Annotated in this window: 43 protein-coding genes, 1 tRNA gene and 2 pseudogenes; 31 read left to right on the forward strand and 15 right to left on the reverse strand. The window is 65.7% G+C overall.

Annotation, left to right across the window (positions count from 1 at the left end):
* Positions 1–270 precede the first annotated feature (270 nt).
* From FMQ63_RS24460 to FMQ63_RS24485, 6 genes are all read right to left on the reverse strand, one after another.
* The gene (locus FMQ63_RS24460; protein WP_011551976.1) at positions 271–1,260 is read right to left on the reverse strand and encodes a hypothetical protein; all 990 of its coding nucleotides are present in this window, start codon (positions 1,258–1,260) and stop codon (positions 271–273) included.
* A gap of 8 nt (positions 1,261–1,268) precedes the next feature.
* Complete coding sequence (locus FMQ63_RS24465; RefSeq protein ID WP_011551977.1) at positions 1,269–2,099, reverse strand: hypothetical protein; 831 nt, start codon at positions 2,097–2,099, stop codon at positions 1,269–1,271.
* Positions 2,075–2,413: a hypothetical protein gene (locus FMQ63_RS24470; protein ID WP_020479245.1), complete on the reverse strand. Its 339-nt coding sequence runs from the start codon at positions 2,411–2,413 to the stop codon at positions 2,075–2,077. Before FMQ63_RS24470 ends, FMQ63_RS24465 begins: the two co-directional genes overlap by 25 nt.
* A complete protein-coding gene (locus tag FMQ63_RS24475) occupies positions 2,410–3,069 on the reverse strand; it encodes a 3'-5' exonuclease (RefSeq protein WP_011551978.1) in 660 nt (219 codons plus the stop codon). The genes FMQ63_RS24470 and FMQ63_RS24475 overlap by 4 nt, the downstream gene beginning before the upstream one ends.
* Positions 3,069–4,244 (reverse strand): PD-(D/E)XK nuclease family protein, encoded by a 1,176-nt coding sequence (locus FMQ63_RS24480; RefSeq protein WP_011551979.1) that lies wholly within the window; start codon positions 4,242–4,244, stop codon positions 3,069–3,071. Before FMQ63_RS24480 ends, FMQ63_RS24475 begins: the two co-directional genes overlap by 1 nt.
* A 130-nt stretch (positions 4,245–4,374) precedes the next feature.
* Positions 4,375–4,989: a hypothetical protein gene (locus tag FMQ63_RS24485; protein WP_011551980.1), complete on the reverse strand. Its 615-nt coding sequence runs from the start codon at positions 4,987–4,989 to the stop codon at positions 4,375–4,377.
* Between the two features lie 1,625 nt (positions 4,990–6,614).
* Here FMQ63_RS24485 and FMQ63_RS24490 point away from each other — a divergent pair.
* From FMQ63_RS24490 to FMQ63_RS24545, 11 genes are all read left to right on the forward strand, one after another.
* Positions 6,615–7,376 (forward strand): sigma-70 family RNA polymerase sigma factor, encoded by a 762-nt coding sequence (locus FMQ63_RS24490; RefSeq protein WP_020479246.1) that lies wholly within the window; start codon positions 6,615–6,617, stop codon positions 7,374–7,376.
* 211 nt (positions 7,377–7,587) lie between these two features.
* A complete protein-coding gene (locus FMQ63_RS24495; protein WP_011551982.1) occupies positions 7,588–7,926 on the forward strand; it encodes a hypothetical protein in 339 nt (112 codons plus the stop codon).
* A 5-nt stretch (positions 7,927–7,931) separates the two neighbouring features.
* Positions 7,932–8,666 carry a hypothetical protein gene (locus FMQ63_RS24500; RefSeq protein WP_043613452.1) on the forward strand — a complete coding sequence of 245 codons (735 nt, stop codon included), beginning with the start codon at positions 7,932–7,934 and terminating at the stop codon, positions 8,664–8,666.
* An 87-nt stretch (positions 8,667–8,753) separates the two neighbouring features.
* Positions 8,754–11,573 carry a DEAD/DEAH box helicase family protein gene (locus FMQ63_RS24505; RefSeq protein WP_026114344.1) on the forward strand — a complete coding sequence of 940 codons (2,820 nt, stop codon included), beginning with the start codon at positions 8,754–8,756 and terminating at the stop codon, positions 11,571–11,573.
* A gap of 26 nt (positions 11,574–11,599) precedes the next feature.
* Positions 11,600–14,803 carry a hypothetical protein gene (locus FMQ63_RS24510; RefSeq protein WP_011551985.1) on the forward strand — a complete coding sequence of 1,068 codons (3,204 nt, stop codon included), beginning with the start codon at positions 11,600–11,602 and terminating at the stop codon, positions 14,801–14,803.
* 287 nt (positions 14,804–15,090) lie between these two features.
* Positions 15,091–15,435, forward strand: a complete 345-nt coding sequence (locus tag FMQ63_RS38115; protein ID WP_228556487.1) for a hypothetical protein — start codon at positions 15,091–15,093, stop codon at positions 15,433–15,435.
* Positions 15,436–15,866: 431 nt separating this feature from the next.
* Positions 15,867–16,424: a DUF2924 domain-containing protein gene (locus FMQ63_RS24525; protein ID WP_020478557.1), complete on the forward strand. Its 558-nt coding sequence runs from the start codon at positions 15,867–15,869 to the stop codon at positions 16,422–16,424.
* On the forward strand, positions 16,421–16,624 hold the full coding sequence (locus FMQ63_RS24530; RefSeq protein ID WP_011551988.1) for a hypothetical protein: 204 nt from the start codon (positions 16,421–16,423) through the stop codon (positions 16,622–16,624). Before FMQ63_RS24525 ends, FMQ63_RS24530 begins: the two co-directional genes overlap by 4 nt.
* Positions 16,621–18,168, forward strand: a complete 1,548-nt coding sequence (locus tag FMQ63_RS24535) for a recombinase family protein (protein ID WP_011551989.1) — start codon at positions 16,621–16,623, stop codon at positions 18,166–18,168. The genes FMQ63_RS24530 and FMQ63_RS24535 overlap by 4 nt, the downstream gene beginning before the upstream one ends.
* Positions 18,165–18,590 carry a hypothetical protein gene (locus FMQ63_RS24540; protein ID WP_011551990.1) on the forward strand — a complete coding sequence of 142 codons (426 nt, stop codon included), beginning with the start codon at positions 18,165–18,167 and terminating at the stop codon, positions 18,588–18,590. Before FMQ63_RS24535 ends, FMQ63_RS24540 begins: the two co-directional genes overlap by 4 nt.
* Positions 18,591–18,706: 116 nt before the next feature.
* Positions 18,707–19,264, forward strand: a complete 558-nt coding sequence (locus tag FMQ63_RS24545; RefSeq protein WP_011551991.1) for a hypothetical protein — start codon at positions 18,707–18,709, stop codon at positions 19,262–19,264.
* 219 nt (positions 19,265–19,483) lie between these two features.
* Here FMQ63_RS24545 and FMQ63_RS24550 read toward each other — a convergent pair whose 3' ends face one another.
* Positions 19,484–19,942, reverse strand: a complete 459-nt coding sequence (locus tag FMQ63_RS24550; RefSeq protein ID WP_020478556.1) for a DUSAM domain-containing protein — start codon at positions 19,940–19,942, stop codon at positions 19,484–19,486.
* Positions 19,943–20,192: 250 nt separating this feature from the next.
* Between FMQ63_RS24550 and FMQ63_RS24555 the strand changes: the two genes are divergently transcribed.
* Positions 20,193–21,365: a serine/threonine-protein kinase gene (locus FMQ63_RS24555; RefSeq protein ID WP_011551993.1), complete on the forward strand. Its 1,173-nt coding sequence runs from the start codon at positions 20,193–20,195 to the stop codon at positions 21,363–21,365.
* A gap of 7 nt (positions 21,366–21,372) precedes the next feature.
* Positions 21,373–21,759 (forward strand): hypothetical protein, encoded by a 387-nt coding sequence (locus tag FMQ63_RS24560; protein ID WP_043612936.1) that lies wholly within the window; start codon positions 21,373–21,375, stop codon positions 21,757–21,759.
* A gap of 191 nt (positions 21,760–21,950) precedes the next feature.
* On the opposite strand, the gene FMQ63_RS24565 is transcribed toward FMQ63_RS24560, so the two are convergent.
* Positions 21,951–22,298: a helix-turn-helix domain-containing protein gene (locus tag FMQ63_RS24565; protein ID WP_011551995.1), complete on the reverse strand. Its 348-nt coding sequence runs from the start codon at positions 22,296–22,298 to the stop codon at positions 21,951–21,953.
* Between the two features lie 51 nt (positions 22,299–22,349).
* Complete coding sequence (locus FMQ63_RS24570; RefSeq protein ID WP_225909855.1) at positions 22,350–22,667, reverse strand: helix-turn-helix transcriptional regulator; 318 nt, start codon at positions 22,665–22,667, stop codon at positions 22,350–22,352.
* 257 nt (positions 22,668–22,924) lie between these two features.
* On the opposite strand from FMQ63_RS24570, the gene FMQ63_RS24575 reads away from it, so the two are divergent.
* The 7 genes from FMQ63_RS24575 to FMQ63_RS37550 all read left to right on the forward strand — a co-directional run bounded on the left by FMQ63_RS24575 (position 22,925) and on the right by FMQ63_RS37550 (position 31,887).
* A complete protein-coding gene (locus FMQ63_RS24575) occupies positions 22,925–24,913 on the forward strand; it encodes a serine/threonine-protein kinase (protein ID WP_011551997.1) in 1,989 nt (662 codons plus the stop codon).
* A gap of 29 nt (positions 24,914–24,942) precedes the next feature.
* Positions 24,943–25,899: a DUF2381 family protein gene (locus FMQ63_RS24580; protein WP_011551998.1), complete on the forward strand. Its 957-nt coding sequence runs from the start codon at positions 24,943–24,945 to the stop codon at positions 25,897–25,899.
* Positions 25,900–26,766: 867 nt separating this feature from the next.
* Positions 26,767–28,032, forward strand: coding sequence for a hypothetical protein (locus FMQ63_RS24585; protein ID WP_020478555.1), 1,266 nt, complete (start codon positions 26,767–26,769; stop codon positions 28,030–28,032).
* Positions 28,022–29,653 carry a SitA3 family lipoprotein polymorphic toxin gene (locus FMQ63_RS24590; RefSeq protein WP_233768490.1) on the forward strand — a complete coding sequence of 544 codons (1,632 nt, stop codon included), beginning with the start codon at positions 28,022–28,024 and terminating at the stop codon, positions 29,651–29,653. The genes FMQ63_RS24585 and FMQ63_RS24590 overlap by 11 nt, the downstream gene beginning before the upstream one ends.
* 67 nt (positions 29,654–29,720) lie before the next feature.
* The gene (locus FMQ63_RS24595) at positions 29,721–30,176 is read left to right on the forward strand and encodes a SitI3 family protein (protein WP_020478554.1); all 456 of its coding nucleotides are present in this window, start codon (positions 29,721–29,723) and stop codon (positions 30,174–30,176) included.
* A 231-nt stretch (positions 30,177–30,407) separates the two neighbouring features.
* Positions 30,408–30,629 (forward strand): hypothetical protein, encoded by a 222-nt coding sequence (locus FMQ63_RS24600; RefSeq protein WP_011552001.1) that lies wholly within the window; start codon positions 30,408–30,410, stop codon positions 30,627–30,629.
* Positions 30,630–30,780: 151 nt separating this feature from the next.
* Positions 30,781–31,887, forward strand: a complete 1,107-nt coding sequence (locus FMQ63_RS37550; RefSeq protein WP_167545714.1) for a hypothetical protein — start codon at positions 30,781–30,783, stop codon at positions 31,885–31,887.
* 100 nt (positions 31,888–31,987) lie between these two features.
* Here FMQ63_RS37550 and FMQ63_RS24605 read toward each other — a convergent pair whose 3' ends face one another.
* From FMQ63_RS24605 to FMQ63_RS24610, 3 genes and pseudogenes are all read right to left on the reverse strand, one after another.
* A complete protein-coding gene (locus tag FMQ63_RS24605; RefSeq protein WP_011552002.1) occupies positions 31,988–32,491 on the reverse strand; it encodes an IS5 family transposase in 504 nt (167 codons plus the stop codon).
* Between the two features lie 82 nt (positions 32,492–32,573).
* Positions 32,574–32,687 (reverse strand): annotated as a pseudogene (locus FMQ63_RS38770) (hypothetical protein); the annotation flags it as partial.
* A 364-nt stretch (positions 32,688–33,051) separates the two neighbouring features.
* Positions 33,052–33,732 carry a hypothetical protein gene (locus FMQ63_RS24610; RefSeq protein WP_020478551.1) on the reverse strand — a complete coding sequence of 227 codons (681 nt, stop codon included), beginning with the start codon at positions 33,730–33,732 and terminating at the stop codon, positions 33,052–33,054.
* A 398-nt stretch (positions 33,733–34,130) separates the two neighbouring features.
* Here FMQ63_RS24610 and FMQ63_RS24615 point away from each other — a divergent pair.
* The 5 genes and pseudogenes from FMQ63_RS24615 to FMQ63_RS24635 form a co-directional block, all read left to right on the forward strand.
* Positions 34,131–34,313, forward strand: a pseudogene (locus FMQ63_RS24615) (hypothetical protein); the annotation flags it as partial.
* 413 nt (positions 34,314–34,726) lie between these two features.
* A complete protein-coding gene (locus FMQ63_RS24620) occupies positions 34,727–35,689 on the forward strand; it encodes an ABC-three component system protein (protein ID WP_011552005.1) in 963 nt (320 codons plus the stop codon).
* A complete protein-coding gene (locus tag FMQ63_RS38775) occupies positions 35,673–35,921 on the forward strand; it encodes an ABC-three component system middle component 8 (RefSeq protein WP_074960235.1) in 249 nt (82 codons plus the stop codon). Before FMQ63_RS24620 ends, FMQ63_RS38775 begins: the two co-directional genes overlap by 17 nt.
* The gene (locus tag FMQ63_RS24630) at positions 35,908–37,701 is read left to right on the forward strand and encodes a DUF2326 domain-containing protein (protein WP_011552006.1); all 1,794 of its coding nucleotides are present in this window, start codon (positions 35,908–35,910) and stop codon (positions 37,699–37,701) included. Before FMQ63_RS38775 ends, FMQ63_RS24630 begins: the two co-directional genes overlap by 14 nt.
* A gap of 592 nt (positions 37,702–38,293) precedes the next feature.
* Positions 38,294–42,076 (forward strand): ATP-binding protein, encoded by a 3,783-nt coding sequence (locus FMQ63_RS24635; protein WP_011552008.1) that lies wholly within the window; start codon positions 38,294–38,296, stop codon positions 42,074–42,076.
* A gap of 696 nt (positions 42,077–42,772) precedes the next feature.
* Here the strand turns inward: FMQ63_RS24635 and FMQ63_RS24640 are convergent.
* Positions 42,773–42,845 (reverse strand) — tRNA-Asn (locus tag FMQ63_RS24640).
* A gap of 51 nt (positions 42,846–42,896) precedes the next feature.
* Here FMQ63_RS24640 and FMQ63_RS24645 point away from each other — a divergent pair.
* From FMQ63_RS24645 to FMQ63_RS24670, 6 genes are all read left to right on the forward strand, one after another.
* The gene (locus FMQ63_RS24645) at positions 42,897–44,180 is read left to right on the forward strand and encodes an RsmB/NOP family class I SAM-dependent RNA methyltransferase (protein ID WP_011552009.1); all 1,284 of its coding nucleotides are present in this window, start codon (positions 42,897–42,899) and stop codon (positions 44,178–44,180) included.
* A 108-nt stretch (positions 44,181–44,288) separates the two neighbouring features.
* Complete coding sequence (locus FMQ63_RS24650; protein ID WP_011552010.1) at positions 44,289–45,200, forward strand: LD-carboxypeptidase; 912 nt, start codon at positions 44,289–44,291, stop codon at positions 45,198–45,200.
* A complete protein-coding gene (locus FMQ63_RS24655; protein ID WP_011552011.1) occupies positions 45,197–46,378 on the forward strand; it encodes a serine hydrolase in 1,182 nt (393 codons plus the stop codon). The genes FMQ63_RS24650 and FMQ63_RS24655 overlap by 4 nt, the downstream gene beginning before the upstream one ends.
* Positions 46,371–47,843, forward strand: coding sequence for a UDP-N-acetylmuramate:L-alanyl-gamma-D-glutamyl-meso-diaminopimelate ligase (gene mpl / locus FMQ63_RS24660; RefSeq protein WP_020478549.1), 1,473 nt, complete (start codon positions 46,371–46,373; stop codon positions 47,841–47,843). Before FMQ63_RS24655 ends, mpl begins: the two co-directional genes overlap by 8 nt.
* Before the next feature lies 1 nt (position 47,844).
* Positions 47,845–48,402, forward strand: a complete 558-nt coding sequence (locus FMQ63_RS24665) for a TlpA disulfide reductase family protein (RefSeq protein ID WP_020478548.1) — start codon at positions 47,845–47,847, stop codon at positions 48,400–48,402.
* Between the two features lie 11 nt (positions 48,403–48,413).
* Positions 48,414–49,235 (forward strand): inositol monophosphatase family protein, encoded by an 822-nt coding sequence (locus tag FMQ63_RS24670; protein WP_011552014.1) that lies wholly within the window; start codon positions 48,414–48,416, stop codon positions 49,233–49,235.
* Positions 49,236–49,243: 8 nt separating this feature from the next.
* Here the strand turns inward: FMQ63_RS24670 and FMQ63_RS24675 are convergent, their stop codons facing one another.
* Both FMQ63_RS24675 and FMQ63_RS24680 read right to left on the reverse strand, forming a co-directional pair.
* Complete coding sequence (locus FMQ63_RS24675; RefSeq protein ID WP_011552015.1) at positions 49,244–49,858, reverse strand: polysaccharide biosynthesis/export family protein; 615 nt, start codon at positions 49,856–49,858, stop codon at positions 49,244–49,246.
* 23 nt (positions 49,859–49,881) lie between these two features.
* A complete protein-coding gene (locus FMQ63_RS24680) occupies positions 49,882–51,147 on the reverse strand; it encodes a hypothetical protein (RefSeq protein ID WP_011552016.1) in 1,266 nt (421 codons plus the stop codon).
* Positions 51,148–51,284 lie beyond the last annotated feature (137 nt).

Here is a 51,284-nt window from a genome sequence, read left to right on the forward strand (position 1 = left end):
GGGGCAGGCGGGCCGGGGAAGTGAACGGCGCGCTGGCGTCCGGCCCGCTGGACGGAGTGTGCTTCCGGGCCCGAATTATGGCCCGGAGCGATACCGCGGCGCTCGAGCACCTGGTGGCTGTCCGCCCTAACCTCGCGAAACTACGGGGGCTATGGTGCCAGGCGTGTGCATCCGCGCGCCAGGCAGGAGCTCCACGGGGAAAGTGACCAGGCCTGGCCAGGCGCGGCGAAAGTGAACGGCGAAACTGAACGCGAAAGTGCCCGCGTTCACTTACCGATGGGCACTTTCAATCGGGGTCGGCGGGGGCGCGACGTCCTTCGGAGGTGCTACGAGGGCGTCGTCCTTGGGGCTCTCCGGGGCGGCGGTGTCGAGGTCCTCGGCGTCGCTCGCCGTCACCTCCGCGTCCACCTCACCGCGCTCGGCGGGCGTCGTCTCACGAGCAGCGCGCAGGGCCTGGGCGTGTCGGGCCTGGAGGCCCTCCAACGAGAAGGTGGCGTGCAGCTCCTGGCGGGAGTCGGCGCCACCCATGACGAACTCCTTGAGCCTCACCATGGTGTTGAAGTCGGTGGGGTTGTCGACGCGCACGCGGCCCTCGGACAGCGCTTCCTCGAAGCCGAGGAGGTAGCCGTCAATCATCTTCAGGGCGTCGTCCTTGGAGACGGCGATGGCGTTGGCGCGCAGTTCAATCAGCTTCTGGTCCGCCTTGGTGGCGATGCGCGTCTTGGCCTCTTCGCGGCGGCGCAGGCAGTTGTGCTCCTTCGCGTAGTTGGCAACGAGCGAGGTGGCGACACCAAAGCGCTCGGCCAGCTCGCGGTAAGAGGCGTAGCTCGTCATGGTTGAGCCGTCGGGGAGCGTCTTCACGTCGCCGAAGACGAGGGCGCGGTCCAGCTCCTGGCGTGGGAGCGCGGGCTCCTCGGACTTACGGGGGCGGCCTGTCTTGCGCTTCGGAGGAGGTGGGGCTTCGGCCGGCGCGGGCGCTTCATCCAGCGCGGGCGTCTCGTCCGGCTGCTGGCCCGCGAGGAGGCGCTTTCGGCGGCCGAGGCAGTCGTGCTGCTGGGCGTACCGGGCGACGGCGCTGTGGGCGACGCCGAAGCGCTCGGCCAGCTCGCGCAAGGAGGGGAAGCGGCGCTTCACACGGCCCCGCGTGGTGGGCACCTCCTCGCCTTCCACGAGGAGCCTGTCCACCTCGTCATGAGGCAGCCGAGGGCCTTCGGCCTTGGTGGGGCGCCCCAGCTTCTTGAGGGGCTTCTTCTGGGCCATGCCTTCCCTCAGCAGCCTCCGGGGGGCTGTACTGCGGCGTCCACGTCCTGGGTGCGCAGGCGCTGCATCAGCCGCGTGCGCTGGCGCTTCAGCCGCTGGTACACCCGCTCGACCTCGGTGGTGTCGCCCTCGACGAGGCGGCTGACGTAGGCGCGCAGCTTCTCGCGCCGGACGACGGTGGCCATGAGGACCTCGACGTCGCTGCGAGGCAGCGTGGCCCGGGCGAGGTGTACCAGCACCGCATCCCTCCGCACGAAGCTCCGGCGGACGCTGGGCCGTCTGGGGCTCTCCACCGGCGTGGCGGGCCGAGCGTCGGGCAGCCACTCGGCGAGCTGCGACTGCGTGTACGTGTCGTGCTGCTCCGCGCGCTCCTTGCGGAGGTAGCGGAATACCTCGCGCGCTGTCTGCTGGCGCAGGCGGGCGGCAGTCCAGTCACCCCAGCGCGAGAGGGGGAAGGCGCGCGCGACGGACAGAAAGGTGGCGAGGACGAGCTGGTCGAGGTCCTCTTTGGGCACCGCGTTGCCGATGATGCGGCGGCGCAGACGCGTCAGCATGGGGGCGTAGGCGGAGGCGAGTGCAGCCGTCCACGCCGGGCTGGAGGAGGCCTGGATTTCGGCCACCAGGGCCCGGGTGAGGGCTTCCCGCTCCGGGTACGTCTCCTCGCGCGCGTCACCCAACGCGGCCAGCACCGATTCGAGCGTGGCATGGCGGGCGAAGGCCGGCCGCCGCGTGCGCGCAGCCGCGAAGACGGCCTGGTGCCGAGAGGCGAGCGCCTCCACACGCAGCAGGCCCAGGAGGTGGCCGAAGAAGTCACTCACCGAGGACGGGCCTCCCACCACTCGCGCACCAGCTCAAGGAAGTCATCCAACTGCATGGCGACGAGGGGTGGCTGCCCGTCGTCCTTGCACACGGCCAGCGGCCAGCGGCCCGGCGGGCACGTCTCCACCGCTTGGCGCATGGCCTCCCGGACGTTGGTGCGTTGGTGGGCCTTCGCTTCGACCCAGAAGCACGGCACCTCGACGTCGGACATCTCCTGCCCGGTGCGGTACTGGAGGCCGCGGCGGATGAGCGCCTCCGGCATGGCCTCACGGAAGCGGTGGACGAGGGCTCTCTCGAAATCGGCGCCTTTGCGGCGGGAGGACGCGCCACTCACGAGACACCTCCCGACTCCTCCATCAGCCGCTCCATGTGGCCGCCCCGGGCCATGCGCACCGCGAGGCAGCGGGCCACCTCTAGCGCGCAGCGAGCGTCCGCCATGGCACGGTGAGGCGTCGGCCGATGGAGGCCGAAGCGCTTGGCCAGGGCGTTGAGAGAGAGGGACTCCACCTCGCCGGTGGCGAGCAGCGGCCACGCGAGGCTGGCGGTGTCGAGGCGGTGGTAGTCGACGCTGGGCAGGGCCAACTCGGACCGGCGATACGACTCGACGAGGAAGCCCCAGTCGAAGCTGGTGTTGTGGCCGGCCACGAGGGTGCCCGCCAAGAGCGGCGTCACGGTGGCCAAGACTTCCTGGAGCGGCAGCGCGTCCCGCCACTCCTCGTCGGAGTAGCCGCACACGGCCAGGGCTTCGGGGTGCGCGTCGGCCAGCCGGGTGGGCTTCACGCGGGCCTCGTACTCCGCCAGCACCTTGAGGCTGCGGGCGTCGACGCGCAGCACCGCCACCTCCAGCACCTCGTGACGGGAGGCATCCAACCCCGTCGTCTCCAGGTCGACGAAGCAGAGCGTCCGCAGGTGCGGCGGGATGCCGGGGAAGAGCGGCGGACGGAGGGCAGAGACAGGAGTGGTGTCAGAAGCAGGATGAGCGAGCAGCACTATGCAACCTCTTTGGCCCAGAACCTGGGCGAGTGGTGTTTGGCGGCGAGGGAGTCCAGCTCGGCCTTCAGCAGCGCGACGCGCGCGGTGCCCAGGCGCTTGCCCGCGTCCTTCAGGAGCGCGTCGAGGGCCTTCTTCTCGACGCTGGCGAGGCGCTGCACCAAATCCTCACGGGGGAGGCCGGTGGCGGGGGCCAGCACCGCGACGGTGGGCTCCAGCGGGTAGTCGAGGCTGGTGGTGTTGAACATGCGGTAGCGCGTGCCGGCGAGGACGAGTTCGTCCTGCTCGGCAAGGTGGGCGCGGAGGACGCCCTCCAGCTCCGCCTTGCGCGCGCCGAGAATCTTCGCGAGGTGGGCGACTTCCTGGCGCTCCCGGGCGACGGACTCCAAGTCAGACGTGTCCTCGCAGACGACGCCACGCCGGCCCTCCAGCGCCTGGGCGTAGGCGGGGCAGTCGCGCCGGTGGTCGCAGTACACGCAGTTGGGGTTGAGGCGGGCGGGGAAGGACTCCGCCGTCTCCATCTGCTGGCCCAGCGTCTCGACGTAGGCGAGGGCGGCTTCCAACTGCTCCTCGGTGCGCGTCGTCTCCTGCAGCACGCCGTGGCGCAGCATCCACATGGAGAGGCGCACCTTCTTCGCCCAGGGCCACATGCGGCGCGCTGCGAGGGCGTAGAGGCTGAGCTGGAGGCTGGAGTCCAGCTCCTCGCGGGTGAAGAGCTGGTGGTTGGATTTATAGTCCATGACGTGGACTGTCTCGTCGTCCACCCAGTCGACGCGGTCGATGAAGCCCAGGACGGTGAAGGGGCCCACCGGCAAGCGGAACTCCTTCTCGACGGCAAGGATGTCGCGGCAGTCCACGCGGCCCTGCTGGCGGACGAAGTCCTGGAGGATGCGGAGGCCCTGCTGAAAGACGTCCAAACCGGAGAGGCCCGAGGCGGCCCACTCTTCACGGTAGAGCTGGAGGGCGCGCTCCTCGGAGAGGCGGCCCACGTACTCGGTGTCGATGACTTCCTGGAGGAGCCGCTCGAGGACGGCGTGCAGCGCTTTGCCGAAGCTCAGGGGGACGCCGGGCTCGGCAGTGCGCTTGTCGAGGTAGTGGAGCTGGTACGACAGCGGGCAGGCCTCGAAGCGGCTCAGCCGGCTGTATGACAAATGCTGGTTTCGCAGGGCGCTCATGACGTGGCCTCCGGGCCGGTGCGGCGGGCGTGTCGCGAGTCAGTCATCACGCTCTTTTCGAGAGACACATCAAGTCGAAGGGGACAGGCAGCATGGCCCGCTGCGTGTGTTTCACAGGCGCGGGGCACGCTCATGGCGACACCTCGTCCGCGGAGGCTTGCCGCTTCTCGAAGGACATGACGCGTGAGCCCGGGAAGGCAGACAGGACGCGCACCAGGGTGGCGGCGTGCTCGGGGGTGAGCTCCTTTCGGGCCTGGCCGGTGTAGGCCGGGACGAGCCACACCTCGCCGTAGGTCTCGGAGGCGAAGCACACCTCGGCGTTGAGGGCCCTGAAGCTGGCGATGTCCTCGTCGGTGAGGCCGCGCAGGCCGGAGAGCGGGGTCTCCGCGTCCAGCCCCTTCACATCGGGAGACGGAGCTGGCGGCGCGGGCCTGGAGGCGGGAGCCGGGGCGAGCTTCTTCGAGCCTGCCTCGGTCAGCGGATGGCCGAAGAGATCCACAGCGGCTGGAGCGGCCTTCACCGGAGGCGCAGGGACAGGTTGAGCGGTCACGTCACGATGAGGCCGGGCCTGCCGATTCACCTTCAGCCACTCGGTGCAGGTGCCGCCCACGCCGGGCAGGGTGCAGCCACCGCCAGGCCGGTAGTGCAGGCAGTGCTTGCCCTCGCCGCGGACATAGGCTTCGCACGTCACGCCAGGCGGACGCTGTGGGGCGGGAGTGGGCTGGAGGAGGTGTGTAAGGGCCATGCGCGGATGTCGGCGGCGCGTGTTTGCCGATACACCCTAAAAGCACCCCATCCCTTCGATTTGGGACAAGAAATCTTTTTGCCCGATTTCTTTTTTGATTTTCCCGGGGCGAACGACACGCGGCCATAAGGCAGAGCAAAGGCCTCCGGCGCGATTTCGGGGACATGCCGTCACCGGGTGGCAGAAAGGTGGCAGCCGGTGGCAGGCACTTTTTGAAAGACTGCCACGAAATTCCCCAGTGAAAACAACGGAGTGGCAGTGGTGGCAATGGTGGCAGTGTTTTTTGGGGTAATGCACCCTAGGGAGAGCGAGACTTCGATTCCCCTATTGAATAGTGCCATTCAAATATGCGCGCGCGTCACGTAGGGGTACCTGAAAAAAGACTGCCACCACTGCCACCAAGAGATAAGTTGTTGAAAAGAAAGAAGAAAAAGGTGGCAGGTGGTACTGCCACCCCTCTGCCACCCCTGCCACCTCTGAAACTTTGAGTGAAAGCACTGCTGCGGAATGTGAAGTGTCCCGGCCGGACCGACGAATCGCGGGGGGGAGTGAGGGGGATTGAGACGAGTCGCGGGAGTGACATGGCCTGAGGATGGCCTCAGAACGGCCGGAAACGGCCTCCTGGCACGAGAAAGGGGCAGGGGGGCGCCTTCCCCCCTGGGAGAGGGCTCTCGGCGATTCCTGGGGCTTGCTGGGCCGTCATCCACCTGTGAGGGCCGACGGAAGCGCCGCACCCCCCCTGCGCGGTGGATGTGATTGAACTGTGAGGAGACTGTGTTTCACGGAGTGCGCGTCCTGATTCATGGACGGCGCGTCTCCACCTGCGTGGATGGCGGATGGAGCCATTGGCGCTTCTCCCACCCGTGTAGAGGGTGCCCCGGGCGGTGTCGTCTCGGCATGAAAGTCGCAGAGCGGCGCTCGCATGTCCCCGACGCTGAGACAGCCGATTTTTTCACGTGACGGCGCCTTCGCCCGAGAATCAGGGTGCGTCGGCATAGCACTGAATTCGCGTTTGGCCGTGTATGCCAACACTCGAAGGCTGCATGGTGCGTGTCACCTGCATCCCGTGGAAGGGACGTGTGAATGTCCCCAGTATGGCGACGCCGGTACTGCGTTTGTGCGCGTTGTCGGGCTTCCCGCACTCAGGTTTCGACGTCTCGGCCGTAGTGTGCGGGCATGTATCAACGCGGTGGTATTGAGGGTTGTGGAGAAGGTGCCGTGAATTCCGGATTCAGCGAGATGTGTGGAGCGATTGCGGCCGGCCTGGTGCTGTCGGTGGGGTTGGGTGTCCAAGTCGTCGCCCGGCTTCAGGCCGACGCGTGGGGGCTGCCTTGTCCCGCTCCTATTGCCCCTGCAGTCGCCCCGATAGTCTCAATAGGGCTCGCTCGCTGCTGTCGCGGAGCCACTGGCCGCTGACTTGGGCCTGTGCCGCGTCTGGCCGAATCCCGATTGAGTCCCCACAGCGTCCTGGCGCTCCCACGAATACGGGAGCTGCTGGACGCTGACGTCGCTTCTCGTGTGGGACTCGCCACGCTTCCCCATTCCGCTGGCCCTTGCCGAGCGCTGGGCTGGGACGATGTGCGCCTGTGCGTAGATGCTGGAACACACTTCACGAGGAACTCGGCGTGTCCATTCGGACGGCCGAAGCGCAGCGCGCCTACCGCCTGCTGCGGCGCAATTGGGAGACACTCGAAGACTTCGAGCAGCCAGAGGCCCTTGTCGCATTTCTCACCGCGCGCGAGGGGGACTCCCACGTCAAGGACGCAGTGCTTGCCGGCCTCGTCACGCTGGCGCAGATGCGGGCGGAGTCCGGCTTCTTCACGGCGCTGTTGTGGCTGGGAGTATGGCCGGGGCTGGACGGCGTGTATCGCCGCTGTCTCAGGCGCTTTCGTGTCTCGCCCGCGGAGGTGGTTTCTGCGATTGCCGCGTCCTTCCTGGGACTCGTGGCGCGCGTCAACTTGTCCAGCGTCCAGCGGGTGGCAGCAGCACTCGTGCTGGGTACCGAGCGCGACGTCCTGAAGGCCTTGAGCAAGGAGCGAGGGGCCGAACTCCATGGCGTGTTGGCAGAGACGGGGAGCGGGGAGCCCCAACTGGACCTGCCGACACCTTCTGTGTCGCTCGTCCTCTCCTTCGAGTCGGAGATGGCGGAGCTGCGTGCATGGCTTCGCCCTCTTGTTGGAGACGACACGGAGCTGCTGGTGTCCGTCCTTCTCTATGAGGAGGGCTATGTCGAGGTGGGGGCGAGCTTGGGGCTTGCGCCTGCGGCAGTGCGCAAGCGCGTCCAGCGGGCCCTGGGGCGCCTGCGAAAAATGAAGAAAAAAATGCCCGGAAAATTTCGTTGTCCCAAATCGCTTCGCGAAAGTGCTTTTAGTAGTGGTGAGATTTGAAACAACCTGGACGGGATTGAAGTCGCAGCAGGGCGGGAGACGGCGCGGTGGCCTGCAATGTCAGGCGGCTGATGTCCCCGATTCATTGCTGCCGGGCTTTGACTGAAGGGCGGGCCCATTCTCGGGCCCCATTCGTGAAGCGCATTCACGCAGCCTGTCCGCCCCGGCGGACAGCGACGCCCTCGTATTGCCAACAACCTGGAAGGACTGAATGAGAACAGCCACGCGAAACAACTTCGAGCGCGATGAAACATTCGTGCGCTTCTTCGCGCGCATCGACGGACACCGCCTCCGGGTGGTGGGCCGGGGCGACTCAGGGCCGGAAGAGGAGGGCCGCAGCGCGTGCCTCTGCTGCGAGTGCGCCGGGGCACAGGCCAATGACTACATCCGCCTGCCAGGCCTCTTCCGCCGCTGGGAGATTCAGCACGTTGTGGATGCCGACGCGGACTTCAACGTCGAGCCTGCGGGCTGCGCGGAGGACGGCACCGAGTTGTTTTCCATGTACCGGCGCGCGCACCCCACCACGACGCATTGCCAGAAAGAGGAGTGAAGCACATGGCCAACATGTGGGAACAGACGGCCGCAATGGCCAAGCAGCATGAGCAGCAGGGCGGTGCCTGGCTGAAGCTCGCGAATGACGGGGACACCGCCGTCGTCGTCTTTCTCGGGGAGCCGCACCCGCGCGAGGTGGTTTTCGTCGACAACAAGTTCGTCCCCTTCGACGAGACGCTGAAGGCCCAGGGGCAAAAGCCCTCGCTGCGCGTGGCCCTCAACGTCGCCGTCTACGGGACGCGCGAGGTGAAGGTGATGGAGCAGGCCGTCACCTTCTTCAACACGCTGATGGAGTTGCGCGCGAAGTACGGGCTCGAGCGGTGGGCCTTCGAGGTGAAGCGCCGAGGTGCGGCCAAGGACACGAAGACGACGTACTCCATCCTCCCGGACCGGCAGCTCACTCAAGAGGAGATGGCGGCCTTCCAGTCGTTGCAGCAGCATGACCTGCCGAAGCTGTACGCGGCCGAGGCGGCTGGCGCGGCGAGCGGCGCGTCGCCTGCGGGCGCTTCCAGCGCGAAGCCCGCCGAGCCTGTCGACGTGAAGCTCGCGCAGGCGATGGCCACCGCGCTGAAGGCGCTGCCGCGCGAGGCGGTGGACAGGTTCCTCCAGAAGTTCGCCGTCCAGCGCATCCGGGACATCCCTGCGTCGAAGGGCGAGCTGGCGCGCGCCTTCGTCGACTCCCTCGTCGCCGAATACTCCGCGGAGAGTGTTGCGGACGTGGACCCCTTCGGGCCGTAAGCACGCCCCACTGAAGTTGGTTGCCGAAGCTGTGCGCGAAGGGGGCCTGTTGCGTGCCCCCGACGCGCTTCTCTGAGGAAGACAAGAATGGTGGAAGACTTCTCCGAAATGCGCGGGGACGGGGGACGTGTTGTCTCTCGCACCCATGACTCCAGCGTGGGGGCCGCGCCGTCAGCGCCTACGCGCAACACGAGCACGGGCAAGCGGACGCTGCGCGTGCGTGTGGATGCCGGGCTGCGGCTCGCGGCGGGTGACGTGCCGCCCAAGGTGCTGGAGGCCCTCTGCCGCGCGCTCTCCCTGCCCAACCCCGCGTATTGGAAGCTGGTGCGGCTGCGCAAGCGCCCGGGGGCGGAACCCCAGACGCTGTACTTCTTCCGCCAGGAGGGACGCGAGCTGGTGCTGCCGCGCGGGGCCATTCACCTGCTGCGAAGGGCTGCGGACGGGGCGGGCCTGACGCTGTCCTTCGAGGACGCGCGAGTGTTGCCGCCCAAGCGCCTGCCGAAGCTGCCGGAGGTGGCGCTGCGCGACTACCAGGCCGAGGCCGTGGAGCGGCTGGCGAAGGCCACCCAGGGGACGGCGGTGCTCCCATGTGGAGGCGGGAAGTGTGTGAAAAATGACTCCCTCATCTTCACGGACCGTGGACTGGTCACCGCCGCTGAGCTTGCCGTCGGCGTTCCCGAGGAACATGCGGCCTTCACGGAAGTCGGCGTGGACACGTCGACGGGTCGCGCAACCACGAACGCCGTCTACAACGGGGGGCGCTCACCAACGAAACGGGCCCGACTCGCTCTTGGCTATGAGTTGGAGGCGACGCCGGAGCATCCCATTCGAGTGCTGCGTGATGACGCCCTCGCCTGGGTGCGCATGGACGAACTCCACGTTGGGGACCGCGTCGCCTTGCGTCGCGGCAGCGAGGTGTGGGGACGCTCCTCTCTTCCCGAGGCATTCCGCTGGGTAAAGCCCAAGTATGCGGCGAACTTGAAGCTCCCCAAGGGCCTGGTGCTCGATGAGGTGGCGGCCGAGGCCTGCGGCCTCCTGGTCTCCGAGGGGACGCTCACCAAGCGCCTCGTGACGGAGTTCACGAACGCGGATGCGGACAATGTCGGGTTCATTTCTCGCTGGGCTGCCTCCATTGGCATCGACCTCAGTCGCAACGGGAGTGACTCAATTCAGTACCTCCTGTGCTCAGTCGTGTTGCGTGAGTGGTTGGCGTGGTTGGGGCTCGACTACACGAGGGCCGCGGGGAAGTGCATCCCACGGGCCGTCCGCTTCGGGGGGCGCGACATCATGCGCGCCTTCTTGCGCGGCCTGTTCGACGGTGATGCCTCCGTCGATCCTCTCAAGGGGGTTATCGAATTCTGCACCGCCTCCGAGCGAATGGCCCGAGAGGTCCAGGTTGCTCTCCTCGGGCTCGGGATTCTGGCGTCGCGCCACTCGCGCACCGTCGCGGGATACGAGCAGTTGTACTGGCGAGTGACTGTCAACGACGTCGCGACCTTCGAACGTGAAGTGGGGTTCTCATCGAACTGGAACAGACTTCGCCTCCGCGAGGCGGTGGCTCGTGCCGAGGGGCGCTGCAGAAACCCTAACGTCGACACTGTCCCCATCAATGGGCTGGTGGAGCGGCTCTATCGAACCGCCCAGAAGCAGTTGTCCTGGAGCAGCCAAGAGGGGAGGATTTTCGGCAACTACGTCCATGGAGAGCACGCTCCTTCCCGTGCCGCGCTCGAGCGGATGGTGCAGCGCTGGGGCTCGGAGTGCCCGACGGAGTGCCTGCCCATCGAAGCCTTCCTCGAACTTCCGGTGGCGTTCCTTTCCGTCGAGTCCATCGAAGATGGCGAGGCCGACGTCGTGGACCTTTCGGTGCCCGAGACGCACGAGTTCGTCGCCAATGGCGTTGTGTGCCACAACACGATGTTGGCTCTCGGTGCAGTTGCGCGCCTCCGCACTCAGACGCTCGTTCTCGTCCACACCCTGGACCTGGCCGAGCAATGGCGAGAGCACGTGCGCGAGCGCCTGGGCCTGGAGGCAGGCCTCGTGGGCGCGGGCGAGGAAGATGTGCAGCCCGTCACCGTGGCCGTCGTCCAGTCCCTCACCCGATGGGAGGACGCGAAGCTCGACGCCTTCCTCGGCCGCTTCGGCCTGCTCGTCCTCGACGAAGCCCACCACATTGGTGCAAGCGCTTTCCACCGAATCGTGGACCGTTGCCCGGCGCGCTACCGACTGGGCCTGACGGCGACGCCCGAGCGGGAGGACGGGCTGACGCCGCTCTTGCGCCTGTACCTGGGTGCGCCCCTGGCGGTGGTGAGGCACGAGGAACTCGTCGCGCGCGGGGTGCTGGTGGTGCCCGAGGTGCGCGTTGTGGAGACGGCCTTCGAGTACCCCTACGTCGGCTCCGCGGACTACGCGCCCATGCTGGGGGCGCTGGTGGAGGACAAGGCTCGCAATGACCTCGTCCTTGGCGCCGTGGCCCGCGAAGCATGGGCAGGCCACCTGTGCCTCGTCCTCACGGGGCGGGTGGACCATTGCGAGCTGCTAGCGCAGCGGCTGTCGGCCACGGGCATTCCTGCCGCTGCGCTGACGAGCGCGGTGCCGCGCGCGGAGCGCAAGGCCCTCCTGGACAAGGCTCGTGCTGGACGCGTCCGCGTCCTCGTGGCCACCAGCTTGGCGGATGAGGGGCTGGACTTGCCGCGCCTCTCGCGCGTCTTCGTGGTGTACCCCGGCTGCGCCAAGGGTCGCACCGTCCAGCGCCTCGGACGCCTGATGCGCCCGCACGAGGACAAGAAGAGCGCCGTCCTCATCGACTTCCTCGACAGGAAGGTGCCGCTCCTGCGGCGCCACCACGTGAAGCGCCGCCAGCAGTACGCCGCGGTGCTGGGAGTGGCGGCTGCGGCCAGCGCCCATTGAACCTCTACATGGAGTGAACACCTTCGATGACGACACCTTCTGATACCACTCCAAGCACTCCAAACCCCGACGCCATCCGCGCCACCTGGCGGTGGCTAGCGCACGCGCCGCATGGCGTGAGCGAGGTCCGCGTCATCCGCCCGGGCGGCGGTGGCATCGTCGGTCTGGGCTTCTTCGACGACGAGGAGGCCTTCGTCGCGGCCTGCGTGGCGGCCAATGCCGGCGGCAACGTGTACGTGGGCATTCAGCCGCGGCCCCGGCGCTTGCTCGAGCTGGCCCCCAACGTCCTGCGCCCCTTGAGGACTGGGGCGGGCAGCAAGGACATCGAGGCGGTGACGGCCACGGTGGTGGACCTGGACCCCGTGCGCCCCAAGGACACGGCCAGCACTGAGGACGAGCTCTCGCTGACGCTCCAGGTGGCGGAAGCCGCTGCGGCTTGGTGCGAAGCGCAGGGACTCGTTCGACCGCGGCTGATGATGAGCGGCAACGGCGCGCAGCTCTGGTTCGCCTTGCCGCCGCAGTCGCTGGAGGGCGAGAGCCACGAGCGCGTGCAGGCGGGCCTGAAGGCCTTCGAAGCCGAGGTGCGTGCCCGCTTCGCTTCCGAACGCGTGCACGTGGACTCCATCCACGATGTGGCCCGCATCATCAAAGTGGTGGGCACCGTCAGCCGGAAGGGCGCGGGGACAGCGGAGCGGCCTCACCGAGCAGCTCGGGCGCTCGCCGGCTTCGAGCGCGTGGAAGACGCAGGACTCCTGGAGCGCCTGCTGCGCGCGCCGGTGCAGCAGCCCGTGGCGAACCTGGCGCGTCCAGCCCAGGTGGCGATGCCGCTGGCGCCGGCTGCCTCGGCCCCGCAGGGGACGGTGAAGGCCCGCCGGACGGAGGCGGGGGAGTATGACTGGGCGCAGCCGGTGGAGATGTGCGGCCCGGTGCAGCGCCTGTGGGAGCAGGGGGCGGAGGACCGGAGCGTCGCCATCTTCAACATGGTGCGCTTCTTCGCGCACAAGGGCTTGGGCCTCGACGAAATCACCGAGCTCGTCCTCGAGTACGACCGCCGGGGCCTCGGGAAGCTGAAGGGGAGAGACGGCAAGGTGTACATCTCCAAGGCCTACGAAAAGGTGGTGGCCACCGCCCGCGAGGATGGCGCCGTGGCGCCGCCCTGCCACTCCCTCCAGGGCCTGGGCTTCTGCCGCGTCAACCGCGAGCCGGACGTGCGCTGCGAGCTGTACGACGTCGTCTTCGACATCGAGAAGGCCGTGGAGGCGCTCGCCACGGTGCCGGCCCAGGAGATGGCGTATCGCCTCAAGCCCATTCTGGAGGCCATCTCCCACCGTCCTCCGTCCGCGCAGGAGAAGTACCTGGGCCTGCTGGAGGTGCGCACCGGCCTGGCCGCGCAGAAGCTTCGGCTGTCCATGGCCCGCGCCGTGCGCACTTCCGCAGCGGGAGAGGGCGAGGAGGGCGCGGACTCCAAGGGAGGCGGGAAGAGCAGCAGCGGTGATGACACCATCGACGGCGAGGTGTACGAGGACGCGTACTGCTACTACACGGTGACGCAGCGCGGAGACGCGAAGGCGATTTCGTCTTTCACCTTCACGCCCAAGGCCGTCGTCGAAACCGAGGAGGGGGAGGTGTTCCTCGGAGACGTCCGCACGGACAAGGGCACCAGCGTGGAAGGGGCGCGGCTGCCGAGGCGGGCCTTCAACTCGCGCAAGGAGCTGCTACACCACCTGCCCTCCATCCACACGCAGTGGACGGGCAGCGACAACAACGTACAGGGGTTGCTGCGCGCGGTGGCGCGGCGTGCGGTGCCGCGGCTGCCGGGCACCAGTGTGCTGGGGGACTTCAAACAGGGGGCGCACCACGTGTGGGTGGCGCCTGGATGCACCATTGGGAAGGAGGGCTTTCTCTCCCCGTCGCCCGTGGCGTACCTGCCCAATGGGGCGTCACTCGAGTCGCGTGTCCGCTACGAGGCCACGGACGACGACAGCTTCCACGACGTGGCGCGCACGGTTTTCGAGTACCTGCCGCGAATCAACACGCCGCAGGTGGTGCTGCCCATGCTGGGGTGGTTCTTCGCCACGCCGCTGAAGCCGCGCCTCTTGGAGAAGGTGGGCTCCTTCCCCATTCTCTTCTCGTACGGGACGCAGGGCAGCGGCAAGTCCAGCACCTGCACGGAAGTTTTCTGGCCGCTGGCCGGCGTGCCGGCCTCGGACGCCTACAGCGTGACGGAGACGGAATTCGCCCTCGTGAAACTGCTGTCCTCGACGCGCTCCGTGCCGGTGGTGCTGGACGAGTACAAGCCCCATGACATGCCGCCGCCGCGCCTCCACTTGGTGCACCGCTACATGCGGCGCCTCTACCGCGGAGAGACGGAGGAGCGGGGCCGGCCGGACTTGACGGTGTCCACCTACCGCTTGCAGGCCCCGCTGTGTGTCTGCGGAGAGACGCGGCCCACGGAAGCGGCACTCGTGGAGCGCATTCTTCCCGTCAGCCCGGAGAAGGCGACGGTGCAGCAGCCGGCCTACCGGGCGGCCTTCCGCGAGGTGACGTCTGTGCGCCTGGCCCTCTTTGCCCCTCGCTACATTCAATTCTGCCTGGGTCGGGACTTCGACGCGGACTACCGCCTGGCCCGCGCCGTCGCGGACGACTTCGTGAAGGGGCGACAGGTGCCTCCGCGCGTCGTCGACAACGTGACGGCCATGCTGCTGGGCATTCACCTCTTCGAGCAGTTCGCCGAGGAGTGCGGCTACCCGTTGCCCGCCGACTTGGGCGCCCGTGAGGCCGTGGACGCCGTGCTGAAGGACGTCCTCGAGGAAGAGGAGGGCGTGCGAAACGCCCTCGACGTCTTCATCCAGAAGCTGTCCAACATGGCGATTCAGGGCGAGCTGAAGCACCGCGTGCATTACGCCTTCGTCGAGGGACGGCTGTGCCTCCACCTGGAGTCCGCCTACGACGCCTTCCGGATGTACTGCAAGCGCACCGACTACCGAGGAGAGATGGTGGACACGAAGGCGCTGCGACGCCTCATTCACGAAAACCACCGCGCGGGAGGGTACGTCGTTTCCCCAAGCGAGCGCGTCTGCTTCGCCGGCAAGTCCCTGCGCAGGTGTGCCCTGGTGATTGACGTCGCGAAGGTGCCCTTCATCTCCGCGGAGGAATTCCCGCACGTCGAGGAGGCAAGCCGTGGGTGGCGCGGCCAGGGCTATGGCTTCGCGGAGGAAGGGGCGTCCTGAGTGAGTGCTTTCGAGCGGGTGTCTGGGTGGAAACCCATTCTTGAGGTGGAGTCATGACAAGGCTGTCGCGTAGCAAGCTGTGGGCGGAGTTTCTTCAACGTCTGGCGTCGGAAATGGAGCCGCTGGCCCCCATGCTTCACCAGGGGCGGCGGCTGGTATGGCGGCAAGGGGAGTGGCTGAATTGGGTGACGCTCTCGCGCCACTCCTGGCCGGACAGGCATTTCCCCGAAGCGCCGCCGGTGACGCGGATTTCGATGAACCGATTCATTTTTGAACCCTCCGAAGCCATGCTGCGCCGGTTTGGCTTCAGCGGTGTGGGGCTCCCCTTGGGGGAGCGGCGTCTGCGCCTGGAGTGGACTGTCTACGGGGAGGAGTTGCTCGCCTTCGCGAGCTGGCTGCCGCTGCTGATTCGCGGCCGGCTGAATGCGACGGAGCCGATTCCGCTGCCCCCGCACCCGAGCCACGTCTTCAATGGGGGGCTGAGGAAGACAAGCTATGCATGGACGGCCACGGCGTGGGAGGCCTATGCGCGTTGGAAGCGAACGGATGCGAGCCTCCCATGCGTGGCGATTCCCGCCGGCCGGGTGAAGCCGGCAAGGGCCCTGACGAGAACACTTCGTTTGCCCCACTGAAGCGCTTCCCGCTGCGGCCCATACGGGCCACGGCAGGGAGGTGCTGCGATGCCCGGTGTTTCTCGTTTGGCGAGTGGGGTCGTCCTGGCGGGAGTGCTGCGGGTGCCATGTATCCCCTCGATTTCGCTCTCAGGCCTTTGTCATGACGATGGATACGCGAATGTCGAAGCAGCATGCGGTTGAGGTTTCAGTCGGGGGGCGACTCAGCACCCCGAAGCAGCGCCAGGACGACGCGGTGGACGTGCTGTCCGAGGCCCTTTGGGAGCTGTGGCTGCGTCGGCATGCGCAGCCGCAACGACAGACGCCAACGTGGGGTGCGGAGGAGAGCGCGCATGGCTGAGCCGCGGACTCTCGACTTGTCTTCTTCCGGGGACAGAGCGTCCATGGCTCTCGCCCGAGGGCGTGCTGCCCCGGACGAAGGAGACACCACCATGGCGAAGAAGGGGATTGCGCGGGCCGCGCGTAAGGAGCTGGCGGACGTGCCACGGCAACTGGCCGCGCTGGCCAGCATGTCGGTGCCGGATTTGGCGGCGAAGTACCTGGAGCTGTACGGCGAGCCCACGCGCAGCCGCAACCGGGACTACCTGAAGAAGCGCCTGGCCTTCCGGATTCAGGAATTGGCCGAAGGGAGCCTCTCCACGCGCGCCGTCGCACGCATTTCGGAGTTGGGCGACAAGCTGCCCGAGCGGTGGCGGATGCGACAGGTGGAGGAGACGAAGCCCTCCGAGTCGCCTCCTCCAGCCGCTGTGGACGGGCGCGCAGCCGCTGCGGACGGGCGCGACGTGCGCCTGCCGCCGCCGGGCACGGTGCTGACGCGAGTATTCAAAGGCGCTCAGCACCGGGTGACGGTGCGCGAGGAGGGAATCGAATACGAGGGGCAGCTTCACCGCAGCCTCTCCAGCGTGGCCAAGCTGATTACAGGCACGGCCTGGAATGGCTTCACCTTCTTCGGCCTTAAGGACGGCAGCCCGAAGGCGGTGACGCGATGAGCGGACCCGCCTTCTTCCAAACGTACATGGGCCAGCGCTTCTATGAGACGACGATGCCGCAGCTCGTCCGCCAACTAGGGCGTCTCAACGACAACGTGGAGCGGCTGGTGGCCGTCGCGGAGCAGCTCGCCGGGCAGAAGGAGGCCTCGAGCGCCGAGCCGGCACGCCCGACAACGACAGCGGGGACGGAGGAACCATGAGGAAGAGCAAAGCACCGCTCACCGAGGAGAAGCGCTGCGCCGTCTACACGCGCAAGTCCACCGCAGCGGGCCTGGAGATGGAATTCAACAGCCTCGACGCCCAGCGCGAGTCCTGTGTCGCCTACGTGCAGCGCCAGCCCGGCTGGGTGTTGGTGGAAGAGAGTTACGACGACGGTGGCTTCACCGGCGCCAACATGGAGCGGCCCGCTTTCCAGCGGCTGCTGCAGGACGTGGACGCGAGGCGGGTGGACGTCGTCGTGGTCTACAAGGTGGACCGCCTCTCCCGCAGCCTCCTCGACTTCGCGAAAGTCATGGAGCGCTTCAATGCGGCGGGCGCCTCCTTCGTCTCGGTGACGCAGAACTTCAGCACGGCGGACGCCATGGGGCGGCTGACGTTGAACATGCTGATGTCCTTCGCCGAGTTCGAGCGGGAGATGATTTCCGAGCGGACGCGGGACAAGGTGGCCGCCGCGAGGCGCAAGGGGAAGTGGACGGGAGGACGCGCGCCGCTGGGCTACGAGGTGAAGGACAAGCGCCTCGTGGTGAATGAGTACGAGGCGGTGGTGGTGCGGGAGGCCTTCGAGTTGTACCTCCAACACCAGCAGGCCTCGGCGGTGGCACGCCTCCTTAATGAGACGGGGCGCACGACGAAGCGGTACGAGGCCCAGAGTGGTGCCACGCGCGCGGCTCGGAAGTGGACGACGCAGGATGTGCTGCGCCTCTTGAGGAGTCCCCTGTACGCAGGCTTCGTGCCGTATGGCGACGAGACGCACCCGGGCGAGCACCCGGCGCTTGTAGACAGGGCCACCTTCCACCGGGTGCAGGACATGCTGGAGAGCCCCGGCATTCAGTACCACGGGCGTAACCCCGACTACGTGCTGCGAGGGCTGTTGCGCTGCGGCCTGTGCGGCGAGGCAATGACGCCCGGCAGCACGCGCAAGGGCGAGCGCGAGTACCGCTACTACCGCTGCGTCACCCGGGACAAGCAGGGGAAGGAGGGGTGCCGGGCCGCTCCCCTTCCGGCAGCCGCCCTGGAGGACTTCGTCGTCGCTCAGCTGCGGGAAGTCTCGGTAGGTGACGGCTTCGCTGCCCAGGTGCATGCCCGCCTCACGGCGCGGCTGGAGGAGAAACACCAGGCCCTGCGCGCCGAGCGCGCGCAGTTGCCGAGGGACTTGGCCAAGCGTGCTGGGGAGTCCGCGAAGTGGGTGGACTCCCTCTCCAAGTTGGAGGGCCCAGCCCGGCGCCTCGTCGAGGAGAAGCTGACGGCCGCGGAAGAGGAGGTCGCCGGCATGCGAAAGCGGCTGGCGGAGGTGGAGCGCGCCCTGGACGCCATTGAGGGGGAGAGGGTGGAGGCTGCGTGGGTGGCCCAGGCCCTGGGGAACTTCGACGCGGTGTGGGACGCCCTCACCTCTACGAATCGGGGGCGCCTGCTGCGGGCCCTCGTCGGCCGGGTGGTGGTGAACGAGGCGACGGGCAAGGTCGACGTGCATATGGCCCACGTTGGTGAGGCCGCAGTGACTGGGCGCGAGGAGGTGGCGGCGTGAGCGCGAGCCCCGAGTCTCAGCCGGCGGAGGCGGGCCTCGTCAGCGCGCACTTCCACCGCGTGCGTCGCGCGAAGGTGGTGCGCCTCCGAGGGGGGGCGCCACCCCCGCCGCGAGAGGTGTCGCGCCGGCCGGCGCACGTCGCGCGAATGCTGGCCCTGGCTCACCATGTGGAGTCCGCCATTGGGCGGGGCCTCGTGGCGAGCGCAGCGGACGTCGCGGGTCAACTCGGCTTTACCCGAGCGCGTGTGACGCACCTGCTGGACTTGCTGCTGTTGGCGCCCGACATCCAGGAGGAGGTTCTCTTCCTCGAGGCGGTGGAGGGAGAGGAGCCCCTCAGCGAGCGAGGACTCCGGGCCATTGCACACTCGGGGACGTGGGAGGAGCAGCGCGAGCAGTGGCGTGAGGTGAAAGCTTCATTTTGAGACTGGAGTCCGGATGTCTGGACTCCTTGGTGTAGCGTGAGTGCAAGAGGCTGAGTTGTTGTCCGCGTTGAGAGTGCGCGGGCTGTACGGCCCGCGCGGAAAGTGAGCGAAGACACATGCAGAACGACATGAAGGGCATCATCCAGGCTGCGGTGGCGGAGGCGGTGGAGAAAACGATGAGCCGGCAACTGGAGCTGCAGGAGCGGCAACTGGAACTGCTGGGGAAGATTGCGCAGTTCCTGGGCATTGAGTCCGGCTCGGCTCATGCGGCGTCCGCGCCGAAGCGGGCCCCCGTACCGTCTCCCGCGTCGAAGCGCATACCCGCGCCCGCGCCAACGTCCACGCCGAAGCGCACGCCCTCGGTGTCCGTGCGGAAGTATGTGAGGCCGGAGGCTGCGCCGAAGCCCACGCGGGCCGGCCCCGCGCCCCAGAAGAGCCGGGGGCGCCCGCGCGCAGCGGGACGCACTGCGACGGCCGCAGCCCCCAGCGCCAGTCCCAGCCCCGAGGCGCCCGTCTCCTTCGCGGTGGGACAGGAGGTGCGCTACAAGCAAGGGCGGGGCGCCTTCACGGCGAAGGTGAAGGCCGTCGACGAGAAGGCGAAGACGGTGACGGCGGAGCGCGTCTCCGACGGCAAGCAGGTGGTGCGCCCCTTCGACAAGGTGACGCCCGCCTGACGCGAGCTGCGGGGCAGGGTTGAGTTGAAGAGCGTGGTTCTCAGCCGACAGAAGCCCCAAGAGAAGTGCCTGCGGGACTACACGGACAGCATGGTGGTGGAGGCCACCCGCATCCACCACCATGCTGTCCGCAGAAACGCAGCAGCGATTCTCGGCGGGGCAGTTGTCCGAGTCGGATGTCTTCTGTGGGGCAAATCTGCCCCGTCCCGAATGTGCAGACTACCGACCCCGGAGTCGTAAAGGGGTGCGTCTAGCGAACACTGCCCGGGTGGAAGCACCCGGTGCTCGCTCTCCTTGCTGATGCTCGTCCGCCATGGCTTCGAGCTGCCCCTGTGCAATGGCGCGGTAGTGAGGCACGACTTCCACGGCGAGCACGTTCCGCATCTCCTGGCGGGCGCTGTCGAGGTCCCCCTTGTCCTTGTGCTCGTACATGCGGTGCAACGCGTCCATGAGCCGGCGAGTGCCCTCGCTGATGCGCCGAGATTCCTCTTGCAACAGGCCCAGCGCTCCCTCTTCCGTGGCGAGCGCGCTCTCGACTTCGCTGGCGCTGATGCCCACCTCTGCGGCCGTGCGCCTCAGCAGCGCCTTCTCCTTGCGCGTGAGGGCCACGCGCTCTCCTTCGGTGAGGACGCGACGCGCCAGTGTGCGAATCGGCCCCCAGTCAATGGTTTTACTCACGATGCATGTTTCCTTTGCGGGCTGCCCAGCCCGGCGTGTGAGGCCGAGGCTGGGGTCTCTTTCACCCCGGATAGGCGCACTTGGGGCGGCCTGTCCGCTGCGGGTGGCAGAGGGCTTCACAGCTTCATAAGGGTCATGTTAATTCGACGGTCGAGTCAACTGGACCTAGCAAGCTTCGGGAGAGTTGCCCGCTACGGCGAATGTCGGTGACGGTGGGGCCGCGCCCCTTCTTTCAGGAGGATTCACAGCCATGACGAAGCGTTCGGAAGATGAAGTGTCGACGGAGGAGTTCCCGCCCCGCCCCCCCACACCGCCCAGCCCCAGCTCGCCGCACTTCCTCTTCGTCGTGGATGACGTTCGCTACGAGGCGGTGGGGGAGCTTGAGGTGCGGTCGAATGGCGAGAAGCTCCTGAAGGCGGAGCGGCGAGTGGCGGATGGAGTCCTGGCCGGCCCCTGCCTGGTTCGCCGGATTGCCACCCCCTCCACGTACATGATGCGCACGCGGCTGATTGAAGAGGTGCAGTTGGCTTTCCGGCTCAACCACCCCAACATCGCTCAAGTCTTCCACATGCAGGTGGATGAGGAGGCGGACGCCCCCTTCGCAGTCATGGAGTACGTGGGTGGGCCCTCGCTGGAGACGCTGGTGACTGCGGCGTTGGTGCGAGGCAAGCCCCTCTCGGAGGGATTTGCCTTGTACGTCGGGGCGGAGGTGGCGGACGCGCTGCACTACGCGCACACGCTGACGTCGGAGGAGGGCGTGCCCCTGGGCATTGTCCACCGCGACGTGAGTCCCAGGAGGCTTGCACTGGGGCCGCATGGAGAGGTGAAGGTGCTGGACTTCGGCGCGGCGTACTCGCTGATGGTGGGGCGGGAGGAGTCGCCGGAGAATCTGCTGCGGGGGGACGTGGCCTACGCCTCTCCGGAGTACCTGCGCAAGGAAGGGCTGACGCCGCGCTCCGACGTCTTCAGCCTGGGGGTGTTGCTGGTGGAAGTCCTCACGAGCAAGCACCTCTTCGAGGTGCATGACGTCCCGGTGGTGGCGTCGAAGGAGACGCGGTTTGTCACGGAGTCGCCGCCCACTTTGCCGCTGCAGCAGATGCAGGCCCTCATGGAGACATTCACTCCGGATGTCGTCGAGAAGGCGGTGGCCCACCTCAGTGAGGACCTCAAGGCGGTGTTGCACACGGCCCTGCGCCTCAACCCCGAGGAGCGCTTCGCGACAGCGGCGGACATGCGGGATGCGCTGCGTGGTGTCGCCCACGCCCAGCTCCGTGCGCCCTATGGGCGCGCGGAGGCCGCCAAGGAGGCCGCCCTCGTGGTGTCCGAAGGCGGGGTGCTGCGGGACCAGGTAGAGTTCGGCGAGGCCGGCCTCTACCCGGATGGGCTGGAGAAGCACGAGCTGGGACTCCCGAAGAAGGAGTAGGCCGCCGATGCTCTGCTTTCGCCTACTGCGCAATGGCCGGCACGTCGCAACCGCGGGGGTGTCGGGCTTCGGTGTCGTCTCCACCATTCTGACGTGGGTGCGCCGCCCCGATGATGAGACGCGCGACAACCCGGAGGTGGACCTCCACCTTGGGGGCTCCGTGGGCAGGGAGTACCGCGAGCACCTGAAGTGGTGTTACGCCAAAGATATCCGTGCGGGCGACGTCCTCACGGTGGAGGTGCGTGAGGACTTGGAGCCTGACCCTCCGAAGGAGAGACGCCTCGACGAGGAGGCGGGGCTGGATGATGTGGCCCGCCTCCAACTGAGGAAGAAAGCCCTGGAGGCGCAGCTCGCCGATGTGAATGAAGAGCTGGCGGAGCGCGGCGCGGCGTAGCGGGGGGCCTCCTCCTTCGGACAGGGAGGCGCTCCGTCATCGCCGGAGCCGCTCGGGTTGAGGGCGAGGGTTCGGTGCAGGGCCCCGAGGCATGGGGCCCTGCACGCCGGGCCTGCTCCTTTCTCGGAGACGCCGGAGCGCCGGCCGCAATCTGCCTGGCGCTGGAGGGGCGGGGCCTTCGGGGCGCTGCTTCAGCGGGCCAGCTCGGTGGTGATGCGGACGAGGGCGTCCAGCTTCGACGCGTCGAGCTTCCGCGCGAGGAAGATCAGCCGACGCAAGGTGACGTCGTCGTCCGGCCGTGTGGGACTGCCGCTGCTGGGGGACTCGGTGAGTCCCATCAGGTCCTCGGGGCTCACCATCAACTCGATGCACAGCTTCTTCAGCGTCTCGACGCTGGGAATCATCAGCCCGCGCTCAATCCGGCTGTAGACGGCAGAGGCCAGCCCCACGCGCTCCGCGACTTGGACCTGCGTCAGACTCATCTGCTCCCGAGCGAGGCGGGCGATGCTTCCAAGGTGCGCTGCCAGCTGTTGGTTCATAGGTACAAGGGAGTATACCTGAGTTGCGCGTTGTCGAGGGAGTACAATCCATCAGCGCTCACCCGACAGGAGCTGAATGAGGGCAAGGGCCTGGCGCCCGTTCAGCTGGCGCACGCGGCGTCGCAGGGCGTCCTTGGCGATGGCGCTCGTGCCCGGCGGCAGCGAGTAGGAGAAGCCCAGCAGCTCGTTGGGGGTGGTGCAGACGGCGGTGCACAGGCGGTATAGCGTCGGGACGCTGGGAAGCATCAGTCCCCGCTCGAGCCGGCTGTAGGCATTGCGGGAGATGTTGATGAGCGTCGCTACCTCTGTCTGCTGCAAGCCCGCGCGGAGGCGGGCCTCGCGCAGGGCCTCGCCGAGGATGACAGGCAAAGGGCGGGCGCGTCTCTTCGGAGGGGCGAAGGTGAGGGCGTCAGGGGGGATGTGCATATCAATGAAACTGTACCTGATAGTCTAGTTGATATCACCTTGACAGCTGAGTCGGAACCTTTCGGGGCTGTGGTTGGAGGTGGGGGAGACTTCGCGCGATTTCCCCGGGCTTCTGGTAACGTGGGCCGGCGCCGGGGAGGGCGTCGCATGCGCGTGGCCGCAGTCCTGCTGTCCTACAGAGTCTCCAGGAGGAAGTCGCCATGAGGGACAACGGCCCCCCGGCCGTCCTGTCCCCGGGGGACTCGGTCATGGGCTACACGGTGGTGAGGCAACTGGACCGAGGTGGCTTCGGCACCGTGTACCTCGCGACGAACGGCGGGCAGCCCTGTGCGCTGAAGCTCGTGGAGCGGCAACGCGTGGAGGGGCGGGTGGAGAAGGAAATCTCCATCCTCTTGCGCTTGACGCACCCGAACGTCGTGGGCATTCGCGGCTTCACCTACTGGCAGGCCGAGCAGCGCGACTTTGCCCTCATCTTCATGGAGTACGTGGAGGGGCGGAAGCTGAGCGCGTGGGTGAAGGAGGAGAACCCCTCGGCCCGGCGAATCGCGAAGGTGACGCTCGACATGGCGCGGGCGCTGGAGGCCTCGCACGAGGCGGGAGTGGTGCACCGGGACGTGAAGGACGCCAACGTCATGGTGCGCGATGCGGACGGCCTGGCGGTGCTGGTGGACTACGGCATCGGGGACTACGCGGGAGCCCCCTCCGGCATCACCCAGTCCATGCTGCCGCCGGGGACGATGGAGTACCGGCCCCCCGAGGCTTGGCTCTTCCTGCAGAAGAAGTACTTCGGCAAGAAGGTGGGCGCCCGCTACGTGTCCGCCCCCTCGGACGACATGTGGGCCCTGGGCACCGTCCTCTACCGCCTCCTCACTGCGAGGCTGCCCTTCGACTCGGGGTCGGAAGCGGAGTACGTCCAGGCTGTCATTGGCAGGACGCCTGTGCCCCCTCACCACGTCAACCGCTTCGTCCCGGAGCGGCTGGGCATGTTGTGCATGCGGCTGCTGGAGAAGGACCCTGCTGCGCGTCCCGACGCGAGCACTGTCTGTGCTGCCCTGGAGGCGCTCCTGTCCGGGGCGGAAGGGGAGGCGTGGGACACGCCCTTGTTTGACGCCTATGGCCCGAACTCGGCCACCACCGAGAACGAGGGCAAGGTGGACAAGCTGGCGCGGTGGGCGAAACGGCCCCTGCGCCAGATGCGCCGTGGCAAGGCGCCGGGGCCGGAGCTGCCGGAAGTCCCAGGCGAAGGTAGGCCCGCGGCATTGCCGCCCGAGGCCCCGCTGGTGCCTGCGGCCACGCGGCCCGTGGAGGCGCAGCTGCCGGGCTTGGCGCTCGAGGCCGGGGTGGGGGCGGAATCCGCCATGGAGGCGGACGGCGCGCTGGAAGCGGCGCTCGTGGCCCCCGTCGTCGAGGCAGGGCGGCCCTCGGTTCTCGCGCGACTCCGGCTGGGGCGTGTGCTGGGAGCGGGGCTGCTGGCCATGACCCTCGCGTCGGGGGCGTACTTCTCACTGCGGACGGACTCACCGCAGCCGCAGGCTGTCACCGGCCAAGAAGTAGCGCCATATATAGAAAAACCTCAAGCTGCCCCGGCCGCAGCTCCCACCGGGCCGGAGGCAACACCTGCGGCCGTCGCGCCCCCTGCGACGCTTCCCGAGGTGACTGCCACCGTGACGACGACGAAGAGTGACTCCCCGACCTCCCCGCCAGTGCCTGCCAAGAAGGCCACGAGGAGCGTCAGCAGTGCCCTGGCGACGACGGCCCTCTGCGCCACGTTCGCGTGCACCGGCGCCCAGGTACGTCCGCCACCCGAGCCCGAGGACTGCCCAGAAGGAGCTGTCGAGACCATGGCGAAGTTGGGAGTCAAGGTCGGGTATTCCCATCCTGGTGGATTCCCTATCAAAGGGGAGTCAAGGGTCATCTCCGTGCGAGAGGGGCCAACGCAGATCCGCATGTATGGGAAGTGGGGGAAGCTTGGTGATGGAACGGTATTCACCGGGCGCCTCATCCTGGGCGACCGCGTCTACGGTCGGCTGACGCGAGCACGAACTCGCGAAGGGACCTTTCCCGTGTGCTTGGAGGTACTGTCGACAGGTGGTGCGCGTGGCCTAGAACTGGAAAGTGGTGGTAACGACTCCAGCAAGATCCGCGTCTGGTCTGACCTTGAAGTAAGGGCGGTGCGCGAGTTCGAATGAGGCGCTGACTCTCACTTCATGAACTGCTGTTGCCAGCATTGGGGCTGGTCACGCTACGGAGCATCAACTGCGTGTCTTCTACGTTTGCGGGGTTCTGCTCGTGTCTTCTTATTCTGGGTGGGGTGGCTCATGCCCAATCGGCGAACTCCGCAGCGAATAGCGTGATTCGTCGTGTCGAGTTGGTGCCAGAGGACTCTCGAACAGCGGTCGAAGTCGAGGTGAGTCCTGGGCTTTCAACCGGCCTCTACTTTGATTCGGAGCTGAGGCGCGAGCGCATTGATCTGGAAGGGCGTGAGCGGTTTTCGCTTGTGGACATTGGCACCGCCACGCTGAGGCTCGTGCCGTCGGATCGTCTTTCTCCCAACGAGCGACTCCGGCTTACGGTGCACTTCCAGGATGGCGCAGTCCCGGCAAGCGCCACCTTCTTGTTGAATGTGCATCCTGCGAAGGCTGAGCCTGTCGTGGAAGTGTCTCGCAGGCGGCGGACGGTAGAGTCGTACCAGCAGGAGGCGCGGGAAGCGCGGGCCGAGGCGGAGCGACTGCGCGATGAACTCAATCGACTCCGAGCTGAACGAGGTGCTCCAGGAGGGCTGACAGGCCTCATCTCCACACAGGTGATGGCGCGGCAGGGCGTGGAGGCACGCGACCTGAGCAGTTCTGTTGTTCGCACGCCCACTAGCGCATTGGCATTGCGCAACGCCTACAGTTATCGCTCCCTCGAGCGAGTTGCGCTTGAGGTTTGGTTGGAGGCTCCGCCGGGGGCGCAGCCGTGGACGGCAAGCGGGGCGTCGCTGAGAGGCAAGTCAGGCGAAGAGTTGACGGTGCTGCAAGTGTGGCAGGCCGAACCCGCCGCCCCCGGGGTGCTCCGGCAGGTGGTTGTTGAAGCGCAAGGTACTCCCGCTTCGATCCGAGGCCCCTTCACCCTGAAGCTGTGGGAGGCGAATGGCCCCCGCACCGTCACCCTGGGCAACGTCACCTTCCCTTAACCCAGCGAGCGCTGCCTCCAAGCCCTTTCATGGGTTTCCGGCGTTTGTGAGCTTGTGCGAATGTCATTCCAGGGTCAAATGGACTGTATTTAAATGGTGTAGTCCATTCTGGCGTTCCCTGGAGGGCGATGTGTTCCCCACTGTGCTGCGTACATGCGCGCGGCTGCGCGCTTCCTTGGTGGCTGTGGAGAGCGTCCGGAGGGCGACGCGCTTGATCCACCTTCCTAACCCCGCATCGAAGTAGGCGTTGGGCTCTCGCGCTGCGCTGAGGACCTCCCGCACTGCCATGTGAGGCACGTGCTGACGGTCATCGTGCGCCGAGTAGCCGTCATCGGGCTGCGTGCCTGACGGACGCTGAGGAGCCCTTCCTCAGTCATCTCTATTTGCACGTTTGGAGTCATGAGCGGAGCCGGACCGTCCTGGCGCCGTGGCGTGACACGTGTGCCTGCTGTTGGGAAGGGCCGGGGCTTCCTGGTGCCGTGGCGTGACACGTCTGCCCATGACCAATCGCGGTCAAGGTGTCGGTGATGACCTCAGTGCAATGCATCTACCCGTGGCTCGGCGCCCTGTCGGACCTGTCGGGGAAACTTCGTCCTTCCGACTGAACGGGGAGTTTCATAGGAGGTGCACATGTCTCTGAGTCGATGTTGGGCCGCGACGCTGATGCTGCCCTTGTTATTGCCCGGGATGGGGTGGGCGAAGGAATTCGCGGAGCCTCAGGCCGGCGAGGACGTGACCATGCCCGCCGGAATGCAGGAGGGCACTCTACATCCGCGTCCTGACGAGAGCAGGCCACCTGAGCGAGGTGCGCCATCTGAGGTCGCGCCGACGCCGCCAGGCCGGGCCCCTGCCCCTGCCCCTGACGAGTTGCCCGTCCTGCTCCCTTCGGCTGCGAGGTGGGGCTACCTGCTGCGCTTGGAGGCCACCACGCTGACGCTACTGCCCAGGCGAGGTGTTGGCGAGGACGAGGGCTTCATTCAACTGGAACCGACGCTGGTGATAGACGGCGGAGAGAAGTTTGGCCTCAACGCGGGTGCGCCAGTGCGGCTGCGCATGTGGGGAGGGGGAGAAGGGGCGGGCTTGGTTCGAAAGGAGGACTGGGACAGCCTGTCGGACTGGGGCCAGTTGGTGCGCGCCCTCAAGCTGGGCGCGGACACATCCCCCGTCGCGCTGTGGGTGGGGGCAATGGAGGGTTTTCACCTGGTATCCGGGCACCTGGTGCAGCGCTACTCCAACCGCACGAACCCAGACTACCACCCTGCGGGTGCCCTCCTCACCGGCACGCTGGGGCCTCTGTACATGGAGGCATTCTCCTCTGATGTGCTGGGAGCCCGTCTCATGGGTGGGGAACTCGAGTTGGACGTGCAGCATGTCCTCTTCGGCCGGCCGAAGCAGCCGGGGCGCTACACCCTCTCGCTCTCCGCCATTCATGACTGGGGACGTGGGGAGGTGAAGTCGGCCGAGGTGACGCTGGCGCACCTGGACGCGACGGCGGTGGTGCTGGTGCAGCGCAAGGGGCGGCGCGCCCTGGAAATGCACGTATTTGCCGGATGGGGCGGCCGTCCCGGTGCAGGAGGTGCCTGGGGCGCCGTGGCCGGCGTCGGTGCAGACGCGGTGACACCGACACTGGACTTGCGGCTGCGGCTGGAGGCACGCCGGCAGCATGGAGGCTTTCGGCAGGGTTATTTCGGCGCGGACTACGAGTTGGCGCGGTTGCAGGCGGCGGGCACCTCGGGCCTGCCGTTGGCCCAGGCGTCCTTCCCGGAAGGGTACTCCGTGTATGCGGAAGCCATGGTGGCATGGGACGCGGTGTTGCTGGGCGAGGTATTGCAGCGCCACCTGCACCTCTCCATGGGCGCCGAGGCCTTCAGTTGGGGCCGCGTGGATGTGGACGGACGGCTGGCGGTGCAACTGCTGCACCGCAACCTGGAGGTGGCGGTGAAGGGACTGGCCGTGGGCATGCGTCAGCCGTGGGCCCGCTACCTGGCTTCTGGAGAGGTGCGCTGGCGCTTTTGGGGGGGACGACTCTATGCACTCGGGCAGGGCGGTACACTGCTGTACCCCACGGCGGAAGGCCCGTTACGTCCGGGGGCATTCGCGTCGCTCGGCATGGGGGTGGACAATGGCCGCTGAGTCTCTGGGGAAGTGGGTGTCCCTGTGGGGCACCCTGCTGCTGGCGTCTGGGTGTGCCACGCTGACGCCTCTGTCCGGCCATGGAGTGGCGCTGGGCCAGGGGGCGCGCGTGTCGCACGCCGGAACGTTGAGCAGCAGTGCGGGCAATACGTACCTGGTGGCCTCGTCCGCCGCCGCTTCGACGGATGAGGACGAGGAAGCGCGGCTTCGTCGTCGCCGCCCAGGGCGCGCCTCCATGGGTACAGCCGTCATTGCGGCTTCTCCAGCCGATATGGCCGTACTCGCGGTGGAAACAGGAATGTTGGAGGTGGACGCCTTCGAAAAGCTGTTGGTGCTGGCGGGCCTCGGCGACACCGACGTACTCCCTCCGCGCGTCAACCCCTTCACCCCAGAAGAAGCGGATCGCCTGCTGGCATTGCTGGTGGAGACTCCGGTGACGCTAGGGAACTTCCCGCCTCGAATGGCCGTGGGCCACCTGTTACGCGAGGTGCTGGAGGGCGGAGAGGTGTCCCGGGCCGAGTTGCTGCGCCGGGTAGCGCGCTTCCAGGGCGTAGCAGTACTTCGACCGGACGGCTACCTGGCGTGGGTGCGCAATGGGCGCACCCAGCAGAGGGTGGCCGAGGTGGCGTGGAAGGACGGGGCCTTCCGCGCGCACGGCTTCGAGTTGGGCCGTTTCTACGGCAGCCAAGGCGGCATCTTCCGCCTCCTTGATGCCCAATTCCGGGAGCTGAACGAAGGGGCATATGCAGAGGTGTATGACGACGCGGACGTCGTCAGTCGTACGTTAGACGGTGCGGAGGACGCCTTTGTCGAGCTGTACCACGCCCTGGGCCACCTCTTCACGTATCCGACGGACAGCATCCTCGCGTTGCGACATCTGCCCGCGGGCGTGGCCGCCCTCATTGCGTCTTCCCCCGAGTACTGGGAGCGCTTCCGGTACATGACGGCCGGCGAGCAGATGAAGGCAGTGGCCAAGCTGAGCACCACCCTGTTGATTGCCGGGGGCTCCGCCAACGGCGTCACGCGCACTCTGACAAGCGCCATGGGCGGCGCCGAAGCCATGGTGCCCATCCTCTCTCTCTCTGCCCAGGGCGCCCTGGCGATTCAGCGTGTCGCGGTGCCGGTTGGGAAGATGGCCACAGTAGTGGGGGCAGGAGTTGGAACCATCGTTGTCCTCAGTCAGGCGGCAGGAAGTGGCGGTGGACCAAAGCTCAAGGGGAGCCTTACAGGACGAAAAACCACCCCAGGGCCGCATGACAAGGATCCAGCCAACATTAAATCCATTCAGCGAGAGAATGAGTCGGCCGAGATTCTCGCAGAAAATGGATATCACGTTGAGCAGAACCCGGCTCCAAAGCCCAATGGCAAGGAGCCTGACTATAGAATCAATGGAGAGTATGCGGACTGCTATGCTCCAAATGGGAGGAGAGTGAGAAACATGTGGGACTACGTCAGGGAGTCCAAAGTGGAGTCAGGGCAGGCGGATCGAATTGTCATGAACTTGGAGGACACTCCTGTACCAGTCGCCGAGGTTCGGGAGCAGTTTCTTAAATATCCCATTCAGGGGCTGAAGGAAGTATTGGGCATCAAAGACGGGAAGGTCTCCTTGATTTACCCTTGAAGCAGGTGCTCGGGGTTCAATAGGGCTGTTGTTGATGATAGATAGGCTTGTCCGATAGGAGTATGTCATGGGTCTTGAGAATGGGCTTAAGTTTGAAACCGACATGGCGCCAATGCAGGCTCTTCGCCTCCTTGCCGACCAATTTTGTCTTTCATGGGGCGATGAATCTCATTTGATTGGACCCGCCCTATGGATTTGGGCCATTAATCTCGATGAGGAGAGTCGGTCCCTGTTTGAGGAGGATTTCCACTTCAAGCCCAGCATGCTGGTCGGCTTCAGGCTCAATCCCAACAGCCCTGAGTATGCCGCCGGATGCCGAACTATGTTGCGCGCATCATTGCTCCTGCTTGAGCACGGCCGCGATGGTGTCCTCCTTTTCAATGGAGAGCACATCGTTTTGCAGCGCATCGGGGGCGTTCTAACGCTCAACGCCGACCGTGGAAACTGGACAGACGGCCTCCATTTGGCGAACGAGATCAGTGTTCCCTACAAAATCCAGCCCCTAAATTCGCCATTGCTCTGATGCGCAATCCCGTCGCATTGCCCGCGATGCTCCACGCCCTTTATTGAAATTGGGCGCAATCCGGCATTTCCTGACCACAAAGAGGCTTGTCCTCCGTTGCGGAACTTCTTGAGGCTCCTCGCCGGCTGATAGCCTCTTCTCGTGAGGTGGATGTGAAGAAGCAATCGAAGCAGGACAGGACTGCGGAGCACAGTCCGGGAGCGACACGAGCGGGAGCTCATCGACGAGCGGGTGACGCCAGCGGTGGGGGCCTACCTGGGCAACGTGCTCGTCCGGCGCCTGGGCGGGCAGTGGATACCGCGCAAGAAGCTGGAGGAGTCCCAGGTGCGCGTCGGCAAGCGCGTCTGGCTGCCCTTCCTTCGCGCCTACCGGTACATGCAACTCTGCGAAGCTCTGCCGGAACACGCGCACACGCACTCGTTCGCGAGGTGGAACTGCACCAGTTCTGACTAGCGGTAGGCGCTCAAGTACATGTGAAGGGCGGTGATCAGGGGCACAGAGTTTGTGGCGAGGTCGATGCATACTTTAGGATGCTGGTTGTCCCCTGGAACGCAAAGGTCCACGAGTTATGATTGCTGACGAACTTCGTAAGAGAGTTGCTTTGATGCTGAAGAAACTGAAGCCTCTTCCGAAAGACTATGAGAAGGATCGTCACTTCACTGAGTTCAAGGCAAATGACCAGTTCCCAGTCCCGGAACTTGTGCTCTTTGTTCTGCGAGATGTCCTTGGCCTGGAGGCGCTCGGCCCTTGGGAGAAGACTCGATGGGGAGTTTCGTTTGAATACGAGGAGGCGTTCTTTTCGGTGTCGCTCAGGAAGTTCGGTTTCACGGTGACGACTCAGGTTAATCACCCAGAGGGGTCGCCGTTAGTCAGAGAGGTTTTGGGGAAAATTGAGAAGTCGGTTCGGATCGTTGAGAAGTACCTCGAACCGTTTGTTCGGGAACAGGCGCGCGATGGCAGGGTGACAATCGCCAATAGGTTTCATCATTTTGAGCGGACGTATCAGTTCTTTCGCGCAAAGGCTGCTGAGGTGTATGGGCCTCCCGAATCGCTGCCGGCAGCCAATGGTCAAGGCAATGAGAAATGGCTGTCTGCCGAGTTGCGTGCCCCGTGGAGGGCGGCAAGAGAAGGCGGGTACTACGCTGAGGCAATGATGAATGCCTATTTCAGTAGAGCTGAGCATGTGTTGGTGCTTTCGTTGCCGTTCTTGGGGTTCGAGCCAGGAGGTGGTCAGCTCATGAGTTTTATTGCTGAGAAGTGGTCAAGGAAGATTCATCGCCTCTTTGACTTCAAGGCAGATCCGGCTGCAAGTTCGCTGTACGAACGGATTAGGCGCATTCGAGATGCCTTGCGAAATCCGTTGGCGCATGGAGGATTCGAGCCAGGAGTTGGCTCTCTGTACTTTCATCTGCCGGATGTGGCTGCTCTTCCTGCTCGAATGACTCGGCATGGCGACGGATTTTCTTTTGTTTTTAATCCTATTGGACATGCTTCATTTTGGGAGATATGTGCGGCTCTTGATCGGTTCGACGGTTATCTGCGCGAGAAGCTAGGGGGCGGCTGGCGTTGGGCCGAAGCGGGGCTCGATGTCGCTTATGATGAGCAAAGCTGCAGGGAGTATTTCGCCGCGGCTCAGTCCGCCGATGAGCTTGAACGCCTCATTAAGCGAGTTTCGTTGAGAGGTGATTATCATAATAATTTTGAATATTAATGATTTTTGGGGTGTCTGGGGAGTGCTTGGTATTGCCTCGGGGAATGAAGCGCGCAACAAAAGCATGATATGTGTGGGGCGTTCGAGCGTAGAGGTGATCTCAGAATTGCCTCAAGAGGATGAGGATGCAGCCGAGGTGGAGGAATCCGAGGAAGTTCTCCACCTTCACCTCGTAGCGGGTGACGAGACGGCGGAAGTTTTGGAGCCAGGCAAAGAGTCGCTCCACCTTCCAGCGTCGACGGTAGCGACGTAGCTCGCGCCCATCCTGCGTCTTCGTCTTGCGGCCTCGGCGGTGCGAGGCAATCAGCTTCACTCCCCGCTGATGCCACAGTCGCTCGTCGAGCTTGTCAGCGTCATAGGGTTTGTCGCCGATGAGCCGCTCGGGAAGCTCGTCGATGAGGCTTTCGTCGAGAGTGGCTTCGAGGAGCCTGGTTTCGTGGGGAGAAGCGCTTGCCGTGCCAATGGCGAGAGGAAGACCAGCGCCGTCTGCAGCTGCCATGACCTTCGTCCTCTTGCCCCGCTTCGTTTGCCGACGCAGGGCCCCCCTTTTTCGCCGAGGCGAAGTACGCGTCGACGAAGCCCGCCTCCAGGTCGAAGCCTCCACGCACCTTCAGGTCCAGGGCCAAGGCGCGCAGGACGGCGCGGAAAGTACCGTCCCGCACCCAGCCCTGGAACCAGCGGTGGACCGTCTTGTAGGGCGGGTACTTCTCCCGCGGCAGCTCGCACCACTGCGCCCCGGGTTCGCAGAATGCACAGGATTCCGTCCCACAGCGCTCGTGAGGGGGTGGGCGTTCGCCCAGACCGGTCCTCCCGCTTCAACTTCCGCGCGGGAAGAAGCGGCTCAATCAGACTCCACTGTTCATAAGTCAGGTCTACCGGTCAGCTTCGAACATGGCCATCCCTTCCATGTCGATTAGCAGCCCGGCATTCGCCCTCATGCCTGCTCGCTCAATTTCGAGACCGGTTCTAGACAGCTAAGTTGTTGGAAGTAGCCGGGCGAGGGCGTGCGGAAGGAGCACTTGTGGCGCTGAGTGAAGGACGTGGCCGATGCGCTGTGCTGTCATTCGCCCGAAGACGGCCCAGCTTTTCTTGGGCCGAAGAAGAGTCGCAGCGGTGTCACGAGCTGCCAGGTGGCGTCGGGAACGAGTTCGCGGACCATGTTCCTCAGGCTGGAGATGGCCCTTGCGGCTGAACAGCCCGGTCTGCACTTTCGTTAGGTGCTGTAAGAGCTGGGATGGCAAAGGGGCGGTGTCTGACAAAGGGCAGGGTGCCTGCGTAGCCCGCTGTCAGCACTGCCACCATTGTAAGCACGGCGGCGATACTGGCTTGATCATCCGACAGTCCAAGGACGGCCGCCACAATAAGCGTGGCCACCAGCGTAATGGCCGCGTAAACGCTCGTCAGAACGACTACCAGTGCGATGTTCCCCAGTTGCGCGCGCGAAGGAACGTAGCGATGGTAGGCGAAGGCTGCTCGCACACCGGAGACGGAGATCGCAACGAGCGCGAGCCCCAACCAGATATTGCGGCCCCCTGAAAGGGACGCACCCATCCGGTTGAGCACCGTCGTCACCAAACCGACCGACGCGAGCAGCAGCACCACAACAGCAAGGGCGCGACTCCGACGACGAGGTAGGAAGTATGCCCCGACCGCAAGTATTAGGGCGTCCACGAGACCGCCGATGTGCTTGGCGGAGTCACCTTTCGCCAGGAAGGCCAAAACCAGCAATGCGAGCGTCTGTAGACCGGCAATGAACCAGAGTGCCTTCGATGCGTCCTTGAGTGCCTTATCCGCATCATCCGCCGAGGTAATTGGGGAGGTGAAGCTGGTGATCAGGTCTTTCATGGGCCCTCCTTGGCGCGTGTGCCGCCAAGAATAGCCAGCATGTAAAAGATGGTCCACATGGCAAGGCCGGGAAGTTGCCGGGGACGCTCCACGAGCTGAGGTGATCGAGGGGCCACTCCAGCGACTTCATGGCGCCCGCACAAAGCTGAGTGATGTGTGACTCCCCAGGGCTACATCTTAGCTCGGAATGGACTGCAGTCGCCCTCCTGTGGTGGTACGGACCGGGCGGTTTTCTTTGCCTTCGAACGAACTCCCCTACTCAATGTAGTGACCGTGGAGCCTGGACTCGCAAGGGTACTCATTGCGGTGCACCTCGGGAGACTTCCGAATAGGTGTAGCAGGAGAGCATCGCCGGGCACACCGCTTCGGGTCTGTGGAACTACCCAGACGTCGTGCCGCTGGTGCGGCGGCTGGGCGGAACGTGGGTGCTGCGGGCGAAAATGGAGGAGTCCCAGGTGCGCGTGGGAAAGCGCGTCTGGCTGCCCTTCCTCCGGGCCCGCCGCTACCTGCAGTCCCGCCAGGCGCTGCTGGACTACTCGCTCACGCAGTTCTTCCATGAGGCGGAGCGGTACCGGTCCTGACTGGGCCTTGGTCCGACCGTGTGCTGAGTAGGCCTCCGGAGCGCGGTTTACGGCGATAGCGGTACGCATGGGTATCGCCGCACCCCGGGCATGAGCCTATTGCTGGGTGTGGCTATACCCATGTGCAGGACCCGTCGGTCTCCGTCCAGGGGGCCGACGGGCTCTGCTATCAGTCCTGCAACGAGGATTTACATGGTGTCGGCTGTGTCTGGGCCCATCTGGCTCTAGCCTTGGCCGGTTTGTCTTGCGCATGGCCTCTCCCTACGTGGCTCGCCTCTTGGCGGCGGCCTTGACTGTATGTATGCCGCAGTGGTCGAATTTTTGTAGGCACGGTCTCACAGCAAATGTGCCTAGTAGCTGCAGGGGGCGGGGCTGTCGTTGGATATTCGGGAGAAGCGCTGAGGGCCATAATCGTGAAGTACTCCTATGCCGACCTGAGTCCGGAGCAGTTTGAGAGCCTTGTAGTGTTTCTTTGTCAACAGTTGCTCGGTATCTCTGTACAGGGTTTTTCGAAGGGGCCCGACGGGGGGCGGGACGCGAAGTTCATAGGCACGGCAGAATTGCTTCCAAGTAGGTCAGCGCCTTGGCGCGGCACTGTTATCGTGCAGGCCAAGCACACGAATGGAGTCAACAAGACATTCTCGGATGCGGATTTCTTCGGCGAAGCGACGACCGAAACTGTGCTCGGTAAGGAGATTCCTCGAATCAAGAGCCTTAGGGCGGCGAACGCACTCGACCACTATATGCTCTTTTCGAATCGTCGATTGGCTGGGAACGCCGACGAGGCGATTCGTGGGCTCCTTTCTAGGGAGTGCGGCCTTCCTCACGGGTCGCTCTATCTGTGCGGCGTTGAGCAACTGGAGATGTGGCTCAAGACCTTTCCGCAGGTCGCAACACTGGCGAACATCGACCCCGTTGATTCGCCACTCATAGTCAGCCCCGACGAGTTAGCGGAACTGGTAGAGGCATTCGCCCGTAACCAACAAGTCATTCAGGCCGCCGTCGACAGTCCACCGACGCCACGCGTGTCCTATGCGGACAAGAACTCGCTCAACAATATGTCGGAGGATTACGCTCGACAGCAACGGCGAAACTACCTGAAGGATACCACGCAGATTCAAGCGTTCCTTGCAGCCCCGGAAAACTTACAATTGCGTCGACTCTATGAGACCGTGGTGATGGAGTTTCAGCTCAAAATTACCGCCAAGAGAAAATCTCATCAGTCGTTTGATGACGTGCTCGAATATCTTACCGATCTCTTGTTTGGGCGGGATCCGGTGCTGCGGTCGAATAAGCGATTGACGCGAGCTATGCTGTTTTACATGTATTGGCATTGTGACATTGGTACAACAGGTGGCGATGATTCGACCGACTAAACATTCGCACCCAGATCGGACGGTGGTCGGAGTGTCGTTGGTGCTTCTGCGGCGACTGAAGACGCAGCGGTTTGAGGAGTACGATGCTTTGCGGAAACACGTTAACAAGGTCGTTGCTGGAAGCGATGTTCTTGTTCTGCCTGCCCTCAATTTGCTGTTCTTGCTCGGACTTATTGAGTACCGGCCCAAGAACGACTCAATCGAATACCTAGGATCCAATGAAACTCTCTAGGATTTATTCGAATCGCCCGGCTGTTTTTGGGCCAGTTGATTTCTTGCCTGGTCTGAGTGTTGTATTTGCGGAAATTCGACTGCCGCAGAATCGCACGAAGGATACGCACAATCTGGGCAAGACCACGTTGGGGCGGCTTGTGGATTTTTGTCTGCTCTCCGGTCGGGATCCGAGATTCTTCCTTTTTAAGCATCGGCAGATGTTTGATGGTTTTGTGTTCTTGATCGAAATAGAGTTGCTCGACGGTTCATATGTGACGGTGCGGCGCGGTGTGAGTGAGCCTACGAAAGTTGCCTTCAAACGGCATCATGCTCGTTCGCAGAACTATGCGGAGTTGCCAGTTGCGCAATGGGACCATGTTGATGTTCCTTTCGAGCGAGCGAAGGACTTGCTTGATGGTATTCTGGATTTGCGAGCAATTAGTCCGTGGAGTTATAGGAGGGCGCTTGGCTATTTGCTGAGGACTCAGGATGACTACCGTGATGTTTTTCAGCTTCGAAACGGCCATAAACATGTGGACTGGAAGCCGTTTCTTGCTCATGTCCTTGGGTTTAATTCTGCATTTGTTGAGGGGCTTTATAGAAAAGAGGCAGAGCTTTCTGAAAAGCAATCGACCGTGCAGGCCATTCGAGCGGAGATCGGTAGCTCTGTTGAGGATGTTAGCAAGGTTGAGGGGATGCTCCTCTTGAAGCAGAAGGAGGCCGAGAAGAAGCAAGGGCTGCTTAATGCCTTTGATTTTCGAGGCGCGGACAAGGAGAGAACTAGAGCTATTGCTGATGATGTTGATGCGCGAATCGCTGTGCTTAATGCTGAGCGCTATTCGCTGGCGCATGCGAAGAGGAAAATCGATGCGTCACTGGAAGAGGAACAAGTCCTTTTTGATCCGGATGACGCTCAGCGGCTCTTTGCTGAGGTGGGAGTGACGTTTCCGGGACAGTTGAAGAAGGACTACGAGCAGTTGATTTCGTTTAATCGGGCGATCACCGACGAGCGCCGACAATATCTGCAAGAAGAACGAATTGAAATTGAAGCCTCGCTGAAGAGGGTGGCGGCCGAGCTCGCTGAACTTGGAAGGCGACGGTCTGAGATGCTGGCGTTTCTTACGGGTACTGATGTCTTCGCGAAATATCGACGGGTCTCCGAGGAACTCGTCGGTTTGAATGCGGACATCACGTCGCTTGAGCGCCAGCGCGGCTATCTTCATCGTCTGCAGGAGATGCGTACAGAGATTCGAACCCTTACTGATGAGAAGGGGCGGTTGCAAACTGAGGTCGAAAAGGACGTTGAGGTGCAGAACTCGGATGGGAATAGTTTGTTTTCGTCAATCCGTATTTACTTTAGCGAAATCGTCGAAGACGTTATCGACCGTAAAGCGCTTCTCAGTGTCGCTCCGAACCAGCAAGGGCACCTGGAGTTTCGAGCGGAGATTCTTGATGAGTCTGGCAACGCGACGAGTGCTGACTTGGGGCATACCTACAGAAAGCTCTTGTGCGTCGCGTTCGATATGGCGGTGCTTCGCGCTGGTCTCGATAAAAGGGCGCCTCGGTTCGTGTATCACGATGGGGTCTTTGAGTCGCTAGATGACCGGAAGAAGACCAACTTGCTTGCGGTTATGCGCAAGTATGCGAATATTGGACTTCAATTTGTTGTCACGCTTATTGATTCTGAGCTTCCGGCGAGAGCCGAGAGCGATGGGCCAATGTTTGCCGACGGGGAAATTGTACTCAGGCTCCATGATGAAGGACCTGAAGGTCGGCTTTTCAAGATGGCTGCTTGGTAGTGGGGCGTGCGTGTAGCACGAAAGCGAAGAGGCTTGGGACTATCTGGAACCCAAGCGAATGATCGTGATTTTCGCACGGACTCGGACGGCACACTTGAGCTCGGTGCGCTGCATGCATGGAGTAACTCGACGCTGGGCCTAACCCCTGAGTGGTATGGACCAATCGGCTGCACTCTGCCTTCGAGCGCGCGGCCCCCGAAGCTGTGGACAAGCGCCATCTGGAGAGTCTCTGCCCGCGAGTGGAGGCAGAGAGGCGCGGGCGTGGCGCGATTCTTTGAGGCAGTCTTCGGTGCTCAGAGAGAGAGACTCACCAAGAGCCGGAGTAGCGGCTTGACGAGGGGAGTAGGGAAGGCGGCATCATCCCGGCATGAGTCAGGCGCCTCCTCATCAACCGCTTTCGTCTTCTCCTCCGCGCCCGCCGGTACATGCAGTCCTGCCTGTCGCTTCTGCACTACTCGCTCATCCAGTTCTTCCATGAGGTGGAGCGGTACTGGCCCTGAATTGAGAGCTGTCGCCCAGCGCGCGCCAGGCAGTTGCCGGATGGCGCGCAAGCGAAGCTGCCACCTAATCTGCTGCCCGGACGAAGACCCGAATGTCGATCCCCATCACGAGCACTTCCGCCTATACGTACCAATACGAAGCGGGCGTTTGGTTCTTTCTGCTCCATGCAGAAGAGCCTGCGCTGGCGCTGGTGAATGAGCCGCGAGGGGGCGAGGATGCGGAAGCCACGTTTCCGGCCAAATCCTGGAAGGTGGAAATCCAGAGTAAGAGCGAGCGAGGTGACCTGGACCTTACCCTTCTGCTGGAGTGGCTGTGGAAATTCCCCGACCGAGAGGCTTCCAATTCGCTCCTTGAGCGGTTGCTCTCCAATCCGCAGAGCAGCGCGCTAATTGTCGCGGGTGGGCGGTGCACCGATTCCATCCGGCGGCTGGTCTCCGACGGCACGAATACGGTAGGCGAGCGTGAGCGCGGGCTCGAACGAGCGGAAGCGGGTGAGTTCCTGCGGAAGGTCTCTGACGTCACCGGACTGCCGGCAGGAACCGATCTGGAGAAGAAGCGCCTCACCCATCGTTCGACCCTGAGCCTGAACTACAACGATGTCTTTCGGCTCACACGGCGCATCCACATCTTCGAGGGAGTGACGCGCGAGCGCATCCAGGCCGAATGCCGGCGGTTGCTCGTCCTGAATCGCGTGCCGGCGAGCCAGGCCGACCATGTGTTCCGGCGGATGGTGGACTACGTCCGTGAGAAGGTCCCCGACCGCGATGACGTGGCCCCCGGGCTCCGGAAGATTCTGTATGAGAGCGCCGGGTCGCGCGTCTTCAACGAAGAGGCGGAGCACATCGAGAGGCCGGAAGAGAGGACGCTGCTCGACAGGCTGCGGGACAAGCGCGTTCTTCTGCTCACCGGCCCAAGTCGGTGCGGAAAGACCTTCCTTGCCAAGTGGCTCGCCCAAGCTCAGCAGAATCGGGGGTTCGAAATCCGGCGGGGAGATCCTCAGGAGGCCACCCGCTTCCTTCTTCTTGCGGGTGAATTTGATCGCCTGTTCATCATCGAAAATGCATTCGAGCAGGCGGCCGCGTCGGGAACCGTCCGTCAGACCTGGGAGGCGGTGGAGCAGGTGATCCGCGAGCTGCCGGAGCACTGCCTGCTCATTGTCACAGCGTCAAAGGAGTCGCTGCGCGACATGCTGGACGCAGACGGTATTCCGACTCCGATGGAGGGGTTCCCCTGGGTAGATCTCACGGTTCGGGATCCCGCGCTCGCGAACCGGATCTGGCAGAAGCACGCGGAACTCGCCGGACTTTCTGAGGTGGAGCGCGAGCGGTACTCCGCACACCTGCGCGCACTCGTTCCTGACTTCCTCGTGCAGCCGGGGCAACTGCGGCACCTTGCCCGCAACTTTCCCAAAGGCGAGACACGCCTGGAGGACTTGGACAGCAAAGCGCGTGTCAACGCTATCGCGCTGGCGGCCGAGGTTCGTCCCACGGCGGAGATGGCCCGGCTCGTGCGTGCGCTCGGCATCAGCACGACCGCGATGCGGCCAATCCATCTGGATGACCTAGCCTTTCTCATGACGGACCGAAAAGACCGGCCGGGGCTCGACAAGTCGAATGTCGGCGGACTCCTCTCGTCCGAGAGCGAGCCCCCCTTTCCAACCTACTCGCCTCCGCCGCGGTTGCCCGAGCCGTATTCCGATCTTCTCGATGACTTGGAGCGCAGAGGTTGGATCCGCCGCGACGGAGATCTCCTCCTCTTCGCGCATCCGGATTACGAGGAGGCCGCCCGTAGTCTGTTGGCGCCGTTGCCCCAAGGGCAACGGCGTGACCTATGGTCGATGCTGGAGCGGGCCACTGCGGGGCTCGGGGTGAACGCCGCGCCAACGGCGACGCGGGGGCTTGCGCGCCTGTTCGAGAAATACACGGCGGAGGACGACCGGCAGCGGCTTCTTCGGATCGGGCTCGACGCGTTGCACTCAATTTTTCCTGCGGTTTCGGACGAAGCTCTCCTGTTCCTGCTGTTTCAACATTCGCGGTTGGACAAATCCGACCAAGCGATGGTCTGGAGATGGCTCGCCAACGGCGGACGAAGTGGCGCCTTGGTGTCCTTTCATGGAGGGCAGGCGTGGTTCCCGCCGCACAGGTCTTGGGACGAGATGTTCCGCGACCAAATGCACGGGGGCGATGCTCTCTCGCCCACCGAGCTTGATACACCCGAAAAGGTGTGGAGGGCGCTCCAAGGTCCCACCACCCTTGCGGTGGTTGAGCACGGCCTGCGCTTCCCGGAGGTCTTCATCCGAGCGAAAGCCGCGAAGCGGTATATGTCGCTCGCCTCGCAGGAATCGGAGAGAACGTGGAACGCGATACTTGGTGACCACCCGCTCGTGCTCGCTGCCGCGTTCAAGGGAGCGATCCTCAGCTGGCCGTCCTATTCCCCGGAGTTGCGGCAATTCTTCCTGGAGGGACTCACGCGGGCGGCATCCGTCCCGATCGGCGCTGCGGGGATCTCCTGGATGATGTGGCACTTCGAGTTCGAAGGTGAAGAGGGATCAGCCAAGGACCAGGGCGAGCGGTGGCGGCTGTGGGGCGCGCTGCTACCAACGGTTCTGGACGCCGCGCCGCCGCTTCGCTTGACGCTCGGCGAGGACACCATCTACGGGTTTTTCCACAACGCCCGGAAGTATCTGTCCCAGGATGTCCAGCGTAACATTTGCTGGGCTTGGCTCCGTTGGGTGAAGAGGGGTTTGAGGGAAACGCTCCCCGCCGGGGACACGCTCGCGGTCGCTGACTTCCTGCTCGAGGTCGTTCCAACGGACTCGACTGAGCGTGGGTCGTTGCTCCCCGAGTTGTTGCAGCACGAGGACACCGGGTTCACGCTGATTAACGTCAGGGCATTCATCGAGCACTGGGACAACCTGTTGCCTGCCGAGCGTGATGCCGTGCTTGCTCTGGTGAACGAGGCGCGAGGGGATCGGCAGTGGATCCGCGCAGTCGCCCTGACGAGTCGGTTCGTGCCTCCCTCTCTGGTGGAGGCGATTTGCGGGCGGGCGGATGGGCTCGGCTTGTCACCGGCGGAGCTGGAGAAGATCGTTTCACCGGAAACCTTCATGCGTTGCCTCGAGGTCTCTTTCGGGAATCCGCAACCTCTGTGGTGGCTGGGATTGCAGGGCGGCATCCACCCGGTCTGGCGCGCCGCGGCTGGTCACGTCCGCTCCCTGCCAACGCACGCGGCGTTCGAGAGCGCCTGGCGCGCCGCGTACTCCGTGGGAGACGAGGCGCCTGAGGTGCTCCTGCAGCAGTGGCAGTCTCTGTGCGCGGGGACAAAACCAGAGGATCTGCAGCCGCTCTTTGAGGTGCTCATGAGCCTGACGGCCACCATCAACATGGACTTCCATGAGTATTGGTCGGCGTTGTGGCACCAAGGGTCTTCGGACGAACAGCGGGCCATCTGGAGCGAGCGACTCGCCGATCAGTTGGAGGAGCTGTGTCGATTCTGGAGCCCGCCGAAACTCTTCGAGGGCGAATCTCTTTTCAGCATGGTTCTGGCTCGGGTCCAGCCCGACAGTACCTTTCTCGTGGCGATGCTCAAACTTCGGGAATCAGTCGAAGGCTTCATCGAGCTCGTCACGGTGACTTATTCATCTCCTGAAAAAACGCCTCGCCTGATCTGGACTCACGACCTCGTGCTGGAGCGCCTGAAGCAGGTTGGCTCCGAAAAGGACCTCCAGAAGCAGGTCAGCGCAGCCCGCGACGCCGCGTTCAATCGACGGACGAAGTTGTTTCGCGAGGAGCGCGTCATCGACGGGGAGGACTGGACTTACATCCACCGAGCGACGGGGCGGGCCTCGGACAAGCCGAAAGGTTCGTCCGAGTAGGGCCAGGACGCACTGCGTGCGTCCCGGGTGAAACGCTCCCTCAGCGCCAGTGGAGTAGGTGATCGAGCAGCGTATTCAAATCCGGCCGGAGGAGGCTGTTCTCCCTGAAGGGCCTGGCAGTTCCGCGATGCGGCAGGGGGCTCTGCGGAGTCTTGGGGCTCTCGGAGTCTCTCGGATGGCTTTGGAAGGGAGGTCCGTCCACCTCGCGTGACGGACGAGCCCCCCGTGAAACAGCGGCGGAGGCGGCTGATCCAAGGCTTCCGAAAGTGTCTTCACTTTGAGTGTTGATGGGGAAGGCTCCACCCGACCTTGCGCCGCCTCTTTGGGGACCAGCAAAGCAGGTAAGAGACGCAACCAAAACCAGAGAGAGACGCCCTCCCAGAAACCTCAGAGCGGAAAGAGCGGGTCTCCATGGAAATGTTGTTAACCGCCTCCCCAAAAGTTAACAGCACCTGTTAACCGCTCTCGGCCTCTCTCTCCCCAAAACGGGCGAAAGAGCGCTTCAGAGACCCCAATCGGCGGTGGAGAAGAGGGGCATCTCGCTTTGCGATGGCGAGAGCCGAGAGCGCCCTCTTCAGCACCGCGGGCCAGAATCCCTTGTGATTCAGGGGCTTAAGCACGAAGGCCCCGCGATATTCATCGCGAGGCCCGTGTAAAAAAAAAGGGCCCTACCGGTTGGTAGGGCCCTTCGTTCAGCTCCCCGACGTGGACTCGAACCACGGACCTAGTGATTAACAGTCACCCGCTCTACCGGCTGAGCTATCGGGGAATATGTCCTCACGGCGGAACCGCGTTGCCGTGATGAGGCGCTTTCTAGAGAATGGTGCCCGCTCTGTCAACAGTCCCTTTTGATCCGCTCTCCCGGCTTCACCTCCAGCCCTGGTCCGCACTCGCCGGCCTGGGCCCCGTGGCGGCCGATGCCATCGCCCAGGTGCTCGCCGGCTCCGCCGCTGAGCGGGTGCTCGACCGTACTCTCCGCGACCGTCGCTCCCTGACCCGAGAGCAGCGCCTGGCCCTCAAGGAGGCCGTCTTCAACGTCGGGCTCTGGCGGCGCCGCCTCGGGTTCCTCCTGGGCCGCGAGGATGCCGCTCCTCTCTTCCTGCTCCATGCCCTGATGCACGGCCTCGCGGGCGTCCCGGCTGTGGAGTCCGCCGCCCTCGCCGGGCTCGGGGATGGGGCGCCGCCCCCGTTGGTTTCGGCGCCGCCCCCCACGCTCGCGCTCCGCGCCTCCCTGCCGGACTGGCTCGCCGACCATTTCGCCCGGGAGTTCGGTCCCGAGGCCGACGACTTCTGCGCCCACCTGAACGTCCCCGGGCCCATCACCCTCCGGGCCAACGTCCTGCGCACCTCGCGGGAGGCCCTTGCCGAGCGGCTTCGCTCCGAGGGCGTCGAGACGCGCCCGGGGCCCTGGAGCCCGCTGGCGCTCCATATCGAGGGTCCCCGGCCCAACCTCTATGGGCTCCGTTCCCTCCAGGAGGGGCTGTTCGAAGTCCAGGACGAGGGCAGCCAGCTCCTGGGGCTCCTCGTGGAGGCCCGGCCCGGGGAGACGGTGCTGGACCTCTGTGCCGGCGCGGGCGGCAAGACGCTCCAACTGGGCGCGGACATGAAGGACTCGGGGCGGCTCCTGGCCTATGACCCGGACCCCGAGCGGCTCGACCGGCTCCTCCAGCGCTCCTCCCGGGCCCACCTCACCCGAGTCCAGGTGCTCCGGAGCCTTCCCGAAAGCCTGGACGCGGACCGGGTGCTCGTGGACGCGCCGTGCTCGGAGCTGGGCTCCCTGCGCCGGGGCCCCGACCAGCGCTTCCGCATCCAGCCGGAGGTGCTCACCCGGTTTCCGGCGCTCCAGCAGGACATTCTCCAGCGTGGGGCACGCCTGGTGCGGCCCGGCGGGCGGCTCGTTTACGCCACCTGCACCGTCAACCGCGCGGAGAATGAGGACGTCGTCGCCGCCTTCCTGGCTTCGCGCCCGGACTTCCGCCTCGTGCGGCCCGGGGCGGGGTGGCTTTCCGACGCGTGTCTCCGCGACGGATTCCTCTTCGTCGCGCCCCACCGGCATGGCACGGACGCCTTCTTCGCGGCGGTCCTGGAGCGGACGGCAGGGTAGGGGCAGGGGCGACAGGCGGTCGCAGTGTCCGTGTCCCGACGGACGGGGGAACTCAACGCTTCGCCCGCCCGGGCCTCGAATCACCGTGCCCCTCGGGCCCCGGGTGCTATGAATCGCCCCGTGCGCTGGCTCAAGCCCCTTCCGCTCCGTCCTCGCGACGCCGTGCATGTCGTCGCCCCCTCCGGGCCCTTCGACCGCCCGAGCTTCGAGGCCGGCCTGGCCGTCATCGCGGAGCGCTACAGCCCCGTCCACGGCCCCGACATCTTCGCTGCCCACCGCTACCTCGCGGGGGATGACGCGCGCCGGGGCGGGGAGCTGTCGCGCGCCCTGCTGGACCGGGACGCCCGCGCCATCTTCAGCGCCCGCGGTGGCTACGGCAGCGCCCGGCTCCTGCCGGACCTTCCCTTCGCGGACGCCTCGCACGCGGCCTTCATCGGCTTCTCCGACCTCACCTCCGTGCATGGGGCGCTCCAGGCGCTGGGGCGCGTCTCCTTCCACGGGCCCGTCCTCACGCAGCTCGGCCGGCAGCCTCCCGCGGTGCGCGAGTACCTGTTCCGACTCCTCGAGTCCCCCGAGGCGCCGCCCCCGCTGACGGGCTCTGCCACCTACGTGCCCGGCATGGCGGAGGGGCACCTCGTGGGCGGCAACCTGTCCGTGCTGTCGCGCCTCATCGGCACCTCGTACATGCCGCCGCTCGACGGCGCGGTGCTGCTGCTGGAGGACGTCACCGAGCGTCCCTACCGCATCGACCGCATGTGGACCCACCTGCGCCTGGCGGGCGTCTTCTCCCACGTGCGAGGCATCGTCCTGGGCGACTTCACCGGGTGCGAGGAGAAGGGCGCGGACTACTCCAGCGCCGACGTGCTCCGTGAGCTCGCGCGCGAGGCGGGCCTCCCCTGCGCGGCGGGCTTCCCCATCGGCCACGGTGACATCAACTACCCCGTGGCGCTCGGCACCCAGGTCCGCCTGGACGCGGACGCCGCGCGCCTCACCTTCCTCGAAGGAGCCGTGCGGGCATGAGTGGCGGTACCCACCCCATCGCGATTCTGCAGAAGGTCCTCGATGACGCCTGTGAATTGGGCGTCTTCCCCTCGGCCCAGGCCGTCGTGCTGCACCGGGGCGCCCAGGTGTTCGGCGGCGTCGCGGGCAAGGTCTCCGGCGACACGCGCTTCGACCTGGCGTCGCTCACCAAGGTCATCAGCACCACCTCCCTCTTCCTCCGCCTCTGGACGGAAGGGAAGGTGGGGCCGGAGACGCTGGTGTCCCGCTACTTCCCGGGCACGCCCGTGGGCGATGCGGGCGTCACCGTGGCGGACCTGCTCTACCACCGCTCCGGCCTGCCGCCCTTCGTGCCCTTCTTCGCGCAGGCGCTCACCGCGCACCCCGAGCTGCTGGACGCGGACTGTCCCTCCGCCCTGCGCGCACGCGTCCGCGACGAGGTCATCCAGGCCGCCGCCGCCACGCCGCTCGCCGCCGAGCCCCAGACGCTCGCCGCCTACAGCGACGTGGGCTTCATCCTCCTGGGCGAAATCCTCTCGCGGGCCGCGGGCGCTCCGCTGGACACGCTCTTCTCCCGCCACGTCGCCGAGCCCCTGGGCCTCAGCGCCCGCTTCCACCGCCTCACCGACTTCCCCGCGGACGCCATGCCCGCGCCCACCGGCGCCACCCGCCCGCGCGAGCCCGCTCCGGGGCAGGAGACGCTGTGGAAGGACGTGCCCACCCAGCCCACGCGCCTGGGGGAAGTGGACGACGACAACGCCTGGGTGATGGACGGCGTCGCCGGTCACGCGGGCCTCTTCGGCACCGCCGTGGACGTGGCCCGCTTCGGCCAGGCCGTGCTGGACGGCTGCGCGGGTGGGGCCATCATCGCGCCGGGGCCGCTGTGGCACCGGGCGCTGGCCACGGACCCGAAGGTGCAGGCCAGCACCCGCTCCATGGGCTTCGATTCGCCCTCCGAGGGCGTGTCCAGCGCCGGGCACTACATTGGCGACACCCCGCCGGGCGCGGTGGGGCACCTGGGCTTCACCGGCACCAGCCTCTGGGTGGACCTGCGCCGCTCGCTGGTGGTGGCGCTGGTGACGAACCGCGTGGCCAACGGCCGCCAGGAAACGCGCATCCGGGATTTCCGACCGCTCTTCCATGACTTCGTCGTGGAGGCGCTCGAGCTCACTGAAACGAAGCAGGGACACCATGGCTGACGACAACGGAAACGTCCTCGACACCCTCGAACTCGGCAGCGTGCGCCGCATCCACCTGGTGGGCGTGGCGGGCACGGGCATGGGCTCCTTCGCCGGCATGCTCAAGGCCGCCGGCTACGACGTCACCGGCAGCGACGAGAATGTCTACCCGCCCATGAGCGACATGCTCCGGACGTGGGGCATCCCCGCCGCCACGCCGTACCGTCCGGAGAACCTGGACGCGGCGAAGCCGGACCTCGTCATCATCGGCAATGTCATCCGCCGCGTGAATCCCGAGGCCACCGCCGTGCGCGAGCGCGGCCTCAAGCAGATGAGCTTCCCCGCCGCGCTGGGCTCGCTCTTCCTGGACCGCTCGCACTCCGTCGTCGTGGCCGGCACCCACGGGAAGACGACGACGTCCTCGCTCATGGCCCACGTACTGGTGGCGGCGGGCAAGGACCCGTCCTTCCTCGTGGGCGGCGTCACGCAGAACTACGCGGGCAACTACCGCGTGGGGAAGGGGCCGCACTTCGTCGTCGAGGGCGACGAGTACGACACCGCGTACTGGGACAAGGGCTCCAAGTTCCTCCACTACCGGCCGCGCACCGCCATCCTCACCAGCGTGGAGTTCGACCACGCGGACATCTTCCGCGACTTGCCGCACTACGAGGCGACCTTCGAGAAGTTCGTCCGGCTCATCCCCCAGGACGGGCAGCTCGTCGTCTGCGCCGCCTACCCCAACGCGGTGAAGCTGGCGCGCGAGGGTTGCCCGGGGCGCGTGGTGACGTACGTGGCGAAGGAGGGCGCGGACGCGGACTACACGCCGCGCAACCTGTCCTTCGGCCCGGAGGGCGCGCGCTTCGACGTGGTGGCGCGCGGCGAGGTGCAGGGCACGGTGCAGCTCCCCATGGGCGGCGCGCACAACGTGGAGAACGCGCTGGCCGTCATCGCCGCGGCGCAGGGCCTGGGGCTCACCTTCGACGAAATCGCGCAGGGGCTGGCCACCTTCAGCGGCGTGAAGCGCCGGCAGGAGATTCGCGGCGAGCCAGACGGCGTCCTGGTGATTGACGACTTCGCGCACCACCCGACGGCGGTGCGGGAGACCATCGCCGCCATCCACCACCGCTACCCGGAGCGGCGGCTGTGGGCCATCTTCGAGCCGCGCTCCAACACCAGCCGCCGCAACATCCACCAGGAGGACTACGCCCACGCCTTCCCCGGCGCGGCCCGCGCCAGCCTCAAGGTGCCCGAGCGCCACGACAAGGTGCCCGTGGGCGAGGAACTGGACGTGCGCAAGCTCATCACCGACCTCCAGGCCCAGGGCATTCCCGCCGAGGGCTCCACGGACGTGCAGGCCCTGGTGGACCTGGCCGCCCGCGAGGCCCGTCCCGGCGACGTGCTGCTGGTGATGAGCAACGGGGCCTTTGGTGGTTTCATCGACAAGGTGCTCGCGGCCCTCGCGGCCCGGGCGCAGAAGGGAGCCTGACATGCCGCGCCTGCCATTCGCCGTCGTCGTTGGGGCGCTCGCGCTGTCCGGCTGTGCGAGCGCTCCCGCCATTCCGCCTCTGGGGCCAGAGGGGCAGGGGACTTCGCAGCGCAGCGGGCTCAAGGGCTCGCAGCCGCTGGACTTCCAGGTGAAGCGCTATCCCGGCGGCGAGCCGTATGACCTCGCCTCGGACCGGGGCAGCGTGGTGGTGCTCGACGTGTGGGCCACCTGGTGCGAGCCCTGCAAGGACGCGCTTCCCTACTACCAGGACCTCGCGAACGAGTACGCAGCCCAGGGCCTGAAGGTGTACGCGCTCAACATCGACGAGGACCCGCGCGCCATCCCCGCCTTCCTGGCGGAGACGAAGGTGACGCTGCCCATCCTCCTGGACCAGAACGCCCAGGTGGCCGAGCGCACCCTCAAGGTGCGGGGCATGCCCACCACGTATTTCATCGACCGCAAGGGCATGGTGCGCCACGTCCATGAAGGCTTCGCCGAGGAGTTCCTCGCGAAGTACCAGACGGAGCTCGAGGCGCTGCTCGCCGAGCCCACCCCGTAGAGGAGAGCGTCATGTCCCAGGATTCGCCCGACAGCCTGCGCCGCACCGCCGAGGAGGGGGCTCGGCTCGCTGGCCGCATCCTCGCGGACCGGTTCCTGGGCGAGCGCACCATCGAGTTCAAGGGTGGCATCGACCTGGTGACGGACGCGGACAAGGCCTCCGAGGAAGCGCTGCTCGCCTTCATCCGCGAGCGCCACCCCGACCACGCCATCCTCGCGGAGGAGAGCGGCGCCACGCAGGGCACCGACAGCCTGCGCTGGCTGGTGGACCCGTTGGACGGCACCACCAACTACTCGCACCGCGTGCCGCACTTCTGCGTCAGCGTGGCGGTGGAGGGCCCCGGCGGCGTGCTGGCTGGCGTCGTCTATGACCCGATGCTAAACGAGCTGTTCTCCGCCGCGCGCGGGCAGGGCGCCACCCTCAACGGCCGTCCGCTGCGCGCCAGCACCGTGTCCTCGTTGGACCGGGCGCTGCTCTGCACGGGCTTCCCCTACGACGTGCGCGAACGCCCGGAGGGGCCGGTGGGCCTCTTCACCCGCCTCATCCTCCACGCGCAGGGCATGCGCCGCACGGGCAGCGCCGCCATGGACCTGGCCTACGTGGCCGCGGGCCGCTTCGACGGCTTCTTCGAGTTCGGCTTGAAGCCGTGGGACATCGCCGCGGGCTCGCTGCTGGTGGAGGAGGCGGGCGGCGTCATCCGTCACATCTCCGGCGAGCCCTTCGACGTGCTGCGCGGCGACGTGATTGCCTCCGCGCCCGCGCTGGCCCCGGCGCTGCTGTCCGAGGCGAAGCGCTTCGTGGACGGGCTGCGCGAACAGCCTCCGCGCGGCTGAGGCTCAGGCTAGAAGAAGCTCTCCGGCACGAAGACGATGTCGCCGGGCTGGAGCATGAAGTTCTTCTCCCGCCCCACGCCGATGTCCTCCACGGGAACGCGAATCTTGCGCTCCTGCCCGTCCACCACGCGCGTCACCAGCGTGTTGTTCTTCGCCGCCAGCTTGGTGAAGCCGCCGGCCAGCGTAATCGCCTGGACGATGGACATCTCGTTGTCCACGGGGAAGGTGCCCGGCTTCTGCACCTCGCCGAAGACGAACACCTTCTGCGAGTTGTACTCGCGGATGAGCACCGATACCTGGGGGCGGCGCACGTAGCGCGCCAGGCAGTCCCGCAGCTGGTCCGCCGCCGAGCTGGGCGTCGTCCCCGACAGCGGCACCTTGCCGCACAGCGGGTAGTCGATGGTGCCCTCGCTGGACAAGCGCCAGGTGCCGGAGTGCTCGGGCTCCTGGAAGACGCGCACCTCCACCACGTCTCCGGGCCCCAGCTTGCCGCCACTGGAGCGCGCGGCTTCCGCCTCCGCGGCGGGCGTGGGAGCGGGCGGCGGCGGGCGCTGCGACGTGCCGAAGCAGGCGGGCAGCGTCATCAGGGACAGCACGGTGAGGGCGGCGCGGAAGCTGGTCATCTCCAGGAGGGACAGACGCTCACTCAGTACGTCACGGAGAGGCGGGCGTACCCCTCGTGCCGCGAGTAGTTGAGGCCGCCGCCATCCACCGAGGAGGAGCGGCGACCCAGCATGTAGCCTGCAGCGCCCGTCAGCCACGGGTAGAACTGGTACTCCGGGCCGATATTCACGCCGACGACGGTGTCATTCCGGCCGCCGTCGAAGCGCAGGAAGTCCACGGCGAGCCCGCCGGACACCGTCAGCTTGCCGCCGAAGAGGGCGCGCACCTCGCCGTAGCCCCGGTTGTCCGTGAAGAAGCCGTAGGCGGCCACGGGCTCCAGGGTGCGCAGGTAGCCCGCCTTGAAGCTCAGGGTGGGGCTGTAGAGGTAGGTGCCCTCCAACTGCCCCAGGAAGGTGCCGCCGCCGGTGCTGCCGAAGTTCTGGCCCCAGCCCGCCTTGGCCGTGACGGCCACCTTGGGGGACACGAGGCCCGCCACGCCGCCGATGACGCGCAGTAGCGAGGCGCCCGGCGTGCTGTCGTTGAAGTAGCTGCGCACGTCCAGGTGGGTGTCGAGCACCACCGCCGTCTTCGGCAGGAAGCGCCAGCGGCCTTCCGCGCCCACTCGCAGGTTGCCGTAGTCGAAGCGCTCCACGGCGGCCGGGTCGCACACGCTTTCGGTGCAGCCGACGGGGCTCACCGAGCTCAGCGGCTGGAAGAACTCCACCGCGTAGGCCACGCTGGGCGTCAGCTCCAGCGCGCCGCCGCCGGGGCGCCACGGGGCCTTCGCGCGCGCTTCATTGAAGAGGCTGAGCACGCCCACGCCCACGGCCGCGGTGCGCGTGCGGTCCGAGCGCGCGAACTGGTTCGACACCTCCAGCGTCAGCGGAGCGTCCGGGTTGAAGCGCGCGTTGAGGTCCGCCGCGCCCTCCATGCGCGAGGCCGCGCTGGAGTTCTTCGTCACCAGGCCCGTGTACAACACGTAGTCCAGGTTGGCGCCCAGGTTGAACGCCAGCGTGGACGACGGAATCTCCAGCCGGAAGCCAGGGCGGAAGCGCAGCGCCACGTCGCTCGCCAGGTTGGCCGATACCGGGTCGCTGTTGGGCTCCGAGTTGGAGGTGGGCGAGAAGTAGCCCACGCCGCTGTCCAGCCGCGTCTCCAGGTCGAAGTAGGGGTGCAGCCGCCCGTTACCCACCTTGAAGCCGTTACCCCCGGTGGGAGGCGTCGCGATGCCCTGGGCGGAGGCCGTGCCGCCCAGCGCGAGCAGCGCCAGAGCACCCAGTCCTCCCCAGAATGTCGCGGGCTGCTTCATGGCTCAGAAGGGCTTCCCAGGTGTGAGGCGCATTTCCTCTCACCTTTCGTGCTTGCGGCCGGCGGCGTCATAACATGCGGGTCAGGCCGGACCGAACGTTTGTTGGCGGGGTTATCGGACGGGGCTGGCGGGAGGTG

This window comes from Myxococcus sp. CA005, assembly GCF_006518205.1.
In the GTDB taxonomy this organism is placed as follows: Bacteria; Myxococcota; Myxococcia; order Myxococcales; family Myxococcaceae; genus Myxococcus; species Myxococcus xanthus.

Bases quoted from the DNA above. Each gene is read 5' to 3' on its own strand.
- FMQ63_RS24575 (WP_011551997.1), top strand. From the start codon at position 22,925: ATGAGGGACAACGGCCCCCCGGCCGTCCTGTCCCCGGGGGACTCGGTC.
- FMQ63_RS24510 (WP_011551985.1), top strand. From the start codon at position 11,600: ATGACGACACCTTCTGATACCACTCCAAGCACTCCAAACCCCGACGCC.
- FMQ63_RS24560 (WP_043612936.1), top strand. From the start codon at position 21,373: ATGCTCTGCTTTCGCCTACTGCGCAATGGCCGGCACGTCGCAACCGCG.
- FMQ63_RS24495 (WP_011551982.1), top strand. From the start codon at position 7,588: ATGAGAACAGCCACGCGAAACAACTTCGAGCGCGATGAAACATTCGTG.
- FMQ63_RS24655 (WP_011552011.1), top strand. From the start codon at position 45,197: ATGAGTGGCGGTACCCACCCCATCGCGATTCTGCAGAAGGTCCTCGAT.
- FMQ63_RS24460 (WP_011551976.1), bottom strand. From the start codon at position 1,260: ATGGCCCAGAAGAAGCCCCTCAAGAAGCTGGGGCGCCCCACCAAGGCC.
- mpl (WP_020478549.1), top strand. From the start codon at position 46,371: ATGGCTGACGACAACGGAAACGTCCTCGACACCCTCGAACTCGGCAGC.
- FMQ63_RS38115 (WP_228556487.1), top strand. From the start codon at position 15,091: ATGCTGCGCCGGTTTGGCTTCAGCGGTGTGGGGCTCCCCTTGGGGGAG.
- FMQ63_RS24675 (WP_011552015.1), bottom strand. From the start codon at position 49,858: ATGACCAGCTTCCGCGCCGCCCTCACCGTGCTGTCCCTGATGACGCTG.
- FMQ63_RS24590 (WP_233768490.1), top strand. From the start codon at position 28,022: ATGGCCGCTGAGTCTCTGGGGAAGTGGGTGTCCCTGTGGGGCACCCTG.
- FMQ63_RS24500 (WP_043613452.1), top strand. From the start codon at position 7,932: ATGGCCAACATGTGGGAACAGACGGCCGCAATGGCCAAGCAGCATGAG.
- FMQ63_RS24505 (WP_026114344.1), top strand. From the start codon at position 8,754: ATGGTGGAAGACTTCTCCGAAATGCGCGGGGACGGGGGACGTGTTGTC.
- FMQ63_RS24535 (WP_011551989.1), top strand. From the start codon at position 16,621: ATGAGGAAGAGCAAAGCACCGCTCACCGAGGAGAAGCGCTGCGCCGTC.
- FMQ63_RS24610 (WP_020478551.1), bottom strand. From the start codon at position 33,732: ATGAAAGACCTGATCACCAGCTTCACCTCCCCAATTACCTCGGCGGAT.
- FMQ63_RS24630 (WP_011552006.1), top strand. From the start codon at position 35,908: ATGAAACTCTCTAGGATTTATTCGAATCGCCCGGCTGTTTTTGGGCCA.
- FMQ63_RS24670 (WP_011552014.1), top strand. From the start codon at position 48,414: ATGTCCCAGGATTCGCCCGACAGCCTGCGCCGCACCGCCGAGGAGGGG.
- FMQ63_RS24555 (WP_011551993.1), top strand. From the start codon at position 20,193: ATGACGAAGCGTTCGGAAGATGAAGTGTCGACGGAGGAGTTCCCGCCC.
- FMQ63_RS38775 (WP_074960235.1), top strand. From the start codon at position 35,673: ATGATTCGACCGACTAAACATTCGCACCCAGATCGGACGGTGGTCGGA.
- FMQ63_RS24665 (WP_020478548.1), top strand. From the start codon at position 47,845: ATGCCGCGCCTGCCATTCGCCGTCGTCGTTGGGGCGCTCGCGCTGTCC.
- FMQ63_RS24525 (WP_020478557.1), top strand. From the start codon at position 15,867: ATGGCGAAGAAGGGGATTGCGCGGGCCGCGCGTAAGGAGCTGGCGGAC.
- FMQ63_RS24545 (WP_011551991.1), top strand. From the start codon at position 18,707: ATGCAGAACGACATGAAGGGCATCATCCAGGCTGCGGTGGCGGAGGCG.
- FMQ63_RS24680 (WP_011552016.1), bottom strand. From the start codon at position 51,147: ATGAAGCAGCCCGCGACATTCTGGGGAGGACTGGGTGCTCTGGCGCTG.
- FMQ63_RS24565 (WP_011551995.1), bottom strand. From the start codon at position 22,298: ATGAACCAACAGCTGGCAGCGCACCTTGGAAGCATCGCCCGCCTCGCT.
- FMQ63_RS24480 (WP_011551979.1), bottom strand. From the start codon at position 4,244: ATGAGCGCCCTGCGAAACCAGCATTTGTCATACAGCCGGCTGAGCCGC.
- FMQ63_RS24650 (WP_011552010.1), top strand. From the start codon at position 44,289: ATGAATCGCCCCGTGCGCTGGCTCAAGCCCCTTCCGCTCCGTCCTCGC.
- FMQ63_RS24635 (WP_011552008.1), top strand. From the start codon at position 38,294: ATGTCGATCCCCATCACGAGCACTTCCGCCTATACGTACCAATACGAA.
- FMQ63_RS24485 (WP_011551980.1), bottom strand. From the start codon at position 4,989: ATGGCCCTTACACACCTCCTCCAGCCCACTCCCGCCCCACAGCGTCCG.
- FMQ63_RS37550 (WP_167545714.1), top strand. From the start codon at position 30,781: ATGCTGAAGAAACTGAAGCCTCTTCCGAAAGACTATGAGAAGGATCGT.
- FMQ63_RS24645 (WP_011552009.1), top strand. From the start codon at position 42,897: ATGGTGCCCGCTCTGTCAACAGTCCCTTTTGATCCGCTCTCCCGGCTT.
- FMQ63_RS24595 (WP_020478554.1), top strand. From the start codon at position 29,721: ATGGGTCTTGAGAATGGGCTTAAGTTTGAAACCGACATGGCGCCAATG.
- FMQ63_RS24530 (WP_011551988.1), top strand. From the start codon at position 16,421: ATGAGCGGACCCGCCTTCTTCCAAACGTACATGGGCCAGCGCTTCTAT.